At 52.1% G+C, this 57,671-nt stretch carries 54 protein-coding genes (2 of these 54 running past the window's edge); 11 read left to right on the top strand and 43 right to left on the bottom strand.

What is annotated here, in order from left to right:
* A protein-coding gene (locus BN2684_RS02945; protein WP_058300687.1) for a serine hydrolase domain-containing protein crosses the window boundary here: on the bottom strand, positions 1-47 show its beginning. 880 nt of this gene lie to the left of the window's left edge; the window shows 47 of its 927 coding nt (coding positions 1-47); the start codon lies at positions 45-47; the stop codon falls past the left edge of the window.
* A gap of 250 nt (positions 48-297) precedes the next feature.
* On the opposite strand from BN2684_RS02945, the gene BN2684_RS02940 reads away from it, so the two are divergent.
* Positions 298-1,338: a bifunctional transcriptional activator/DNA repair enzyme AdaA gene (locus tag BN2684_RS02940; RefSeq protein WP_058300686.1), complete on the top strand. Its 1,041-nt coding sequence runs from the start codon at positions 298-300 to the stop codon at positions 1,336-1,338.
* Between the two features lie 127 nt (positions 1,339-1,465).
* Here the strand turns inward: BN2684_RS02940 and BN2684_RS02935 are convergent, their stop codons facing one another.
* Positions 1,466-1,975, bottom strand: coding sequence for an SRPBCC family protein (locus BN2684_RS02935; RefSeq protein ID WP_058300685.1), 510 nt, complete (start codon positions 1,973-1,975; stop codon positions 1,466-1,468).
* A 259-nt stretch (positions 1,976-2,234) separates the two neighbouring features.
* Between BN2684_RS02935 and BN2684_RS02930 the strand changes: the two genes are divergently transcribed.
* Complete coding sequence (locus BN2684_RS02930) at positions 2,235-3,581, top strand: metallophosphoesterase (RefSeq protein WP_058300684.1); 1,347 nt, start codon at positions 2,235-2,237, stop codon at positions 3,579-3,581.
* A gap of 18 nt (positions 3,582-3,599) precedes the next feature.
* Here the strand turns inward: BN2684_RS02930 and BN2684_RS02925 are convergent, their stop codons facing one another.
* Positions 3,600-5,015, bottom strand: a complete 1,416-nt coding sequence (locus BN2684_RS02925; RefSeq protein ID WP_058300683.1) for a sensor histidine kinase — start codon at positions 5,013-5,015, stop codon at positions 3,600-3,602.
* Entirely contained in the window at positions 5,000-5,683 is a 684-nt protein-coding gene (locus tag BN2684_RS02920) for a response regulator transcription factor (protein ID WP_058300682.1), read from the bottom strand. The genes BN2684_RS02925 and BN2684_RS02920 overlap by 16 nt, the downstream gene beginning before the upstream one ends.
* Before the next feature lie 190 nt (positions 5,684-5,873).
* Between BN2684_RS02920 and BN2684_RS02915 the strand changes: the two genes are divergently transcribed.
* Positions 5,874-6,596, top strand: a complete 723-nt coding sequence (locus tag BN2684_RS02915) for a YceI family protein (RefSeq protein WP_058300681.1) — start codon at positions 5,874-5,876, stop codon at positions 6,594-6,596.
* 330 nt (positions 6,597-6,926) lie between these two features.
* Here BN2684_RS02915 and BN2684_RS02910 read toward each other — a convergent pair whose 3' ends face one another.
* The 3 genes from BN2684_RS02910 to mqo all read right to left on the bottom strand — a co-directional run bounded on the left by BN2684_RS02910 (position 6,927) and on the right by mqo (position 9,380).
* Positions 6,927-7,484, bottom strand: a complete 558-nt coding sequence (locus tag BN2684_RS02910) for a GNAT family N-acetyltransferase (protein WP_234340140.1) — start codon at positions 7,482-7,484, stop codon at positions 6,927-6,929.
* 19 nt (positions 7,485-7,503) lie between these two features.
* Positions 7,504-7,635 carry a hypothetical protein gene (locus BN2684_RS25155; RefSeq protein ID WP_262360858.1) on the bottom strand — a complete coding sequence of 44 codons (132 nt, stop codon included), beginning with the start codon at positions 7,633-7,635 and terminating at the stop codon, positions 7,504-7,506.
* A 227-nt stretch (positions 7,636-7,862) separates the two neighbouring features.
* The gene (gene mqo / locus BN2684_RS02905) at positions 7,863-9,380 is read right to left on the bottom strand and encodes a malate dehydrogenase (quinone) (protein WP_058300680.1); all 1,518 of its coding nucleotides are present in this window, start codon (positions 9,378-9,380) and stop codon (positions 7,863-7,865) included.
* A gap of 267 nt (positions 9,381-9,647) precedes the next feature.
* Between mqo and BN2684_RS02900 the strand changes: the two genes are divergently transcribed.
* Positions 9,648-10,025, top strand: coding sequence for a BlaI/MecI/CopY family transcriptional regulator (locus BN2684_RS02900; protein WP_058300679.1), 378 nt, complete (start codon positions 9,648-9,650; stop codon positions 10,023-10,025).
* The gene (locus BN2684_RS23780; protein WP_082651716.1) at positions 10,022-12,295 is read left to right on the top strand and encodes a M56 family metallopeptidase; all 2,274 of its coding nucleotides are present in this window, start codon (positions 10,022-10,024) and stop codon (positions 12,293-12,295) included. Before BN2684_RS02900 ends, BN2684_RS23780 begins: the two co-directional genes overlap by 4 nt.
* A gap of 236 nt (positions 12,296-12,531) precedes the next feature.
* On the opposite strand, the gene BN2684_RS02890 is transcribed toward BN2684_RS23780, so the two are convergent.
* From BN2684_RS02890 to BN2684_RS02820, 15 genes are all read right to left on the bottom strand, one after another.
* Positions 12,532-13,863 (bottom strand): NCS2 family permease, encoded by a 1,332-nt coding sequence (locus tag BN2684_RS02890; protein ID WP_058300678.1) that lies wholly within the window; start codon positions 13,861-13,863, stop codon positions 12,532-12,534.
* Between the two features lie 169 nt (positions 13,864-14,032).
* The gene (locus BN2684_RS02885; protein ID WP_058300677.1) at positions 14,033-15,271 is read right to left on the bottom strand and encodes an MFS transporter; all 1,239 of its coding nucleotides are present in this window, start codon (positions 15,269-15,271) and stop codon (positions 14,033-14,035) included.
* A gap of 45 nt (positions 15,272-15,316) precedes the next feature.
* Positions 15,317-16,315, bottom strand: a complete 999-nt coding sequence (locus tag BN2684_RS02880) for an ABC transporter ATP-binding protein (RefSeq protein ID WP_199825292.1) — start codon at positions 16,313-16,315, stop codon at positions 15,317-15,319.
* A gap of 24 nt (positions 16,316-16,339) precedes the next feature.
* A complete protein-coding gene (locus tag BN2684_RS02875; RefSeq protein ID WP_058300676.1) occupies positions 16,340-17,236 on the bottom strand; it encodes an ABC transporter permease in 897 nt (298 codons plus the stop codon).
* 33 nt (positions 17,237-17,269) lie between these two features.
* Positions 17,270-18,217, bottom strand: a complete 948-nt coding sequence (locus tag BN2684_RS02870; RefSeq protein WP_058300675.1) for an ABC transporter permease — start codon at positions 18,215-18,217, stop codon at positions 17,270-17,272.
* Between the two features lie 41 nt (positions 18,218-18,258).
* Positions 18,259-19,887 carry an ABC transporter substrate-binding protein gene (locus BN2684_RS02865; protein WP_058300674.1) on the bottom strand — a complete coding sequence of 543 codons (1,629 nt, stop codon included), beginning with the start codon at positions 19,885-19,887 and terminating at the stop codon, positions 18,259-18,261.
* Positions 19,888-19,935: 48 nt separating this feature from the next.
* Entirely contained in the window at positions 19,936-20,907 is a 972-nt protein-coding gene (locus tag BN2684_RS02860; RefSeq protein WP_058300673.1) for an ABC transporter ATP-binding protein, read from the bottom strand.
* 36 nt (positions 20,908-20,943) lie between these two features.
* Positions 20,944-22,464, bottom strand: a complete 1,521-nt coding sequence (locus BN2684_RS02855) for an amidase family protein (RefSeq protein WP_082651713.1) — start codon at positions 22,462-22,464, stop codon at positions 20,944-20,946.
* Between the two features lie 22 nt (positions 22,465-22,486).
* Complete coding sequence (locus BN2684_RS02850; RefSeq protein WP_148449861.1) at positions 22,487-23,383, bottom strand: MurR/RpiR family transcriptional regulator; 897 nt, start codon at positions 23,381-23,383, stop codon at positions 22,487-22,489.
* Positions 23,384-23,680: 297 nt separating this feature from the next.
* Entirely contained in the window at positions 23,681-24,262 is a 582-nt protein-coding gene (locus BN2684_RS02845) for a LysE family transporter (protein WP_199825291.1), read from the bottom strand.
* Between the two features lie 38 nt (positions 24,263-24,300).
* Positions 24,301-24,750 (bottom strand): Lrp/AsnC family transcriptional regulator, encoded by a 450-nt coding sequence (locus tag BN2684_RS02840; protein ID WP_058300670.1) that lies wholly within the window; start codon positions 24,748-24,750, stop codon positions 24,301-24,303.
* A gap of 217 nt (positions 24,751-24,967) precedes the next feature.
* A complete protein-coding gene (locus BN2684_RS02835; RefSeq protein WP_058300669.1) occupies positions 24,968-25,771 on the bottom strand; it encodes a GNAT family N-acetyltransferase in 804 nt (267 codons plus the stop codon).
* A gap of 232 nt (positions 25,772-26,003) precedes the next feature.
* Positions 26,004-26,723 carry a CD3324 family protein gene (locus tag BN2684_RS25225; protein ID WP_316245497.1) on the bottom strand — a complete coding sequence of 240 codons (720 nt, stop codon included), beginning with the start codon at positions 26,721-26,723 and terminating at the stop codon, positions 26,004-26,006.
* A gap of 12 nt (positions 26,724-26,735) precedes the next feature.
* Positions 26,736-27,392 (bottom strand): hypothetical protein, encoded by a 657-nt coding sequence (locus BN2684_RS02825; RefSeq protein ID WP_234340139.1) that lies wholly within the window; start codon positions 27,390-27,392, stop codon positions 26,736-26,738.
* A gap of 259 nt (positions 27,393-27,651) precedes the next feature.
* Complete coding sequence (locus BN2684_RS02820; RefSeq protein WP_058300667.1) at positions 27,652-28,647, bottom strand: GntR family transcriptional regulator; 996 nt, start codon at positions 28,645-28,647, stop codon at positions 27,652-27,654.
* A gap of 251 nt (positions 28,648-28,898) precedes the next feature.
* Between BN2684_RS02820 and BN2684_RS02815 the strand changes: the two genes are divergently transcribed.
* Entirely contained in the window at positions 28,899-29,558 is a 660-nt protein-coding gene (locus tag BN2684_RS02815) for a DJ-1/PfpI family protein (protein WP_058300666.1), read from the top strand.
* 100 nt (positions 29,559-29,658) lie between these two features.
* Here the strand turns inward: BN2684_RS02815 and BN2684_RS02810 are convergent, their stop codons facing one another.
* The 6 genes from BN2684_RS02810 to BN2684_RS02785 form a co-directional block, all read right to left on the bottom strand.
* Complete coding sequence (locus BN2684_RS02810; protein ID WP_058300665.1) at positions 29,659-30,111, bottom strand: DUF1569 domain-containing protein; 453 nt, start codon at positions 30,109-30,111, stop codon at positions 29,659-29,661.
* A 34-nt stretch (positions 30,112-30,145) separates the two neighbouring features.
* Positions 30,146-31,537, bottom strand: a complete 1,392-nt coding sequence (locus tag BN2684_RS02805) for an aldehyde dehydrogenase (protein WP_058300664.1) — start codon at positions 31,535-31,537, stop codon at positions 30,146-30,148.
* 29 nt (positions 31,538-31,566) lie between these two features.
* Positions 31,567-31,869 carry an ArsR/SmtB family transcription factor gene (locus BN2684_RS02800; RefSeq protein WP_058300663.1) on the bottom strand — a complete coding sequence of 101 codons (303 nt, stop codon included), beginning with the start codon at positions 31,867-31,869 and terminating at the stop codon, positions 31,567-31,569.
* 184 nt (positions 31,870-32,053) lie between these two features.
* Positions 32,054-33,478: an L-arabinose isomerase gene (araA, locus tag BN2684_RS02795; RefSeq protein WP_058300662.1), complete on the bottom strand. Its 1,425-nt coding sequence runs from the start codon at positions 33,476-33,478 to the stop codon at positions 32,054-32,056.
* A gap of 34 nt (positions 33,479-33,512) precedes the next feature.
* Positions 33,513-34,208, bottom strand: coding sequence for an L-ribulose-5-phosphate 4-epimerase (locus BN2684_RS02790; RefSeq protein WP_058300661.1), 696 nt, complete (start codon positions 34,206-34,208; stop codon positions 33,513-33,515).
* A 1-nt stretch (position 34,209) separates the two neighbouring features.
* The gene (locus tag BN2684_RS02785) at positions 34,210-35,823 is read right to left on the bottom strand and encodes a xylulokinase (protein ID WP_058300660.1); all 1,614 of its coding nucleotides are present in this window, start codon (positions 35,821-35,823) and stop codon (positions 34,210-34,212) included.
* A gap of 286 nt (positions 35,824-36,109) precedes the next feature.
* Here BN2684_RS02785 and BN2684_RS02780 point away from each other — a divergent pair, with 286 nt between their 5' ends.
* A complete protein-coding gene (locus tag BN2684_RS02780) occupies positions 36,110-37,207 on the top strand; it encodes a GntR family transcriptional regulator (RefSeq protein ID WP_058300659.1) in 1,098 nt (365 codons plus the stop codon).
* 99 nt (positions 37,208-37,306) lie between these two features.
* On the opposite strand, the gene BN2684_RS02775 is transcribed toward BN2684_RS02780, so the two are convergent.
* The 7 genes from BN2684_RS02775 to BN2684_RS02745 form a co-directional block, all read right to left on the bottom strand.
* A complete protein-coding gene (locus tag BN2684_RS02775) occupies positions 37,307-38,350 on the bottom strand; it encodes a Fic family protein (protein ID WP_199825290.1) in 1,044 nt (347 codons plus the stop codon).
* 301 nt (positions 38,351-38,651) lie between these two features.
* Positions 38,652-39,641 (bottom strand): methyl-accepting chemotaxis protein, encoded by a 990-nt coding sequence (locus BN2684_RS02770; protein WP_058300658.1) that lies wholly within the window; start codon positions 39,639-39,641, stop codon positions 38,652-38,654.
* Positions 39,642-39,657: 16 nt separating this feature from the next.
* Complete coding sequence (locus tag BN2684_RS02765) at positions 39,658-40,758, bottom strand: FIST signal transduction protein (protein ID WP_058300657.1); 1,101 nt, start codon at positions 40,756-40,758, stop codon at positions 39,658-39,660.
* 254 nt (positions 40,759-41,012) lie between these two features.
* Positions 41,013-41,738, bottom strand: a complete 726-nt coding sequence (locus tag BN2684_RS02760) for a 3-ketoacyl-ACP reductase (protein WP_058300988.1) — start codon at positions 41,736-41,738, stop codon at positions 41,013-41,015.
* A gap of 104 nt (positions 41,739-41,842) precedes the next feature.
* Entirely contained in the window at positions 41,843-43,471 is a 1,629-nt protein-coding gene (locus BN2684_RS02755; protein ID WP_058300656.1) for a histidine kinase N-terminal 7TM domain-containing diguanylate cyclase, read from the bottom strand.
* Positions 43,472-43,668: 197 nt separating this feature from the next.
* Complete coding sequence (locus tag BN2684_RS02750) at positions 43,669-44,967, bottom strand: polysaccharide deacetylase family protein (RefSeq protein ID WP_058300655.1); 1,299 nt, start codon at positions 44,965-44,967, stop codon at positions 43,669-43,671.
* 33 nt (positions 44,968-45,000) lie between these two features.
* The gene (locus BN2684_RS02745; protein WP_058300654.1) at positions 45,001-45,726 is read right to left on the bottom strand and encodes a hypothetical protein; all 726 of its coding nucleotides are present in this window, start codon (positions 45,724-45,726) and stop codon (positions 45,001-45,003) included.
* Between the two features lie 473 nt (positions 45,727-46,199).
* Here BN2684_RS02745 and BN2684_RS02740 point away from each other — a divergent pair, with 473 nt between their 5' ends.
* Positions 46,200-46,439: a hypothetical protein gene (locus BN2684_RS02740; RefSeq protein ID WP_058300653.1), complete on the top strand. Its 240-nt coding sequence runs from the start codon at positions 46,200-46,202 to the stop codon at positions 46,437-46,439.
* Between the two features lie 169 nt (positions 46,440-46,608).
* Complete coding sequence (locus tag BN2684_RS02735; protein WP_058300652.1) at positions 46,609-47,088, top strand: hypothetical protein; 480 nt, start codon at positions 46,609-46,611, stop codon at positions 47,086-47,088.
* 174 nt (positions 47,089-47,262) lie between these two features.
* Here the strand turns inward: BN2684_RS02735 and BN2684_RS02730 are convergent, their stop codons facing one another.
* Positions 47,263-48,099 carry a PaaX family transcriptional regulator C-terminal domain-containing protein gene (locus BN2684_RS02730; RefSeq protein WP_058300651.1) on the bottom strand — a complete coding sequence of 279 codons (837 nt, stop codon included), beginning with the start codon at positions 48,097-48,099 and terminating at the stop codon, positions 47,263-47,265.
* 124 nt (positions 48,100-48,223) lie between these two features.
* Between BN2684_RS02730 and BN2684_RS02725 the strand changes: the two genes are divergently transcribed.
* Complete coding sequence (locus tag BN2684_RS02725; RefSeq protein WP_058300650.1) at positions 48,224-48,931, top strand: metal-dependent hydrolase; 708 nt, start codon at positions 48,224-48,226, stop codon at positions 48,929-48,931.
* A 4-nt stretch (positions 48,932-48,935) separates the two neighbouring features.
* The gene (locus BN2684_RS02720) at positions 48,936-49,862 is read left to right on the top strand and encodes an AEC family transporter (RefSeq protein WP_058300649.1); all 927 of its coding nucleotides are present in this window, start codon (positions 48,936-48,938) and stop codon (positions 49,860-49,862) included.
* A 163-nt stretch (positions 49,863-50,025) separates the two neighbouring features.
* Here the strand turns inward: BN2684_RS02720 and BN2684_RS02715 are convergent, their stop codons facing one another.
* The 7 genes from BN2684_RS02715 to BN2684_RS02685 all read right to left on the bottom strand — a co-directional run.
* Positions 50,026-52,707 carry a leucine-rich repeat domain-containing protein gene (locus BN2684_RS02715; protein WP_058300648.1) on the bottom strand — a complete coding sequence of 894 codons (2,682 nt, stop codon included), beginning with the start codon at positions 52,705-52,707 and terminating at the stop codon, positions 50,026-50,028.
* 162 nt (positions 52,708-52,869) lie between these two features.
* Positions 52,870-53,535, bottom strand: a complete 666-nt coding sequence (locus BN2684_RS02710) for a PspA/IM30 family protein (protein WP_058300647.1) — start codon at positions 53,533-53,535, stop codon at positions 52,870-52,872.
* Position 53,536: 1 nt separating this feature from the next.
* Positions 53,537-53,947, bottom strand: a complete 411-nt coding sequence (locus BN2684_RS02705; protein ID WP_058300646.1) for a hypothetical protein — start codon at positions 53,945-53,947, stop codon at positions 53,537-53,539.
* Positions 53,948-54,078: 131 nt separating this feature from the next.
* Positions 54,079-55,389, bottom strand: coding sequence for a sensor histidine kinase (locus BN2684_RS02700; RefSeq protein WP_058300645.1), 1,311 nt, complete (start codon positions 55,387-55,389; stop codon positions 54,079-54,081).
* The gene (locus BN2684_RS02695; RefSeq protein WP_058300644.1) at positions 55,379-56,056 is read right to left on the bottom strand and encodes a response regulator transcription factor; all 678 of its coding nucleotides are present in this window, start codon (positions 56,054-56,056) and stop codon (positions 55,379-55,381) included. Before BN2684_RS02695 ends, BN2684_RS02700 begins: the two co-directional genes overlap by 11 nt.
* Before the next feature lie 300 nt (positions 56,057-56,356).
* On the bottom strand, positions 56,357-57,328 hold the full coding sequence (locus BN2684_RS02690) for an SMI1/KNR4 family protein (RefSeq protein ID WP_058300643.1): 972 nt from the start codon (positions 57,326-57,328) through the stop codon (positions 56,357-56,359).
* A gap of 167 nt (positions 57,329-57,495) precedes the next feature.
* A protein-coding gene (locus BN2684_RS02685; RefSeq protein WP_058300642.1) for a DUF5694 domain-containing protein crosses the window boundary here: on the bottom strand, positions 57,496-57,671 show its end. 601 nt of this gene lie beyond the right edge of the window; the window shows 176 of its 777 coding nt (coding positions 602-777); the start codon falls outside the window, past its right edge; it ends in the stop codon at positions 57,496-57,498.

The following is a 57,671-nucleotide window of genomic DNA, read 5'->3' as shown; positions in this document are numbered from 1 at the left end:
TGCCTCCGCACGGAGTCGATTAAATCATCCAGTATCCCCTGTTCCACGATTAGCCCCTTTCCCCGACGCGGTCTCCTGACCGAGAAGATTCTTTTCGGATAGCCGTTGGCTTGTTTGACGAACATAGCGGCAAGCAGACTATAGTCGTCATGGACTCGTCGATACCCTTACCGTACCATAGTCTCGTATGCTTGTATGGGGATTGTTTTATTTAAAATATTCATGCCTGATTTTCGGCTACAGAGCAGACCAAACCAAGCTATAATCAGAGTATCATTCAGGGATTGAGGAACAAGCATGATCCAGGACGAACGCACGAAAGACTACTATCAGGCGCTGATCGAGAAGAACACGGAATACGAAGGGATCTTTTACGTCGGGGTGAAGACAACCGGTGTTTTTTGCCGCCCAACCTGCCCCGCGCGTAAGCCAAAGTTTGAAAACTGCGAGTTCTATGAAACGGTTCAGCAAGCGCTGCTAGCCTCCTATCGTCCGTGTCAGCGCTGCCGACCTTTGTCGCATCCGAATCACATCTCGGAGATTGTGCAAATGCTTGTGGAAGCCGTAGAGAAGAATCCGGAAAAGCGCTGGAAGGGGCAGGATTTCAAGGCCCTCTCCATCGACGAATCCACGGCGCGCCGCCAGTTCAAAAAGCGCTTCGGCATGACCTTTGTGGAATATGCGAGGGCCCGCAGGATGGGTCTCGCTCTAAAAAGCATCCGATCGGGGGAGAACATCATTCAGACACAATTGGCTTCTGGCTACGAGTCCAGCAGCGGGTTCCGGGATGCCTTCTCGCGCATCATGGGCGCGCCTCCCACTCTAGTGGAAAATAGCTTGGTCCTGAAAGCATCCTGGCTGGACACTCCGCTTGGTCCAATGTTGGCTATCGCGGACGAGACCCAGCTCTATCTCCTGGAATTCGTCGACCGTCGCGGGCTGGAGCGCGAGGTGGAGCGCCTCCGGCGAAAGACGAAGGCTGCGATCGTTCCCGGCCAAACCGAGCCGATCGTCTCCATTGAACAGGAGTTGGCCGACTATTTCAACGGTACGTTAACCGAGTTCAAAACTCCCCTCTACCTCTTGGGATCTCCCTTTCAGAAGAGCGTCTGGACTCAACTCATGAGCATCCCGCCCGGCGAAACCCGCTCTTATGCGGATCTGGCTCGTGCCCTGGGGAACCCAAACGCCTTCCGCGCTGTCGCTCAAGCCAACGGCGCCAATCAGTTGGCTATCGTGATTCCCTGCCATCGCGTCATCAACTCGGACGGAGAATTAGGCGGATATGGAGGCGGAATTACCCGAAAACAGTGGCTGCTCACGCATGAAAAATCTTAAGTGCACGCGAGGAGACAACGGCATCGATCGCCAGGCGAATAAGCAAAAACGCCGTAGATCCTGCCTAAGGATTTACGGCGCAACCTCGCCAGACTCCTATCACGATGACCCGCCCAATTGAGGCGGGTCATCTCCTTTCCTTTGGCGAATGCCCATGGCTCTCCCTAAGAGACTCAATGAGCCGGGAATAGTCACGGTACCGTTCCTCCCACTTCTCGCGCCGACCTTCGAAGGTTCGACCCTCCAGCAAGGCAGCGATGACATCCAGGCAGACGTCCCAACCGGCGAGATCCTTCGGAGTGTGGTTCGTTAGCGTTCCCATCGTCTCGATCAGGAACAGACGGCATCCATCAGACTCGGGAATCAGCTCGAAGCAAACCTTGTCTTCTCCCCACGTGTACTCCAGAATCGAAAGCGGGACAAGTGCCAGAATGTCCATCTCCACGAAGGAGCCGTCGCCCATATCAAAGCGGATAACCCCGCCTTCCCGCAAGTCGGCCACATTTAGCTCGGAGAACCACTGCTTTAATTTGTCGTTATCCACCAGATAGGACCATACCTCTTCAACCGAATGCTTCAGGCGCCGCTCAAACCTGGCGACGTACCCCTCTTCCGTTTGCTTTACCACTGCAAGCATGTTTTTCCCTCCTATCGATTATCCTTGCTGACAAGCCACTGCTTTCACCAACATACCCAGAGCATAGGGGTTCCTGCGCTCATAGAAGAAGGTCATACAAAGGTATGATTTGGTTCACCTCTGGCTCTATGATCGTAATCATGCTCTATCCCTTTGATAAGCAAATGTCTTATGATAGAGAATACCAATAGCTGCAGCCAAGGAAGAGAGAACGTCCCGGACAGCAGTTGGATGCTTAGAATGCATGGAGGATTTGTTTATGAAATGGAGATCGTTATCGCTTCTGATTATGAGTTTATTATCCCTTATCCTGTTATCGAGCTGCAGAGGTGTCGAGAGTGGCTCCGAGAGCTCGTCTTCTTCAAAGCCGAACTCCTCTCCCTCATCCCATGAGCTTTATCTCGCGACGGACCTTCATTACTTGGCTCCTTCTCTCCATGACAACGGGAAGGCTTTTCAGGAGTATATCAAGAACGGCGATTCCAAGCTGTTGAATTACTCCGACGAGCTGGTAGAGGCTTGGGTCCATCAAGTCATTCAAGACAAGCCCAAAGCGGTCGTCCTGAGCGGAGACCTTACGAATAACGGCGAGAAAGCCAGTCACGAACAGCTTGCCAACAAGCTCCAAGCCATCAAGGATGCCGGAATCGGTGTCTATGTCATCCCGGGAAACCACGATATTTCAAATCCATGGGCCAGAAGCTTTAAGGACGATAAGCAAATCATCACCGACTATATATCCCCGCAGGATTTTGAGGATCTGTACGCCCCCTTCGGTTACCAGGATGCGGCCTCCCGTGATGAAAGCTCCCTCAGCTATCTAACCAAGCTATCGGACGAGCTTTGGCTGCTTATGCTGGACACAAGCGATTACAAGCAGAACGTCGAGCTTGGAGCTCCGGAAACGGGCGGGTACCTGTCCGACTCCACCCTCCAATGGATAACCGAGCAGGGCGCATTAGCGAAGCAAGCCGATGCCCATGTCATCGCCGTGATGCACCACAATCTCATCGACCACAGCGAATATTCGTTCATGGGCTTCACGTTAACGAATGATAAGAAAGCCTTATCCGTGCTCAAAGATGCCGGTATCAAGCTCGTCCTGTCCGGGCACATCCATCTTCAAGACATTCGTTCCAAGGATCAAGTCTATGATATTGCGACAAGCGCCTTTGAGGTCTACCCGCACCAATTCGGGGTTCTGGATTATTCCTCGACCGCTTCCACCATCGAATACCACACCGAGCCTGTCGATGTAGAAGGGTGGAGCAAGGCAACGGGAAACACCAACCGGGATCTGCGTCATTTCACGGACTTCTCCACCGCATTCTTTCGCGATAGCTCGTACGGCAAAGCTTATCGTTCTCTCGAATCCAAAGGATATACCGAAGAGGAACGTCAAAGCATGGCGAATGTGATGGCCGACGTGAATCTCCATTATTTTGCGGGCACGACAACCGAGATTGATCCAAACGTTCTAAACTCTAAAGGGATGGAACTATGGAAGAAGGCCGACTCGCAATTTCTAAAAAGCTACGTCCTCAGCATGATCAAGGAACCGAAAGAAAACAATCATCTGGTTCTTCCCTTATCTCCGGATCATTGATCGGGGCAGGCTTTAGGATCATGCGCTATGCGATGCTGCTTTGGGCAACGCCAAGCGAAACACCGACCCCTCGGATGAGCTGCTGACAAGCGACAGCTCGCCTCCCTGCGCACGGGCCAGCAGTTGGCTGTAGGTCAAGCCAAGGCCGAGGCCGCGCGTCCGGAGCTTCTTGCGCTCTCCTCGGTAGAAGCGCTCAAAGATATGCGGCGCCTCCTCCGGGGAGATCCCCGTTCCGTTATCCGCAACGTCCATGAATGCTTGATTCCCCCGCTCCACTACGCGGACGCAGATGCTCGCGGCACGATCCGATCGCACCGCCTGCCGAGCGTTGTTCAGCAGATTGACGAGGATCTGCTGAACGCGCAGCGCATCGCCGATGCCATACACGGCCGTATGAGGCAGGTCGAGCGAGACGGCAGCGTCCGGCAGCTTGTTCGTCAGCCCCCATTGATAGACGATCTCCGAGACGAGAGCACGCAGCTCCAGTCGTTCGCTCGCGACCTTCACGCTTCCGGCCGACATCGCGTTGTAGTCGAGCAGGTCGGATACCATGCGTTCCAAGCGTCCGGATTCCTGGAGCGCAATGTCGAGGAATTCCTTCGCCTCCTCTTGCGGAACCACATCGTCCCGCACCGCCAGGAGCAGTCCCTTGATCGAGGTGACGGGCGTCTTCAGCTCGTGCGTCACGCCCGCGAGCGAAAGCGTGCGCCATTCTTCGAGCTGCTTCAGTCGGCTTGCCATATCCCCGAAGGAATCGACCAGTTCTTGAATCTCCCGCTCCTTCGTCTTCACATCGAGGCGGATGTCGTATTGCCCGCTGCGGATGAGATTGGCTCCCTCCGCCACCTGCCGAATGGGACGGGCCAGCTTGCGCGACAGCAGGTAGAGCGTGAGCCAGCCCGACAAGATCAAGGTAGCGAGCAGAACGCATACGATCGCCACCTCGTGGGGACTTGCGGCAAGCGACCGCTTGGACAGCAGGAGCGTCACCTGCCCGAGCCGCTGGTCGCCTGCCATAACAGGCGTCGTGAGCGCTTCGGTGCCGGGTTCTCTCACCTTCGTTAAATCCTCATTCATTCGCTTCGCCAACTGCTCCTGGGTTATGCCTGGCATCGAGAACAGGAGCTTCCCGTCCCGATCCGCAATAAATAAGCACAGCTCACCCTGAAAGTTGAAATAGTTGAGACGGCTCGCTACAAGCCTCTCCATGGAGGACGGAATGACAAGCCGCCCATCATCAGACACGACGTTGTCGGCGATCTCTTGGCCGAGCAGCCCCGCCGTTTTGAGTCGGCTGTCCGTCGCTGTCGCGCGAATCCAATACAAGGAGCTCACCGCGATAACGGTAAATCCGACACACAGGATAATAAAATAACGAACCGTCCAGTAGGTGAGGATGGACGTCAGCTTACTCCGTTTTATTCTCCGATCCAAAATTGATACCCCGTTCCCCGCAGCGTGCGGATCTCGCCCGCCTCCGCCGACCAGTGCGTGAGCGACTGGCGCAGTCGTTTGATGGACAGGTCGACCGCTCGGTCGCTTCCGTCGTAATCCATGCCCCACACCTGCTCGATGAGCTGCTCCCTCGTATAAATGCGGTTTGGATGCTCCGCCAAAAACAGCAGGAGCGACAAATCCCGCGGGGTCAAGGAGACCTCCGCCGCATTCAAGTACACGGATCGGGAGGCATAGTCGACCAGCAGGTTCCCGAAGAAGCGCTTGCTGTCCCCGTCTGTCCAATGCGGCCTTCTGCGCAGCACCGCCTGCACCCGAGCGACGACCTCCTCCGGCACGAACGGCTTCGTCATATAGTCGTCCGCTCCGCCGTTCAGTCCGCTGAGCCGATCCTGAAGCTGGTCGCGAGCGGTCAGCATGATGACCGGGCACGGACTCTTCGCGCGAATCTGCTTCAAGAGCTCCCAGCCGTCCATGCCGGGAAGCGTAACATCGAGCAGCACCAGCGAGTAGTCGCCTTCTTCGAACTGCCGAATGGCCTCGATTCCGTCGGCCGCCCGGCTGACGAGAAACCCGGCCTTCTTCAAATAAGCGGCCAATACGCGCGAGATGGCCTCTTCGTCCTCTACGATCAGAATCGACTTCATGACGTTCCGTCACCCCCTTTTTCGCATGTTCGTACTGCTACTTTTACATAAGGGAAAGCTCGTCGCAAGGGGATTAACCGATTCGGCTGCTAAATTTTTGTTTGACATCTTCCTGACATTTTCGTCTGGTAGGCTTGGGTTCAAGCTCTTCTCATCACCAAAAAACAGATAGAAACAGGAGGAAACCACTGTGAAGAAAAAAGCGAAGCTATGGCTCGCCTCCGGCATCATCGCCGTTGCCGTGTTGGGCGGAGGCGGGTATGCACTGATGAATAATTATGTTGGCAACAACGTTGAGATCGAGTCGGTCATTCCGTCGAGCTCCCCTGCAGCCGCTTCTCCGGCGGCAAGCGCCGATGCAACATCGGAAGCAACCGGCGCCGCCACCGGCGAGCAGTTGAACGGAAAGTGGGCGATCGCTGATTCGTCGAACGTCTACTTCTCCGTCACCACCTCCAAGGAGACGGTCAACTTCGTCGACAAAGCCGTCAGCGGCGACTGGGCGCTGAATGTCGATGACCCCTCCCAGACGTCCGCGACCGGGACGATCGACATGACGGTCATCGATTCCGGCAACTCGCAGCGGGATGAGCATGTGAAGAGCGCGGATTTCTTTGACGCGGGCCAGTTCCCGCAGGCAACCTTCACCGCCACCGCCTTCGAGGGCTTGCCAGGTGAGTGGACCGAGGGAACGGCCTACGACTTCACCATGAAAGGAACGCTAAACGTCCGCGGTATCGACAAGGACGTCACCTTCGCGAGCAAGGCCGTTTACAATAAAGGACAGCTCCTGCTGTCGGGCACGACCACCGTCACCTTCGACGACTTCGGTATGAAGAACCCCCACAGCGTCGTGCTGTCCACTGAAAACGACGTCGCAGTACGCCTCGAACTGGTTCTGGATAAATCGTAATGGATGGACGCAGATGAACAAAACGGATCGCTCCTCGCTGCAGACTGCTGCAGACAAGGGCGATCCGTTTTCGCCTCCGGCGATCCATCCGGCAGGCGAGTTGCGCCTTCGAAGATGACATCTGACTGCATAGGGTCGGTTGGGTTATACACCGTGAAGGCTTCCCACTCTTCCTCGCTTACGGTATCAAAGTCTTCCTTCGCGTTTTCCAAGCTGTACGTTTCGATCCACTCGGCAATCTGTTGCTGTTCCTCCGCAGTCAGTGGCGTCGTGCGTGTCGCGCTGTAATAAAGAGAAGTGCTCATCTCGAACATCCTTTCTCCAACAACTTTAAGTGTTCAATCCCTCGATTGCAGCAAATTCTTCATCCAAGATGGAATATTGATAAGCATCATGCCATATCGGTTTTCCATCATCCGTTTTTTTAAAGAAAGCGGGTTTTCGAAAATGTCCCCCCCTTCTCATCGAAAGTCGTTCCATTAGCCTCCAGGAAGATGTATTGTCAGGGTTGCATCTTGCCATGACCCGATGAGCTCCCATTTGCTCGAAAGCATGCTTCAGCATTCGGTTGCAAGCCTCATGCGCATAACCTTGTCCCCAATAGGCCGTGTTAAAGACATATCCGAGCTCCCAAGTTAAGAATGGGAGAGGCTCTTGCTGTTTGAAGTATAGATTGCCAATGAGTTTATGATCGTTTTTTCGACACACCGCCCAAAAGGCTTCATTCTGCGAACGGCTGACGGCTTCTTTCCTGCAATCCTCTTCGCTGAAGACACCATAGGGTTCATATTGGACAACCGCCTCTTGCGAAAGATACTCAAACAAGTCCTTCCAGTCGTCTTCACGAAACCTTCGGATCACCAATCGGTCTGTTTCTAGAATCACCACTACATGGCTCCCTTCTATCTCACTTGCCCCCGATGAACGGCATGGCAGACTGCCAGCGAAATGCCGTCCGGATCGAAAATCCACTGCTCCCCTTCATCCATACTCCCCGCTTCTCACGCTCCGGCTCCGTCAGCTTGGCGAATAGGGTCAAGCGCAGCTTTGCCCCGCCGTAACGGCCCTTACCAGCTCGAAAACGGATTGCTCTTCCATGTCATTCTCCCTGTGCATGAAAATGACGGCCCCGAAAAACGAGGAATGTCATCATCTTACCTGCTATTGAGCCGAGTATCCACCATCAATAATCAGCAATCCGTCATTGAGAAAAAGACAGCCCTGCCATACGGCGGGCTGCCTGTCGGTTGATGGGGGCGCTCCCCCTTACGGATGAATAGCGGTCTTTATCTCCTGCTCCCCTCCTTCAGGAGTTAGGCCAAGCGGCTGGACGATGGAGTCGTGAATGTCGTGCATGGCCTCCGGATGAGCCAGCAGGGACACGCCGTACGAAGGAATCATTTCCTTCAGCTTCGGCTCCCACGCCGAGATATGCTCCGGGAAGCATCTCGTGAGGACCTCCAGCATAACGGACACAGCGGTGGAAGCCCCCGGGGAAGCTCCGAGCAAGGCGGCGATCGAGCCGTCGGCAGCACAGATCACCTCCGTGCCAAATTGAAGTGTTCCTTTGCCGGCCGCCGTATCCTTAATGATCTGCACGCGCTGGCCCGCCATCAGCAGATCCCAATCCTCGTTTTTGGCGTTCGGAACGAACTCCCGCAAAGCATCCATGCGTTTTTCCTTGGACAGCAGCACCTGCTGGATGAGGTAAGTGGTGAGGGCCGCGTTTTTCACGCCTGCCGCGAGCATCGTGACTAGATTGTGCGGCTTGACGGAAGTGATCAGATCGAACACGGAACCAAATTTGAGAAATTTGGGCGAGAACCCGGCAAAAGGCCCGAATAGCAGCGATTCTTCCTTATCGATCACCCGGGTATCCAGATGGGGAACCGACATGGGAGGAGCGCCGACCGGAGCCTTCCCGTACACCTTGGCATGATGCTGGCTGGCAAGCTCCGGCTTCCGGCAGACCATAAACAGTCCGCTTACCGGAAATCCACCGATCCCTTTCCCTTCCGGGATTCCGGATTTTTGCAGCAGATGGAGGCTGCCTCCCCCGCCGCCGATGAAAACGAACTTTGCCCGGTGGCGCTCGATGGTGCCTTCGGCATTCCGCACCTTCAGCTCCCACAAGCCATCGCGGGTGCGCTCCATATCCTTCACATGATGCTGAAACCGGATATTGACGTTATTCTCGTGCAGGTGGGCAAACAGGATGCGAGTTAAAGCACCGAAGTTCACATCCGTCCCTGAATCGATTCGAGTGGCTGCAATCGGCTCGTTCACGAGCCGGTCCTTCATCATCAGCGGAATCCATTCCGCGAGCTTAGCCGGGTCATCGGAAAATTCCATTCCTAGAAACAGAGGATGACTTGAAAGCGCTTTATACCTTTTTTTCAGAAAGGCAACCGCTTCTTCCCCTTGCACAAAACTCATATGCGGCACCGGCGCGATAAAATCCCGAGGATTCTCGATCAGGTTGCTTTTCACGAGGTAAGACCAGAACTGCTTGGAGATCTGAAACTCTTCATTCACCTTGATCGCCTTGCTGATCTCCATGGACCCGTCCGGCCGTTCGACCGTATAGTTCAGCTCGCACAGAGAAGAGTGCCCCGTCCCCGCGTTGTTCCATTCGTTCGAGCTTTCCTCCCCAGCCTTGGCTCGCCGCTCAAACACAGTAATCTCCCAATCCGGTACGAGTTCCTTCAGCAATGCCCCTAACGTCGCACTCATGATCCCGGCACCGATTAAGATCACGTCGGCATTCTTCTGTTGGGTGCTCATGTTTCCCGCCTCCTACCCTACAGTTTGAAGACACGCTCAAGAAGGATGTTCGCGTTTCTACTTAGATTATATTCCTTATTATATTTGAACCATACTAATCACAGCAATGGAAATGAGCCCCCGACAAGAGATGGCGGAGAGGTCTTACTATCAATTGTTATTCCTCGCCAACGACTAGAATTCCCGCTTGACACGAACCGTTTACACTTGTAAACTAACGATATCGTTTACGATCGTAAACAAAATGACAGAAAAAGGGTGAACGAGATGAACGAGACCCCACGCATTACCGAAGCCGAAAGCGAAGTGATGAAGCTGCTATGGCAGGAGGAGCCTTTGTCCGCTAACGAGATCATTTCCAAGCTGACGCAGCAGATGCAATGGTCCGATCAAACGATCAAGACCTTCTTGAACCGACTGCATAAGAAGAACGCCATCCGATTCGAAAAGTCCGGCCGGAACTACCTGTATTATCCGCTGGTCTCGCACGATGACTACTTAAAAACCGAGAACCGATCCTTCCTAGACCGAGTATACGACGGGGCGGTCGGAATGCTCTGCGCGAAATTTCTCCAGGAAGAGCCGCTCTCCGAGAAAGATATTGAAGAGCTCCAGAAGATCTTAGAACAGAAGAAGAAAGCATGAAGCACCTGGAAGCGGCTTTTACACTCCTGTTTACCGCATCGCTGACAGCGACGATTATCCTGTTGCTGCTGCTCCTGATTCGGAAGCTGGTTCAGAATCGTCTAAGCCCGAGAGTCATATCGATTTTATGGCTTCTGGTCTTGGTCAAGCTGCTTGTCCCCATCGCCCCGCAGAGCTCCGTCAGCTTGTTTAATCTGGTTCCGCAGGGGCTTCCGATAGAATGGAATTTCCATCAGAGGGATGCTCTTCTCGACGGTTCATCGACCTCCGACTCCCGATCGGAGATCACCGTCACCCATAGCGAAGGGGACAAGCTGCTTCCAGGCCCAGCCTCAAACCCGACAGATGAACCCAATCCTGCCGTCGAAAACTCGTCTCCTCCGAATGCCCTTGCAAAAGCTATGGATGGAGCGAATGGGCTGACGATCGGCTCGCTTGTCTGGCTGGTAGGGCTTCTCGGTTTCGCCGGATATTATCTGGTCAGCGCGATGACCTTCCGCGTAAGAATTCGTGAGTCACGCAGGCTTGACAACCCGGAGGCGCTCACCGTTCTTGAGGCATGCAGGAAGAAGTTGAACCTTCGAAAGGCAATTCCCATCTATGAAACTCGCCTTCTCCGCAGTCCTTGTCTTTATGGCTTGCGCAAGCCCAGAATTTATCTGCCCGAAGATCTGGTTGCGATTGCCGATTCCAAGCAATTGACGCACATCCTGCTGCACGAGCTGGCCCACTACAAGCGTAAGGATCTATGGTTCAATTCCCTGTGGGCGCTGTCCATCGGTCTGCATTGGTACAACCCGTTTGTTTGGTTCGCAGCCAAGAAGAGGAAGGCGGATGTCGAGGTCTCCTGCGATGCGAGCGTGCTGGAAATTCTGGGCGAGCGAGAAGCTTCAGAGTACGGAGGAACCCTGCTTATGCTCTCGCGGTTTGTTTCCCGCGGAGTCTCCTCGCGGATGAGCCTGTCGCATTTCTTTGAGAAACCAAATGAATTGAAACGGAGAATCACCATGATCGCCAAGTTTAAAAAAGGCTCGTACAAGCTGTCCATCGCAGCGATTGTTCTGGTTCTTTCCCTCGGCGCGGTCTTGCTCACCAATGCGAGCGAGGCCGCAGAGGGCGCCGATTCAAGCATAGGGAACCCGATAGGGGCCAGGAAGACGGGGGATTCCTCCTTCATGCTCGTTCGACTGAACGACTTCTCCAAATGGTTTCACGATCTGGACCGGGCGACCGATTATTCCGGATTCGACTTCAAAGTACCGGACTATCTGCCGGAAGGTTACCGACTTCAAAATGTGGATGTGGACGAAAAGTACGTCAAGCGCATCGACAATTTGGTCTTCATCACGTTTGTATCGAATTTCGGACAAGAGGACGAGCATATCATCGAACTGGTCGCCTCAAAGGGCAATCTGCTCGAAACACACGATTTGGTATGGGGAACGGGGAATATCGCCCCGTATTCATGGGGAGCCGCTCTCCCTCTCGCCTACCGGCATGACCCCCTGACGCTTGGCGATATCCAGGGCATCTTGGTCACCCAAACCCAAGCCTACGAACACCACGAGTCAGAGACGGCCAAGAGCTTCGTCTGGCAGGACGAGGGCGTCTGGTATGCGATCAATTACTACAGCGAGAACCATACCTTAAAAGAAGGCCATCCGCTGCACAGGAGAAATATCACCGAGGACGAGTTGGCGAAAATCGTGGACTCTTTCGCCTTCCCACAGCAGATTCGGCATGTTCGTTACGACGGGGAAGGAAATTCGTTCCCTCTGTACGATGAGACGGATTTGCGGAGAGCCAAGGACATTCTCGGCTTTAAGGTGAAGTTCCCTCTCGACCTACCCGATACCCAGCTTACGCTGATCAACTCGGTCTTGCTGAGGAAGGACGATCAGAACACCGGGTATTCGTTCCGACAAGCTGCCGACGCCTTATGGAACAGTTATCGCGCGCCGTATGATTCCACCGACTATGAGCTGAATGATGAGCTATCGCTTTACCAGAGCCGAACGCCGCTGTTCGATACGGCCAAGCTCTCGGTCATTCGCAAGCTGGAGATCGACGGCATCGAGATTTCGGCTTACGCCGACAACGATCATGTCTATTACGGCCCCCTCTATCTCGACAGCAACCAATCGAAGGTCAGAAGCCAAACCTACTACTTGTGGAAGCAAAATGACATCTATTATACCGCCGTCTGCCTAGGCATGGACAAAAACCAGGAAGAACTCCTGAAGCCTTTGGTCCTCGCTCCCGTTCAATAAAAGGAGGAGAGAAACCCTGAAGCTCCCTTGGAGTAGGCGGAGAAGAGAACCTTGGGTCCTCCCGGTTCCCCTCCACCCAATCCCACGCAAGTCGTAAGCAATAGAAAAAGCCGAACGCATCTCCAGGGAAAAAACCTGGAATTGCGTTCGGCTATTTTTTGAGTGTGGATCCTAATAGGCCTCTCTCAGCATCATCAACTCGGGCGTACCCCTTGTGGGACTGACCCTTGCTCCATTTACAGCGCCTGCAGGCCAAAATGCGCCACAAACAAGAGCGAAATGAGATAAAACAGCGGCTTCACATCGCGCCGCTTGCCCATCGCGAGATGGAACAGCACGTAGCTGATGAAGCCGATCGCGATTCCATCCACGATGCTGTGCATGAGCGGAATGAACGCGATGATGAAGAAGGCGGGCAGCCCTTCCTCCAGCTTGTCGAAGGAGATGTGCCGAATGGACGGCATCATCAAGCCGCCGATGAAGATGAGAATCGGCGCGACCGCCTGATCGGGCACGAGCGTAATGACCGGCATCGCGACCAGCGAGACCAGGAACAGGACGCCGGTCACCATCGAGGTGAGCCCGGTGCGGCCTCCGGCCGAGATACCGGCGGCAGCCTCTACCGTGGAGACGGTCGGGCTTGTCCCGAGCAGGCCGCTCAGCAGCACCGTGAACGAGGTCGCTTGCATCGAGCGCCGGAAGCGCTCCGGCTTGCCGCTCATCTTAAGCTGAGCGTTCACAAGCCCCACACTTTCAAACACAAGGACAAGCGTCATCGAGAAGACGGCGACAAGGAGTGTCGTGATGGGCAGTCCTTTGAACGAAAACTGGCCGAACACTTCTCCGTAAGCCGCCCACGGCGAGCCGCCTTCCAGACCAGTCGCCTTCGCAGGAACGACTCCGAACAGGTAGGCCAGCACCGTTCCTCCGAGGATCGCCAGAAGAAGGTTGCCCGGTACCTTGCGCATGTACAGGATACACGTGAGTGCGAGCGTCGCGAGCGTAACCAGCACGCCCGGGCTCGCAAACGATTGGACGGCGATGATGGACGCTCCGTCCGAAGCGATGACCCCGCCCTTTTGCAGGCCGATGAGCACGAGCAAAAGCCCGATGCCGACCGAGATGGCTTCCTGAAGCGACGCCGGGATGGCCGTGCGCAGCTTCTCGATCAGGGAGGTCAGGCTCACGGCGAAGAAGCAGATGCCGGACAGAATGACCACGGCCAGCGCCTGCTGCCAGGTCATGCCCATCCCTTGCACGAGCGTGTACGTGAACATGGCGTTGATGCCCATTCCCGGAGCGATAATCAGGGGAGCTTTGCCCCACAGCCCCATGAGGAAGCAGCCGACCGCCGAAGCGAGAACCGTCGCAACGATGCCGGCTTTCTGAGGAATGCCGGCATCCGCCAAAATGGAGGAATTGACGATAATGATATAGACAATCGCAAAAAACGATACCGTACCTGCCAAAAGCTCCTTCCGCCAAACGCCGGCAGTCGAGCGAGAAGCCGGTTTAGGCGCAGGGGTGTCCTTCGTGGGAGACGGTATCGGGTTGTTCCGGTGGACCAACAGAATACCACCTTTTCATTAGCCCCTCACCCTACCCTTTGCATAATTGAACAAAGATAGACGGCAATAAGCCGTCCATAGAGGTATTGTATCATAATTCGACGGGAAATGTCCTTCAGGCTCTTCGCTCCGAGATTTGATCTCCTTAAAAGCGGGAGGTTCCCGAATCTTACGGTTTTGACGGGGGAGCTTCTTTCATCGGAAGCCGGTTCCTTCCCTCCGTAACCCGGGCAGCATCGGCTTTCGCTATCCCCTCCCGGCTTGCGCTTCCGATCGACGGATCGATGCGGGTGAAGAAGGAAACGAGCAGCATGATCGCGCCGTTGCTCAGGAAGATCGCTGCCAGCCCGATTGCTCCGCCGATGCCCCCGAAGACCATCGGGGCGAAGAACTGCAGCACCCGGTTGATGGATACGCGCAGTCCGAGAATTTCCCCATGACGCCTCACCGGGCTCAGATCGAGGGCGTAGACCATACTCAGCGGCTGTCCGATCCCCAGGCTGGCCCCCATCACGGCAAGCAATACGCCGAGCCAAACCGGCAGCTCCGTCAAGGAGATCAGCATATAGGCGGAAGCGGCGACAACCAAGGTACCGGTCATCACCCGGCTTCTTCCCAGCCAGCGGATGATCGGATACTGCAGGAAGCGAACGACCAGCGACATGAGCGAAGAGATGGACAAGGCAAGCCCGATGGAGCTGGAGGTCATTCCGATGCTGGTGCCGTATAGCGGGAAGTAAGCGGTGACCAGCTCCTTGGAATACAGCACTACTCCGCTGATCAGAATCGCATTGCGCAAATTTACGTCACGCAGCAGCTTCCAGATCGGCTCGACGCGGCCCGCCTCCGATTCTGCCGCCGGATCTCCCCACTGCCAATCCTTTTTCTTCAACAGCAGCCCCAGCAGAATCGCTAGGAGAGAAACGAATGCCGATACACCGAACGCCCACTGAAATCCGAAATGGGCATAAGTAAAGCCGCTTACCAGCGGCCCGAGCATTTCGCCGATTGCTCCCGAGAGGCTGTGCGTGGCGATCAGCCGATCCCGTTCCCCCGGCATGTTCCCCACTGTTTTCTGAATGGACAAGACGATAAATAGCTGTGAGAAGCCCAGAATGATCTGCGAGAAAAACAGGGCGGGGAGCGTTGGAAACAGAATGGGAACAAGAAATCCCGTTAACAGGCCGCCGCCGCCGATGTAGACCATTTTTCTCGCGCCGATCCGGTCCACCCATCTTCCCGTGCGAGCGGCGATCATCATGGGCAGGAACGAATAGGATGCGACCAGAATGCCGATGATCGCCGAGGTGAACCCCAACTGCTCCGAATAAATCGAAACAATCGGGCGCGTTGCCGCAATGCCAAAGGTGTGAAGCGTGTTGATCAGCAGCATGATAAAAAAAGCCATATGTGACGTTCACCAACCTATTAGGATCGCGCAGGGCGATCCGGATCACATCGCTCTCCGTTCGCTTCCCACTTCAGGATATAGGACGCAGGAAACAAAATGCCCGGGCTCGACCTCAACCCGCTGCGGCATTCGGCTTGCGCAGCTTTCGGTGGCAAACGGACAGCGCGTACGAAACCGACAGCCGGAAGGCGGATTGAGCGGACTTGGAAGCTCCCCGATCAAACGGAAGTCGTCGAGCTTCCGCTTGCCCACCTCCATGGATGGCGCGGAGTTGAACAAGGCCTGCGTGTACGGATGATAGGGATTGTTAGCTATTTGATCGGCCGGCCCCTGCTCCACGACCATGCCCAGGTACATGACCATCACTTCGTCGCTCATCATCTGCACGACGTTCAGGTCATGGGAGATGAAGATCATCGACAGATGAAATTCCTGCTGCAGCTCACGGAACAGATTCAGCACCTGTGCTTGAATCGATTTGTCCAATGCCGATACCGCTTCGTCCGCGATCAAGATCTTCGGCTCCAGCACCAGAGCCCGCGCGATGGCAACGCGCTGCCGCTGGCCCCCGCTCAACATCTGCGGATACCGCTCCGCGAAGCTGCGGGGAATGCCGACCGCATCCAGATAACGATACGCTTGCTTTCGGCCCTCGGCCTTCGACGCCCCGTTGACCCATAGGCTGAAAGCCACGTTATCGAGCAGGGTCATCTTCGGATTGAGAGACGAGTACGGGTCCTGAAACACCATCTGAATATCTTTCCGGTAGTCGTTAAACTGTGATTTGGACAGCTTCAGCAGGTCCCTGTCCTTGTAATGAATCGCGCCGCCGTCCGACTCGATAAGCCGAAGAATCAGCCGCGCCAGCGTCGATTTCCCGCATCCAGACTCCCCGACAATGCCGAAGGTTTTTCGTGCCGGCAGGGTGAAGGACACGTCGCTCACAGCCGATACCACATGCTTCACCTTGCCGGCGAAATTTTTGGTCTTAAACGTCTTGGATACCTGATTCACTTCCAAAATGGCAGCTTCGCTGTTCACGGCAGCACGTCCTTCCCGTTGGAATCACTTCACCTGCAGAGCGTCGCGGATGCCGTCCGCGCACAAATTGATGCATAGAGAGGTCAAGAAGAGGAAGATCCCCGGCACGATCGTCAACAGCGGATCGACGAAGACCAGCTGCTTGATACTGTTCAGCATCACGCCCCACTCCGGTGTCGGCGGCGCCACCCCGAGGCCGAGAAAGCTGAGCCCGGCGGCGATGACGATCCCGATGGAGATCTGGCTGGAGGAGTAGACGAACAGCTCGCTGAACACGTTCGGGACGATGTGGTGCCGGATCACTTGCAGCGAGTTAGCCCCGCTCGATTTGGCCGCTTCAATGAATTCCTGATTACGGATTCGCTTCACCGCCGTCTCGAGAACCCGCGCCACCGGCGGAGTGAACACGATCGAGATCGCGATCATGATGTTGATGATCCCTTGCCCGAGCGCAGCCGAGACCGCAATCGACAGGATCACGGCGGGGAACGCATAGAAGATATCGAGCGTTCGCATGATGACCGCATTGACGATCCCGCCGTAATATCCGGCGATAATGCCCAAAGCTCCACCGGCGATCGCCGCTACGAGAACGGGCAGAAACCCGGCCAGCAGGGTCATTCGTCCGCCGTACAAAATACGGGTGAGCATGTCCCGGCCCTGTTCGTCGGTGCCCAGGAAGTGTCCCGGCGTTCCGATCGGCTGAAGCCTCTCTCCGATCTTCCCTTCCAGCGGGGAATACGGGCTGATCCAATTGGCGAGGGCAACAGACAGAACGATCAGCGCGAGAATGACGAAGGAGATCATGGCAACCTTGTTCTTGGCAAAAGCTCTCAAGGCTTTGCGGTAAAATTTCTCTTCCCTCACCACCCCGGATTCAGCCGGAGCGAGGGGCACAACTGCGGTGACTTCACTGCTCATCGACGTCATAACCTCCTTTCATCACGTACGCCATCAAGCCTTCTGCACTCTCGGGTCCAGCAGTGCGTGCAGCAGGTCCACGACAATGTTAAGCACGACGAAGAATATCGAGATCAACAAGATACCGGATTGGATAATGGGATAATCCCGCTGACTGATCCCTTGATAGATGAGCTGACCCAACCCCGGCCAAGAGAACACCGTTTCAACCAGAATCGAGCCGCCCAAGAGAGAGCTGAATTGCAGCCCGGCGATGGTCAGGATGGAAGGCGTGGCATTTTTCAGCACATGCAGCAGGATCGTCGAGGTTTTCGCGCCCTTCGCCCTCAGGGTCAGGACAAATTCCTCATGCAGGAGATCGTACACGCTGCTGCGGATCATCCGTGTCATCACACCCAAGGTCACCATCCCCGAAGCGATGGACGGCATGATCATGTGGCTGAGCAAATCCCAGGTTCCTCCGGCTCCGCCGATCGCCGTCTTGCCCATGGGAGGCAGCCAGCCCAGCGCTACTCCGAAGATCCCCATCAGAATCAGACCGCCCCAGAAATTCGGGACGCTGATTCCGAAGATGGCGATGATATTGCCCAGGGAAGCCAACCACGACTTCGGCTTGTAGGCCGCCAGGAACCCTAAGAGAATGCTGAAGATGAAAGCGAAGGCTGCAGCACCGAGGGCAAGCAGCAGACTATTAGAGAAGGCCTGAAAGAGCAGCGAATTAACGGAGGTTGACTTAACGAGAGAGCGGCCCATATCTCCGGTCAACAAATCCCCGAGCCATCGGAAATATTGAATGTACAGCGGCTGGTCCAATCCCAGCTCGGCGATCAGCCTGTCCTTCACCTCCTGCGAGGATTCGGGAGGAACCAGAGCGTCCACCGGGCTACCGGGGACGATCTGGATGATGAGGAAGACGACGAGCGTTACGCCAAACAGGGTGGGAATCATCAGGAGAAGCCGCTTCATCAGAAATCCAAGCATCACTTCACCTCATTTTCTCGGATGTGGGAGACTCGCGCTCCTTATTCAACGGTAAGGTGCGTCAAATCCTGGAACCAGGACTGTGCCATCACAAAGCCCTTCACGTTCGGAGCAAGCACCCGCAAGTTCTTATCGTGGACGATGAAGAGCCATGGCGCGTCATCGGTAATGATTCCGGATGCTTGCTGCATGAGGCCGTCCACTTCATCGGGAGAAGCGACCTTGATCTTGTTGAGAAGAGCTTCAACTTCCTCGTTCGAGTACTTGCCCTTGTTGTTGCCGACTGGAGCGAAGGAACTCTTGGCGAAGTTAAAGTCAATGGCCCGGATCGGCGTATACGTTCCCGTAGAGATCATGACGCCGCCTACTTCCCGGTTAGTCGGGAATCCGGAGGAGAATTGGTCGAGCAGCGACTGCCATTCCACCACTTCAAGCTTGATCTTGATGCCGACCTCGGCCAGGTTCTTCTGCACATATTCGGCAATGGGCTGCGGCCACATGTTACCGGAACCGGCGGAAGGCAGGATGAAGGTCGATTCAAATCCGTTCGGATACCCAGCCTCGGCCAGCAGCGCCTTGGCCTTCTCCGGATCGTAGCTGTACTTATATTTATCGTTGTACCAGGATTGCCCCGGATACATGAGCGCATTCGCGGGCTCGGCGGCTCCGCCCAGCAAATCATTGGCGAGGCCATCCCGGTCGATGGCATAGTTTGCGGCTTGTCTGACCAGCTTGTTGCTCCAAATCTTCGATTCCATGTTCAGCATGAACGGAAGCACATGAGGATAAGGGTTCAGGTAAACTTGATAGCCTTGGCTCTTCAGACTGTTCATCGATTCGGGAGGAGGCAGCTCCGCCCAATTGACTTCACCGGATTGCAGCGCGGCCAGTCTCGCCGCCGGATCGGAGATCGGCCTCAGCACCAGCTTGGAGATCTTCGGCACGTCTCCCCAATAGTCAGTGTTGGCCGCCATCGTCATGCTTTGCCCTTGCGTCAGCTCCACGAACTTGAAGGGCCCGGTTCCTACCGGATGCTGGGAATAGTCATCGCCGTACTTCTTGACCGCTTCCGGACTTGCAAACAGCACCCAGGTCAAATCCCACTCGAGCAAGGAATAAGGCTCCTTGGTCACCAGCTGGATGGTCATATCGTCAATCTTGGAATAGGTCGCGATCCATTTGGTGTAGTTCGCTACACCGCCTGCCATTTTTGGAGAGTAATACTCGAAGTCTTTATTCATCACGCGATCAAAGTTAAAGATAGCGGCGTCGGCATTCCACTCCGTGCCGTCGTGAAATTTCACGCCGGGACGAAGATGGAAGGTCCAGGTGGTCTTATCGTCCGATACTTCCCACGACTCCGCAAGCGCCGCCTTCGGCACGGCCGGTTTGCTGTCGCTGGACAAGTCCCAGCGTACCAGGCCGTCATACAGCTGGAATCCGACAAATCGCAGCCCTTCGGAGCCCTCCGTCGGTGAAGTATCGGGAACGGGAATATTGCCGGCGGTCATGGCCACAACAAGTGTTCCCCCAGTGCCGTTTCCTCCGGCAGCGCTTGTTTGCTCGGCACCTGATGCGGCTGGCTGTGCCGATTTGCTGCAAGCGGAAAGCAGAATAGCCAGGACGATGCTCATAATTCCGATGTTGTTCCATTTCCGTCGACTTTTCACTGAGAATGCCCTCCTTGTTTGTTCGCTCATGATGATGACTTGCCCCTTCTATGCCGTGCTGCTTTCCGTTAAATGACAAGCGGAATAGTGACCACCTCCAATCGAAATATACTCCGGCTGTTCCGCCCGGCAGCGTTCCGTCGCCCAGCGACAGCGCTCCGCAAAGGCGCAGCCCGCCGGCATATTGGCGATGGAAGGCGGCTGGCCGGGGATCGCCGTCAGCTCCTCGCGTTGACCGGGACGCGGAGTCGCCTCGATCAGCCCCTTCGTGTAAGGATGCGCCGGGCTTCCCAGCACCTGGCTGACGTCGCCGTATTCCACGATTTTGCCGGCATACATGACCGCGATTTCGTCCGCCATCTCGATCGCCACCCCGATGTCGTGGGTGACCAGGATCACCGTCATTCCGTATTCCCGCTGAATCTGCTTGAACAGCGTGAGGATCTGCGCCTGAATCGTCACATCGAGAGCGGTGGTCGGCTCATCGGCCAAGAGCAGCTGCGGCGTATTGGCAAGCGACATGCCGATGACCGAACGCTGGCGCATGCCGCCGCTCATCTCGAAGGGGTAAGCGCGCATCCGCGTCTCTGGCGAAGGAATGCCCACCTTGGTCAACAGCTCGGTGACCTTTCCGCGGATGGTCCCCTTGGCAGCTGTCCCGTGATCCCGCATGCACTCGCCGATCTGCTCTCCGACCCGATAGAGCGGGTCAAGTGCCGATAGCGAATCCTGAAAGACCATCGCGATTTGGCTGCCACGAATTCGCTGCATCTCTTTCTCGCTTTTGTGCAGCAATTCTTCCCCGTTATAAAGCACTTGGCCAGACGTAACCGTCTCCTTCGGCAAAATCCGAAGAATCGATCGGAGCATCACGCTTTTGCCGGAGCCGGACTCCCCGAGCACCACGAGCGTCTTGCCTTTTTTCACTTCCAGGGAAACACCTCGCACCGCTGGAATCGGTTTTCCCCGTATCGAGAAATGCGTCACCAGGTTATCGACCTTGAGTAGAGTTTCGTTCATGCTCCTTCACCTCCCTGACTTAATCGGGACAAGCCCTTATACGGATTCCTGATAGGCATAAGCGGCTTGAAGCAGAAGATGCTCGGAGTAATGCGATCCGATCAGCTGCATACCGATCGGCAGTCCGTCCACCCGGCAGGGAATGCTGATCGCGGGGTGCCCGGTATAATTGAAGCAGGAGGTGTTCCGGAAGTGAGCCGCACCAGCGTTGGGGATTGCCTGCTCCAATGCTTCCCGCGTGTCCTTCGGGGCGTGGAACCGGGGCGCTCGGGTCGGCTTCGTGGGGCAAACGAGCAAATCAACATCGGCGAAGGCCCGGTCGTAGGCATTGCGGATTCCCTTGCGCACATTCTGTGCCTTGGCATACAGCGTGCCGTAGTATCTCCGATGCAAATATTCCGCTGTCGTCAGATTGGACTTCATATTCAGCGGAAGCTGGTAGCCATGACTCTGCTTGGAGCTGCCGATCATCCGGATCAGCGACGTGGGGTAGTAGGTCTCGGCGAAGGCTCCACCGAAATTGGTCTCCATCAGGTACCGACAGCCTTCCATGAGGAGAATCGAGGCCGGGATATGCGCATCGATATGCGCCGGTACAGATACCTTCGACACGACCGCTCCTGCCTGGCTCAACACATCGACTGCCGCCAGAACGGCGCTTTCCACCTCCGGGTCCATCCCGTCGAAGCCGAAGCCTTCCGTCAGGATGCCGATCTTCAGCCCCTTGATGCCCTGATCGACGATTCGGCTGTATGCCGGAAGCTCTGGAATATCGCGCTGCCTGGGGTCATATCCGTCGGGTCCGGCAATGCATTCGAGCATCACGGCGACATCCTCCGCTGTCTTCGCCATCGGCCCGAGGAAGTCGATGCCGGGATCAGAGCCGAACACGCCGGTGTGCGGGATCAAGCCGAATGTCGGCTTCAGCCCGAGGATGCCGCAGTAGTGGGAGGGAGCCTGGACCGAGCCGCCCTGATCCCCGCCGATGGCGATATCCACGTCGCCTGCCGCCACAGCGGCAGCCGATCCCGAGGAAGAGCCTCCGCTGACATGCTCCGGATTATGCGGGTTCTTTACCCTTCCGTAGTCTCCCGTTCCGGTGAGCCCCGAACCGGAGGAAAAATCGATCATGTTCAGCTTCCCCGTGATGGTCGCGCCTTGGTTCAGCATTCGGGTCACGATGGTCGCGTCGAAGTCCGGCGTGTACCCGTCCATGAAATGCGACCCCAGCGTCAGCGGAATTCCCGCTACCGCGATGTGATCCTTCAACGCGACGGTTTTGCCAGCGAGCAAGCCCTCCTTCGTGCCTTCCACCCGACATTTGCGAATGTACGCATTGTAGGGGTCCTCTTCCTCGGAAGGGCGGTATCCCGGGTCCCGAAGGAATTGTCCCATCGGAAGCCGCTCTTCCTCCAGCTTGGCTTCATAGAAACGGTCCAGCCCATCCAAGCTCTTCTCCATGCTCTTCTGCACCAATTCTGCTTCCAGGTCGGTGAAATCAAATCCAAGCTCCTGGCCGTACGCCTTGACCTCTTCCACATCCGGTTTTCTAAGCACGCTCTCCACTCCCTCGGCTGACTTATTTATCTTTGGTATAGAAAACCTGATTCTCCTGATACAGCCGTTCCAGCGACATTAGCTGTTCCTTGGTATGCTGCAGATTGACTTTTCCGACTTCGCCGATTAATAGATTTAGAACGCTATAGCACGCTGCATAAGACTCAAAGAGATCCGTGGAATTCACGGGGGTGACCAGATGGCATTCCGCGATGCCCCATTCTTCGAGGGAATAGGTGTCGCTGATGGTCAGTTGCTCAACCTGCCTATCCTTCAGAAACCGGATCACCTCGATCATTTCCCTGGGGTAACGAGGAAACACAAAGTTGATCGCCAAGGTGTTCTCGGGGTTCAGCTTCACAATCTTGTCGTAGATCCCGCTGCCTCCTGAGGTAACCAACCGGACATCGGGGTGGATTTTGCTGAGAATAAAGTGAAAATAGTGGGCTAGGTGGGTGCCAGTTCGCAGTCCAATAACGAGAATGGTTGGCTTGGAGGCAATGCGTTCGGCCATTATTTGCAGCTTGCGCTCATCGACTGCCCTCAGCGCCTGGACCAGGTTGTCTACCTCTTGATGCAGGTAAGCGTCGATGGCCGAATCGCTGCCCTCCGCCAGTACCGGATGGTTCTCCGTTCCGGAGATTTGATTGCGGACGCTGTCTTGGATCTCTCGGATGAACGAAGAGAAATTGGAATACTCGAGGAAAATCGTTACAAACCGCGTGACCGTCGATTGGCTGGTTCCGGCCGCTTCGGCGAGCTCGGCTGCGGTCATAAAGGCAACGGAGTTGAAATGATGCAAAATGTATTCCGCCAGCCTGCGAATGTTTAGCGTGGTTTTTTCGGAGTAAATGATTTCAGTCAGCTTGTCCTTCAGCATCTTATTGCGGATTTCACCGGTTTGAATAATTTCATTCACCACCACTCTATATGAAATTTTTCATTCACTTCTTTGAATTGTTTAAAATATACCCCATCCCCCACCCTCCGTCAATAATTTTTCACAATTTAGGTCAATATTTTTTACATAAAACGATTACATTCGACTTTTGTGTCATATATTCTGACATTATACTTCCATAACCTAGAAAATGCCCGCAAAAAAGCCCGTGCAGTTCAAGCTGCACGGACATGGTAACAACTCTATACAAGAATCAGGAAAGGCGAAACCCATTCGCCAGTGGGGAGCCAAGCTTCTGGTTTGCGCTTCGATCGTCTATCCTTTACGGAACATCATCCTCATGCCGAAAAAGATCAAGAAGACGCCCACAAGCACATTCAAGATCTGGATTGCAGATGCGGATAGGAAGGTTTGCAGCACGCTTCCCAACCAAGCAATAAGAGTTAAGAAAACAAGGGTGGACAGGACGGCGCCAAAGCCATATGCGAGCATATCGCTTTTTTGCAGCTCCTCCTCTGCGATTTTGGCTGAAAATGCTCCTGCCCAAAACAGGACCGTAAGCGGATTAGACAGGGTAAGCAGCATGGCACGAAGGAAAATGCTCGTTGAACCCGGCTGGCTCGGCAGGCTTAAGCTTGGCAGAATCGAGAGATCAAACGCACTCAAGATCGTGCTTAGTCCAAACACGCATAAGATGACGGCACCGAATCCACGAAGAACCGCTTTGACATTTTTCCTATCCATGAGCGAGGCGAGACCCAGAATAGCTGCCAAAATAAAAAGGCCGTCCACGATTGTAATCCCCAGTACTCCTGTCTCCGCTAAGGCAAACCCGCTTGTAGATCCCGTTTGAAAAATGAACAGGCAGACTGGACCGATGGCAACTTGCAATACCATACCAAATCGAAAGCCCTTAACCATCATTTTGTACGCCATTACACATTGATGCTTTCCTTTAAGGTGGAGAGAGCGATGGTCGTGTTGATCTTGTTGACGCCTTTTATTGCCCGCAGCTGATGAGAGATAAACTGCTCCAGAGCTTTCGTATCTTCCAAGAGCACCTTTAATAAATAGTCATATTCGCCGGCCAAGTGATGACATTCGAGCACGGAAGGATATTGAACGACGGTTTTCCTGAAATTCTCAATATTGTCCGTCTCGTCAACGATGACAAAGATAAACACCAGCAGCTTATAGTTAAGCTTTTCTCGGTTTACCTTTACGGTGTAGTTCTCAATGACCTCCGCTTCCTCCATTTTCCTTATTCTTTCTGAGACAGCCGGAACCGAGAGGTTTACTTTTCGGCTTATCTCGGATGCCGTTGCCCTCCCGTTTTCTTTTAGAGCGTCAATAATTTTTAAGTCTGTCTTATCCGTACCTGTCACCCCCGCGCTTCAATTAATTAATGCCATTTTAGTTATTCGCTAAAACAAAGTAAAGATTTGCAGGAAAATCGATAAGATTTTAGGTTTTTTGCTTCCCCAGATTAATAATATTCGAAAGAGGACCCATGAGCCGCCGCAAGGCTTAAAAGAATGATGAGGGTGAATATAACAAAAAACCTTGAAGGTCTCTTCAAGGTCAAGGAAGGATTATCGAAATTTATCGGTTGTCCGGCTTCTTCATCCAGAACGTATTGAGAAAGGCGGTCTTAAACCCGACCTTGCCCATATTTCCGTGGCTGATTGAGCCGAACTCTACATCGGTATACACCGTCTTCACTCCCAGCTTCACGGCATCGGCAAGCCGCTGCTGAAGCAAAGCCAATTGACAGCCCCTGCCTCGATAGGGCTCGAAGGTGTAGTCATTGGCCAGGTAGCCCTCTTCTCCACTAAGGAAAAGCGATGCCATCGCTGCGGGATTCCCATCTATTCTAAGCATATAATTCAGAAAATCAGGTCTGTGAAAATACGGCTTGGACCGCACCAGCATGTCTCTGCTGATCTCTATGCCGCCCATGGACTGCCCAATCCACCCGACAAATTCCTCCGCACTCCCCTCCGTTACCCGTTCAATCGTTAACCCCGAGGTCGTTACTGACTCGTTCGAGGGATGAGTGTACAGAAAGGCAAGCTGCTCGACGGGATAAAATCCCTTTTCGGATAAAGCGTGAGTTACCTCTTCGATCATGTGGTTCGGGGTCATATCGAAACAGGGAGCGGCATTCGGATAATGGCTAAGCAGTTGATCCAGCTCCGGAAGGTCTTGCGCTCCGAAGCCTTTGATTCGATTGTAATAAGGTGAGGACGGATCTGTCTGATCCCGAAGCAAGAGGGAGCTCCCCAAGCGCAGGACTTCGAGCTGCCTCTCGACAGGAACCAGCGAGCGGCTAGCATTCAATTGGGTGAGCTCTAGCTCCAGCTTTTCGATTCGTTTCAAGTAATCTAGTGGTTTCTTCTCCGGCACAGAGGGTGCAGCTCCTTTAGGAAAGGGATCGTGTTTCACTATTTTACAGACTCCCCCTCACCATAGCGTCAACCCAACCCTTTATCAATGGAGAATACCGCTTTCAGCGAAAAATTATCTTCCTTTGCGTTCGGTTCTGCGTTCGACAATTATGGCTGTTGAGTTGAAAGCGCATGAGGGCCGCCCCTTGCGGGACGGCCCCTTTCTGCCCTTCGTCCATGAACCCCTATGCTCATTCCACATAAAAGAAGATGTTTCCATAGTGTTTCATGAATCGTTTATACTCCTGATTGCTTCGCAGAACGATGATGGACGGATACGCATTTACTTTGCGTTGTTTTAATGAGGCCAACAGCCCTCGCTGGACGGTGCTAGTAAACTTTCCTTCCTCGTACTGAATAAGCAGCGGCGGGGGAGCGAGTAGAGAATCGCCATCGGGATCGCCCGCCAGATCCCCCGCCAGATCCCCCGCCAGATCCCCCCCACTATCGCCGCCTTCGCGCTCGATGAGCCGCAGCGGTAACTTAACGACCCCGAAATAGAGGGGGGCATCTTTCAGGAAATCCTCTACGAGAGGAGCGGCTTTCCGGGTAAGCAGCAAATAACATTGAACCCACTCTTCGATCATCCCTGCATTCGTGTAGTGCACGGCTGATTCCAGCGTCGGAGAGTACGTTAGCTGCTTATCGCCGCTCTTCGAGTAGATGATCTTCTTGATGGAATCCAAGGATAGAAAGTATTCGTCCGCAAGCTCCGATACCGTGAGCCCATGGGCATACTTATTGCGAATCATGATGTTGCGTCTCTGCAGCTGCTCCCGATACCCGGACGTTTCGCCCCATGCCTTTTTTTCATCCCCGGAAGGGATGTACAGGAGTTTCCCCGCCGCGTACTTCTGGATTTCTTTTAAGAGATTCTCAGGAAGGATGTCGCTGGCATTTTCGTATTTCATCCTGCTCACCCATTATAAGACGTAGATTCGATCTTTCAGTTCGCCGATGGATTTCATGATGGTCGTGCAAGACTCCTTGTCATCAATCGATGCATGCCAACGCAGGACGTCGATCCCTTTATAATAGGCCATGCATAGGAATCGTTCTTGAAAATCCGGTATGACGATGCCTCTTTTCTTGGAGTACTCGACCAACAATTCCGGGATGCGCAGATACGGCTTGTTCAAGTCCATAATGGCAAAATCGAGAAGGAAATCACAGATGCCGGATCGGCTCCAATCGGGAAATCCGACCGTCGTCTTGCCGTCCGTGATCATATTCACGAAAAACGTGTTGTTATTAACCAGATAACGTTTCCCTTCGCAATAAGAAATTCGGCTTTTCATTTCCTCGTAGTAGGTTTCGAAGAAATCACGCTCGAGAACCGTTGTCTCGAACGTCTCCTTCCAATTGTACCAGTAACCCTCTTGATCATCCGCGAATGTATCGATCAGAAACTCCCTGCAGGTCCCATACTCCGTTCGGCATTCCTCATTAAACGAACCGTAGCCCTCTACTCCCGCCAGATCAGACGAATGAATCTCCAAGATCTTGTCAAAAAACAATTCGTGGCATTCCGCAAACTGCTCCGGGGTTAATTGATCGGATACAAATCCATTCGGCGTCATGCTAACCTTCTCCGAAAGCATCGATCTAATGATCGTGTCCTTACTCATCTTCTACCACCCTTTCCCTTGTCTTAGTCACATCAGGTGCGCATCTGATCTAGGGCAAGGATATCATGGGGATTGGATGGGATATAGGCCGTGAATATTTTAATGCAACTTTACACGGCTGAGAAAACTCGTCGTAATTCATGGCAGGATTCACCGTACAATGGCAAGGGGCAAACGAGACCCTTGATTGGGTTAGCGAGCTTTTTGCTACTCATTTCGACTCTGACTTCGCTTCAAGGGAGTCAGCCAATTCTTCAAGAAGGATTTCACTGCTGGCTTCAAGCTGCATCGGGTAAAGCTCCACCTTCTCCGGCACCAGGTTTTGCATGTGATGAAATGCAGCTGAAGAAGCGTATATTTTATCCGATTGCCGGATCTTATCCAGGTTCTGTTCGAAGCCTTGATCCCCGATGCCAAGGGACTGGGAACGAATCTGGCGAACTCCAGCATCCTCTACTCGGCTAGCCATCCATTCTCCGCCAGCTTTCCCCAGACACACAAAGGTGACTTGAGTGCCTTCACTCAGCTTGGCCAGATTCAGCAAGGTTTGCGGCTCAAGGGTTGCGCCGATGACATGAATCTGGAGATCCCGACCTACCATGATTTTCCTTACTTCATCCGCATGATTGACGGTTGTAATGATCATGTCAGAAGCGGTCAGCACATCGTCTGACAGCCGTTCTCCGTTCGCCAACTGCTCTGTAAACACGACATCCACTTCACAGCCAGTGATCCGCTGGATCTCGGACTGATAGAAGAGATAGTCGTGTTCTTTGCATTCCACAAGAACGATTCGCCTCCCTTGCTCCCCAGAAGGATCCTGAAGAAGAACATAAGCAAGTCCCGCCATAAAAAAGGATTGAAGCTCCATCCCCTCCGTTTGGGCGCTATTTATCGTTTCGGTGAGCAGACGATGCATCGGCTCACGTTCTTTTCGTAGCTGTTCGACCCTGGGTCCGTGGCTTACGATCGTTCCACGTCCTTTATGCATAGTGACGAGGCCTTCGTCGCGCAGTTGATTATAAACCCAATTCACCGTATTGCGATTAAGTCCCAATGAATCAGCCAATTGACCGGCTGCAGGCAGCATGTCGCCGAGTTCGATTTTACCGGTTCCAATCAGCCATTTGAGCTGTTCTTTAATTTGTGTATTAACGCTAAAGGTCAAGTTTGGATCAATTTGGAGCATTAAACTTTTGTGGTTCATAAATAAACCTCATTTCATAGTTATCTAGTTATATTATAATCCATTACCTCCCCATTGACAAAAAGAAGTTCATAAAGTATAAAAAACTATATAACTAGTCAAGTATGTATATATTACTTAAAAAGAGGTGTTAACAGAATGGCTGAATCTCTTCAAAAGAGGAAGAGAGAGGGCAGAAGTCCTCCAACGATCATACTGGGTACGAAAGAAATCATCCCAAAAAACAAAAAAATACTTAGGAGGAAATGATCATGAGTAAAAAAAGTGGGTTTCGTTTGGGTGTATATGTATTTAAAGATGCGGAAATTATCGACTACGCTGCTCCCTATGGAGTATTCTCTGTAGCCAGAAGATTGGATCCGGAGCTCGACGCCTTTCTTGTTGCAGATTCCATGAGACCGATCCAAACACAGGCCGGACTGGTGGTTCATCCGAATTACAGCTTCAATGATTTGCCGGATATGGATGCCTTTCTGATTCCCGGCGGTTTTGGTACGAGACAAGAAACGTACAACAAACGGCTGCATGAATTTATCAAGTCTTTGCCTGAAACCACTCTTCTGACCAGCGTATGTACAGGTTCCTGGATTTATGGCAACATGGGGCTTCTTGACGGCATCGCCGCTACAAACCGGAAGGAACCCGACCGGATTGAGAAAACCAATATGGGCAAAGTGCCGATTGATCGTCTTGCAGAAATCGCACCGGCCGCTAAGATCAGCAGAGCTCGCATCGTCGATTCGGGCCGCATCATCACTGCAGGCGGTATAGCATCGGGTATGGAGATGGGCTTCCACTTGCTGCGCCGTGCCGGATACGAGGAATCCTTTATCTTGGAAGTAGCCCGAGTCATGGAGTATGCCAAGGCGTACGACAACTACAAGGATGATATCGAGTACTTCACCAAATAATTTCGACCTTTGAAGGCGATACGATTCAGCTTGCGTCTGCAACAGGGTTAAGGCCATCCTTGGCGGATGGCCTTAACCCTGTTATACGAAACTTTAGCGCTCAGCTGGCGAGCTCCAATTCGGAGAAATGATCCGCGATGTGCATAGCGAAATACAGATCATACTCCTCCTTGCTCAGTTCTCCGAAGATCAAATGGGGAGCCAACGGCCCTTTGTACGCCTGGAAGGCGTCGATGGCCTTCAGCAGCAGCTCGATTCCTTCCTCGGCCGTTCCCTGCCGACGGATCTTGGCCCCACCCGGTACATGTGCCGTCAAATCATGCTTCATATAGCCCTGCTTCAAAAATTTACGGATCGCCACGCGCCCGATGGTCTTCCTCACCAGCTTGGGCTTCAGCACCGGATAACCGGTCATGGAATATTCGATGGTCTGGGCGCAATGGGCGAGAATCTCATAGAGCGGCCATTGCTTGGTCTGGATGACGCCATATCCCTCCAGGCTCGACAGTTCTTTCTTCACCTCATCCAGCGATGCAAAATGCACGTTGTTCATGCTCCTTCTCCTCCTTCTTGCCATCCTTCCTGCATTACCGCATGATCTTTCGAACCCACTTCACCTTGTCGCCATAAGGCGGAAATAAGAAGGGGATGTCCAATTTGGTGCTCTTGCTCAGAACGCTCTTCGTATGGGAGAACAGCTCGAAGCTGTATGGTCCGTGATAAGCGCCAATCCCAGCGTTCCCTACTCCCCCGAAGGGCAGATGGTGATTGGCCACATGGCTGATCGTATCGTTCACGCAGCCTCCACCGAAGGATACGCGAGTGAGCACTTCCTGCTCTACGCGAGAGTCTTCGGTAAACAGATACAGCGCAAGAGGCTTGGGCCGGCTGTTCACCTGCTCGATCGCTTCCTCCACTTGCCGGAAGCTCAGAATCGGCAGGATCGGACCAAAGAGCTCATCCTGCATGGCCGCGTCTGACCAGGAAGCCGTATCGAGCAGAGTCGGCTCGATGTAAAGCTCCTCTCGCTCTAGCATCCCGCCTGACAGCACGCGAGCCGAGTCCGCTTCCAGAATAGCGGCCAATCGGTCAAACTGCCGCTCATTGACGATTCGGCCGAAGTCCTTGCTCTGTCTTGCATCCGGTCCGAAGAAGCTCGCAAGGACCGTTTTCATTCGGGCGATCAATTCCTCTTTGATCTCCTCGTGAGCCAGAACATAGTCCGGGGCGATACAAGTCTGCCCGGCATTCATCATCTTGCCCCAAATGATCCGTTTGGCTGCGGCGTCGAGGTTCGCGGTACGGTCCACGATAGCCGGGCTCTTGCCCCCGAGCTCAAGCGTGACGGGGACGAGGTTTTGAGCCGCAGCTTCCATGACGATCCTGCCGACCGGTACGCTTCCCGTAAAGAAGATGTAGTCGAAGGGAGCGTGAATCAGCGCTGAGGTGGTTTCCTTCTCCCCTTCAATCACTCGAATATACGTCTCGTCAAAGGTTTCGCTGATCAGCTTCTTGACGACGACGGTAACTGCAGGGGTATTCTCGGAAGGCTTCAAGACTGCGCTGTTCCCTGCCGCAATAGCCCCGATCAGAGGCTCGATCAGCAATTGGAACGGATAATTGAACGGCCCGATGATCAGAACGGTCCCGTAGGGCTCTTTGTGCAGATAACTCTTGGCTAATCCATGGTAGAACGGTGTCCTTACCCTGCGCGGCTTCATCCACCGCTTCAAATGCTTGCTCATGTAACGGATGCTATCCAGCGTATAGCCGATCTCCGTCGAATAGGCCTCGAATTCGCTTTTGTGCAGATCCTGATATAACGCCTCCAGCAGCTGCTTCTCGTTCCGTCGGATTGCGTCCGACAGCTTCTTGAGCTGCTCCAGGCGGAATTCCACGCTCCGCGTATAACCGCTGTGAAATTTCTTGCGATGCTCCTGCAGGATCTCATCGACCTGCTCCAGCGTCCATTGCTTCATTCTCTGTTCCTCCTTTCATCCAATCAGGTCTAGAGACAATCTCGCTCCAAGGCGGTCAACAATCTTCTTAACAATTCCACCGATTCCTGCATGGACAGCTCATAATACCGCTGAGTGCCAGCTTGCTCGACTTTGACGACCCCTGCGTTCTTGAGCAATTTTAAATGATGAGAGACCGCCGGACGAGACAGGATCAACTGCTCCGTGATTTCATTGACTGTCTTCCTGCCGTTCTCGGAGAGGAATAGCAAGATATCCTGACGGTGCGGATCGCTTAATACTTGAAGAATCGGAAGGCTTTCGCGAAAAATCTGCAGCGCTTGTTTACCCATGTCGGTGATCACCCTGTCATCTAGGATTAAATGTTTAAACATTTAAACATAATCATTGGAGTTATCGTACACCTATCTTCATAAATAATCAAGCCGCAGTCGCCCCGATAAGCAAAAGAAGAGCAAAACGGTTTCGCCATAAGCACGTACCGTTTTGCTCTTTTCGAATATGGCTTGGTTATCCTTACTTGATAATCACGTACTCCAGCCCAACAAGCTTGGCATAGGTGACAACTTGATCCGTCGTCAAGGTTAAGGAGACCACGGTATGGTGGCCGCCGCCGTTCTCGATCCAGGCCTTCACTCCATCCTGGAAGTTCGGCTTCACTTTCCACAACACGCGAGCCACGGGAAGCTTGGGAGCCGGAACCGTCGGCTCAAATGCCGTTACCTCGTTGATCAACAGCTTGTAATGCGTGCCGAAGTCCGCCATCGATACCACGACGCCTTCTCCTGCCTTGCCGTCGAATACGAGACGGGCTGGATCTTCGCGGTTGCCGATTCCGAGCGGCGCTACGAGGATCTTCGGCTTATTGCTCGCCAGAGACGGGTCTACCTCCAGCATATGCGACTGCAGGATCGCTTCCTGACCCGCTGCCAGCTCGTAGGTGTAATCTTCCATGAAGCCAGTGGAATCATTGTGGCTCATCACCTTCAGCAAGCGGTCGAGCGCAGCTGTCTTCCAGTCGCCTTCCCCGGCGAAGCCATAGCCTTGTGCCATCAAGCGTTGGACGGCAAGACCCGGAAGCTGCTTCATTCCATACAAGTCTTCGAAGTTCGTCGTGAAGGCATTGTACCCGCCGTTATCCAGGAAGCGTTTCAAGGCGATTTCATAGCTGGCTTGAACTTTTACGCTGGCCTCCCAAGCTTCCTTGCTGTACGTGCCATAATCAAAATCATACAGGTTGGAGTATTCCGCAAACAGAGCATCAACCTCTTCTGCCGTAACCGCATTTACGTATTGAACAAGGTCGCCGATGCCGAAATAGTCGACGGTCCAGCCAAATTGAATTTGCGCCTCGACTTTATCCCCTTCCGTAACGCCGACGTTGCGCATGTTGTCGCCGAAGCGGGCGACTTTGATGGTGAAGCCTTCGTTATAAGCAACCGCTACATCCATCCAGTCTGCGATATGCTTCTGTACTTCGGCGCGCTCCCAGTACCCGACGACCACTTTGTTTTGTTTATTCAAACGAGCATTGATGAAGCCATATTCCCGGTCACCATGAGCGGCCTGATTCAGGTTCATGAAGTCCATGTCAATCGTCGCCCAAGGAATGCTCTCATTGTATTGCGTGGCCAGATGAAGCAAAGGCTTCTGCAGCAATTTCGTTCCGCGAATCCACATTTTTGCGGGCGAGAACGTATGCATCCAGGTAATGACACCGGCAACCTCGTCGCGATAGTTGACTTCCTTCATGATGGTCGTGATCTTGTCTGCAGTGACAGCCAGGTCCTGCAGGACAAGCGGGTAAGGCAGAACCCCACTCTTATTCAGGGCGTCGGTCATGACCTGCGCGTGAGCTTTGACTTCTGCTAACGCTTCTTCCCCATAAAGGTGCTGGGACCCTACGACAAACCAAAATTCTTTTTTTGCTGCTGTTGTCATCTTACTCATCCTCTTCTCTGTATGATGATTTGGATTACTTTTGTCCGTAATAGGCGTCTTTCCCATGCTTCCGCAAATAGTGCTTATCCAAAATTCGTTGGGGCAGCTCTTCCGCAAAATGATTCAATTCGCGTGCAAACAAGTTCGTTTTCGAAACCTCTTCCAGCACGACGCTGTTCATGACGGCCGACTTCGCATCCTTGCCCCAGGTGAAGGGTGCATGGCCCTTGAGCAGAACACCGGGGACCGCCATAATGTCTAAGCCCCGCTGCTCAAAGGTCTCGATGATAACCCGTCCGGTCTCTGCTTCATAGCCGCGATCAATCTCCTCTTGGGTCAGGAAACGGGCACAGGGTACGGAACCGTAGAAGGTGTCTGCATGAGTCGTCCCCATGACAGGGACATCAAGACCGGCTTGCGCCCAGACGGTCGCCCAAGTCGAATGGGTGTGCACGATGCCGCCGATCTCTGCGTAATGCTTATACAGCACAGCGTGAGTCGGGGTATCGGAGGAAGGCCTGAGCTCTCCCTCCACCACATTGCCGTCAAAATCAACGACGACCATATCGCTGGGCTTCATCTTTTCATAGCTGACGCCGCTCGGCTTGATGACGAATAAGCCGCTTTGCCGATCCACGGCGCTTACATTGCCCCAGGTGTATTTCACGAGTCCCTGTTTAGGCAGGTCCAGATTGGCCTCATATACTTCTTCCTTCAGCTGCTCTAACACATCAATCCCTCCCGTTCTCTACAAGATGATCCACAGCGGCCTGCTCAATCGCCAACCCTTTTGTGTAGCGTTCCATGAAAGCTTCGAATCCTTTTACATCAGAACCGTCCGGATCGACTTCTTGGCCCTCCACCTCTTTAAAGACTTGTTGATCGAGGAAGTCATCCAGACTTTCTTGTTGAGCTTTGTTCATCATGTAAGCGGCCAGGATCGCCATCCCCCACGCCCCGCCTTCCCCGGCTGTCGCCATGACGGAAACCGGAACATTCAGGGCCGCCGCAACCATCTTCTGTCCGACGAGAGGGGTCTTAAATAATCCTCCGTGAGCCAAAATGCTGTCGATGGCGACGTCTTCCTTCTTGGTCAGAATATCCATGCCGATCTTCAGAGCGGCGAAGGCGGTAAACAGATGGGTCCGCATGAAGTTGGCCAGGTTAAACCGGCTTTCGGGAGAGCGGACAAACAGCGGCCGGCCCTTCTCGATTCCGGTGATGTTTTCACCCGAGAAATACCCGTAACTCAGCAACCCGCCGCCATCGGGGTCCGCCGCCATCGCCTTGTTGAACAGCACGCCGAACAATTGATTGGAGTCGACCTTCTGCCCCATGGCTTCGTAGAATTCACGGAACAAGCCCATCCAGGCATTGATGTCGCTTGAGCAGTTGTTGGCATGAACCATGCCGACCAGACTGCCGTCCGGGGTAGTCACCAAATCGATTTCCGGATAAACGGCCGTTAGCTCCTTCTCCAAGACAATCATGGCAAAAACGGAAGTCCCGACGGAGATGTTGCCCGTCCGTTTCCTCACACTATTCGTAGCCACCATCCCGGTCCCCGCATCACCCTCCGGCGGGCATAGCGGAATACCAGGCTGCAGCGTCCCGGATGGGTCCAGTAGCTTGGCGCCCGCCTCGGTTAATACGCCTGCCTGCTCGCCTGCGGTAAGGACTTTGGGGAGAATACCCTTCAGCTTCCATGGATATCCCTTCGCCGCGACGAGTTCATCAAACTGCTTCACCATCGACGCATGGTAATCTTGAGCGGCTTCATCAATCGGGAACATGCCCGATGCGTCTCCGATGCCAATCACCTTGTTGCCCGTCAGCAAACCGTGAATGTATCCCGCTAACGTTGTCAGGTAATCGATGCGAGGCACATGTTGTTCTTCGTTCAATATCGCCTGATAGAGGTGAGCGATGCTCCACCGTTCGGGGATGTTGAATTGGAATTGGTCCGTCAATTCTTTCGCCGCGGCGCCGGTTGTTGCATTCCGCCAAGTCCGGAAGGGAACCAGCAGCTCCCCCATGCTGTCAAAAGCCATATATCCGTGCATCATGGCCGAGAATCCGATTGAACCGACGGTTTGAAGGGGGATTCCATAGTCCCGTTCAACTTCTTGCTTCATCTCACGATAAGCCACTTGCAGACCCGCGATAATATCCGCCAAGTTGTACGTCCAATATCCATCAACCAAGAGGTTCTCCCACTCGTAGCTTCCCGATGCGATGGTCTTAAACCGATGATCGATCAACACGGCCTTGATCCGGGTAGATCCAAATTCGATGCCAAGTGATGTTTCTCCCTTGGCAATGGCTTGTTTCAAGTCTTGATCCATCCCTGCGTGACTCCTCTCCCTGACAAAGCGGGTTATCCTCTATAATCGAAAAAGAAGGCGCTTTCCCTTATTGACAGCTTTAGTATATTTTTTTGTTCGTACATTTGTCAACATCAAACAATAGATATACTTACAATTATTCCATAACCCCTTCTATTCTTTCATTATTATCTTTATCCAACTAGGAAAAGCAGTATACGAAATTCATAATTACGCTATAATATGTACATACAAATACTTCGTTATCGAAAGTTGTATTCGATCAACAAGGAAAGAAGTGGGTAACATGAAGCCAAAATATCAGGTCATCATCGATGAGATAAAAAGCCATATTTTATCAGGTTCTTATACCATAGGGGAACAAATCCCTACCGAATCCGCTTTGCAAGGTATCTACAAGGTAAGCCGACAGACGGTTCGAAAAGCCATTTTGGAGCTATCGAAGGAAGGCTTTTTAAGAAGCGAAAAGGGTTCCGGCACTTATGTCAGCAACCATTTCCGATCCAAAACCGGCGGGACTGCCACTAATAAAACAATCGGTGTCATCACGACCTACATTTCCGATTACATCTTTCCTTCGATTATCCGTGGGATTGAAGGCCGATTGAATGAAGACAATTATTCGTTACTATTGGCCAGTACAAATAATGATGTCGCGCAAGAAAAGAAAGCATTGGAAATGATGCTCTCATTCGGTGTAGATGGGTTGATTATCGAGCCTACCAAAAGCAACCTATACAATCCCAATATTGCGTACTACTTAGCGCTCAAGGAGCAAGATGTTCCCTTCATCATGATCAATGCTTATTATGAAGAATTGGATGTTCCTTTCTTGTGTCTCGATGACGTTCAATCCAGCTATCTGGCAACCAAAGAGTTGATTTCGAAAGGACATACCCAAATCGGGATCATTGCGAAGATGGATGATTTGCAGGGGAAATTCCGAATGAAGGGGTATATAAAAGCTCTCGGAGAAGCCAAATTGCGATTCCACCCCGAGCAGGTGCTTTCCTTCGATACCGAGACGAAGCCCGATCTGTCGACAAATTTGAAGAAATTCCTAACGGATAATCGAGATGCATTAACGGGGATCATCTGCTATAACGACGAGGTAGGGTTAGAGGTTGTACATGTATGCAGACAACTCGACATATCCGTACCGGAGCACTTGTCCATCATCGGTCAAGACAATTCCTATATCGCCAAGAATGCGAACATCAAACTCACGACCTTGACACACCCACAGGAACAAATGGGACGGGATGCTGCGGATTGGGTCATTAAGAAGCTGCAAGGAAAAAAGGACCTGCGAACGAACACCTACTATCCCCCCGTGCTCATGGAAGGCGAAACGGTAAGAGCGCTAGAAGTTCAAAGAGGCTAATGATAGGAGGACACAGAGACAACGGAGATCACTTGAGGGCAGGGGCTGAGAAACTTGCCCCCCTTGTGGTATGGTTCTCTGTGTTAGCTGAAGGGGCAATTAATGATCCAGGTAACCTAGGTCTATTAAACTAATGCCAGCATATTGATCACCTATACAATATGAGGTAATTCGCTTTGCTCCACTTGCTGGTTTTAACAAACCCTTAGTTAACCACTCTTTTGTCCAGTTGGTTGCTGTCCTTCCAGTTACTTGGAAAGCCTCGGCAATATCTCTAGGTTTGATTACTCCGTCGTTCTGAATTAACATACGCAACAACACTAGCTCTTTAGGCTCAAGTCTTCCTATAATTGGATCAACTAAGTTCTTACTATTTTTATGGGCCGATATTGCCACTTGCTCGAAGGCATACGCCATGATTCGTGTGAAATATTCAATCCAGGGTGATAAAGTCTGTGGATTGTTGCGTCCGTTATAATATAAAGCAGGCAACCCCATTTGTATATTTTTATAGTACCCTGACAAATCTGCGAAATAATACTCCTCCATTGAGTTAAATCCTCGTAAATTGTAACCCCCGGTAGATAATATATAGGATGCCAATGCTCTAGAAGTTCTACCGTTGCCATCTTCAAAGGGATGAATGGTCAATAATTGATATGCCGCAATAGCTGCTTTAATCGGAACAGGAAGTTCTTCTTCTTTATTAATCCAGTCCACTAGATCAATCATGAGCTGTGGAACGTCTGTCCACTCAGGAGGAATATAATCCGGCTGTTTGGTTTCAGCATCATAAACTGCAAACAGTGTTCCTGGAGGTGTTGGTCCTCTATAGGAACTAGCTACCGTTTTTCTTCCAACCCCTCTTCTTTCAATAATTGCATGTAACCGTTTTATAAATGGTTCATTAATGGGGTATTTTAATTTTCTTGCTGTATTTAAGAAGGAAAGTGCATCCCAATAATTTCTAACCTCTTCCTCGGCTCTTATCCGAGAATGATCACGTTTAGCCTTAACAATTTGAGAAACCTGCTCAATACTTAATGGGTTACCTTCTATCCTTGTGGAATAATGAGTCATCTTTAAGCGTGCCTTTTCTCTAAGATCCCTTTCTACATCTGCAGGAATCGGCAAAATATCCACAATTGCTCTCGATCGCTCGACTGACATTAAGTCCTTAATTATCAAGTGGTTATATTCAAAGTTCGGAGAGTACAGTTGCCATCATCTCCTTTCTTTTGTTACTGGTATTAGTTTATCACAAATAAGGAAAAATCATTTCGTTATTTTTTGCGTTAACGAAATAATGTTTCTTAAAACTTGCCCCCATGTGGTACGGATCACCATAACCTCTGACAGCAAGAGTGAAGGCCATCCTGTGTTGGATGGCCTTCCGCTTTGCAGCTGGTTTATTCGGTGGCGAAGCTCGGCATCGTCACGCCGATCAGCGCTTTTTTCCCTTGCGGCTTAAGGAATGGTTGAGCAAGTTCTCGATCTGCTGCAGGAAGTCGGTAATGCTGCTGATAATGATCGATCGCTTGCTTAACCTCAGATTCAGCTTCTCCAGCTTGCTGCCCAGCGAGGTCACAAGCGCAGCCACGGAGCCAACGCCGGATGCCGCGTCATTGATCTCCGCGCTCGTTTGCTCAATTCCGGTAATAATCCGACTGCTGAAGTTCTTCACTTCCCCTGTGCATTCCGCAACTTCTTTAAAATCATGCTGCACGTTTTGGGCATATTGATAATTGCTTTGAATGGTGGCGGCGGTTTGCTGAATGCTGCCTTTGAGCGAATCCATACTGTGATAGAGCGTCTTGACGCTGTCGTCAATCCCCTTCACCATCATGGCGGTAGAGGTGGACAACTTCCTGATTTCCTCTGCGACAACGGCGAAGCCCCTGCCCGCATCTCCTGCACGCGCCGCCTCTATGGAAGCATTCAGCGCCAGCAGGTTCGTGCTGCTTGCAATCTCGGTAATGCCGGCAGACATGTCCTTGATCTGCTTGAAGCTCTCCTCCAGCACCTGGAAGGCATCCGTGATGGAATGAAGCTCCCCGCAGGTTCCGTTCAGCTTTTCGGACAAGATGCCCATTTTATCATCCGCTCGCTCAACAGCCGTCTCGGTCTGATTCATGACGCCGTCGATCTCCTGGACATACTGTCGGAACTGATTGAAGTTCGCATCCAGCCTCGTCATCATATCCTGAATGCCGCTGATCTGAGAGTACGTCGTCCCGATGTCCTGAATGGATTGAGTCACAATGACCTCTTCATTCATAAATTGATCGAGCTTCTTCTCGATGTGCGTAATGCCGTATAACACTTCTTGGTCGTAACTACCCGCCGGGTCGCAAGTCTGTTGCTCCACAGGCTCTAATGCAGCCGCCACTTGATCCGTCCCACCCGATTTGTCCGCGAAATTAAACCATCTCATAGGTATACCCGCCTCATCATTCGAATACAGCCAAGACCATCGTTTGGTTAAAATGCTGCTGTCCCAACTGCTCTCCGTATCCGGCAAATCCAATGTAATTCCCCAAGGCAGCACTCATTTCCTTGGCAAACTCATTCAGATAGCCATCCCCTTCGAACAGCATGGATCGGGCTAGACAGTTCACCATGATTCCGAGAGAAGGTCGGGGGATGTCCTGTTTGACCGTGGCAATGGTCGTTCGGATCACCGCCTTATAATCGTCCGGCTCCAGAAGCACCATGTGCGAATTGTTGTATACCTTGGCATGATAGGACATCCCGCGGTTGGCCGTAACCATTTGATTAGCGGTAATGTACATCTCATTTCCGATGACTCTGCCCATGGGATAGCTGTCCAAGTATTTCGACAGGCCCTCTACCGTTGTGTCCAGCGCCTCCGCTACGACCACGGCTGCCGGCCGATTATCGTATTCGTGGACGATCCGGTTTCGTTCATCAACCTTCGTTGCGGTAAAGGAATGGGTTGTCGGCTTGTAGATGTTTTCCCGATACAGGCGAACCCTCCCTCCGAGATTCTTGATGAAGACAAACGCACAGGCGTTGTTGTACAGGGTACCGTTTAAAGCAATCATCGTCTGTTCCGCTTTGCCGTGGTCCCCCGCCGATCCTCCGAACAAGGGGATATCCTCCTCTTCGAGGACGGAATTCATCGTAGACAAAACCAATTCCTCGCAGCTCATTAAGGCGGTAGAAACCTCGAAGCACACCGTATTCTTCGTATCATCGAAATTTTGCAAGCACCGCTTGATTCGATCCACATGCTTCAGAGGAAACTGATTCGCGTCCTCCAACACATCGGCATAGCATTCAATGCCCTCTTCAATTCCCAGGACGAGCAGGCTCTCTTTATAAGCCCCCTCCTTACAGAAGCCGGCGAAGGTGGTTGCTCCGAGAATAAGGCTGTCCGGAAATTTCCCCTTGATCTCTTCGTTAGCCTTCTCGAAATGCCCCACATCCGAGAAAAACAAGAGGAGCTTTGGCGAGGAGAGTCCGACCGCGGCTTCCGCAACGGCTTCCTTGATGTCATGCTTCGAGCTTTTGCCTATCGAATATTTCATGGATAACACCCTCTAGTCCCTATATCGGTCTGGAATAATATTCAAACCCATTATAATCGAGTCTAAAGTCCCGAACCATAAGAATCCTACGAAAACACGAAGATTTAACATGGATCGACAACATTTCGCCGCATTATTAAGAGAATTTGGCGAAAATTGGCCCCTTATCCCGTTCTACGCTCCGCGCGCCAGAGAAAATAAGCATAAAAAAAGACCATCCACTAAAGGGATGGCCCTATGGAGCTGCCTATGAGTTAGAATGGATTTGTTGCGATGAAGCCTGCGGACTTCACATACACACGTGGGTTTAGTTTCAATTGGTCTACAATGAACTCCGCTAGATCTTCAGGCTGAATGAATTTGGAATCATTGTTTTCTTTAATCAGCTTTAAGTCCTGTGCCATATCGGTGGCAACCGTACTCGGGGTTAATGTCGATACCCGAATATTGTTGCGGCGAACCTCTTGGGCGAGGGATTCGGTGAACCCGATCACAGCAAATTTCGATGCGCTGTAAGCGCTGGAGGTAGCCGCGCCATTCAATCCATTTGTCGAAGAGATCGTAATGATGTCTCCGCCATTTTTTTCGATTAATTGAGGCAGTACTGCACGCGTTACATAGTAGGTGCCCATTAGATTGGTATCCATGATGGCCTTCCATTCTTCCGGGTCCATCTCAAGAACGGTACCAAACGATGCGATACCCGCACAATTAATGAGAATATCAGCAGAACCGAGTTCCTTTTTCAATCCTTCAATCGCGGCTTCAACTTGTTCCCTGGAGGAAATGTCGACCGCTGCATAAGCCGCTTTCACGTCTAGCCCTTCGATTTCCGCAGCTACCTCTTTCAACGTTTCCTCAGTTCTTGCAAGCAATCCAACGTTAACGCCTTCCTTGGCCAAAGCAATTGCCGTTGCTTTCCCAATCCCTCTTGCTGCACCGGTTACAATCGCTACTTTTGCTTTTAAAGTTTGTGCCATTCTCTCAGGTTCCTCTCCAATTGGTTTTGGTCTCTCTTCAATGCTTAATAACGGGACTCTCCCCCATATTACCAAGTGGAGCCGCTCCTTGTCTGCACTTGTTCTTAGGCATGCCATGAAATTCGATCCGCAAATTCAACCCGATTGCGTCCCTTTTGCTTGGCTTGATAAAGGGCTTTATCCACGTCAGCAAGGAGCTGGACCAAGCTCCCTTCCAGATTGTCCGATACCTGCTCCTGATCGAACCTCTCCACCGTTAATCCCCCTACGCTCACGGTGACGGAAATCGGTTCGCTTTCATTCCCCACCCGAACGCGATGGGACTCGATCGCTTCTCTTACTCGTTCCGCCAATTGTTCCGCCAACCGACGGTCTGCATGCGGGAGATAGATGAGGAATTCCTCTCCTCCGTATCGGGCCAGAACATCGCTACTGCGAATGGATTGTTTGACCGTTTGCGCGGTACGATAAAGCACCACATCCCCGATCACATGTCCATAGCGGTCATTAATCGCTTTAAAATAATCGATATCAAAGAGGATCAGGGAGAACGGAGTTCGATTGCGAATATTCGTGATCACCTCTTTAGTCAACTGCTCCGTTAAATAACGACGGTTGAAGCAGTCAGTCAAACTATCCGTAAGCGCCATTTCTTCGAGCTTTTGATTGGCTTTGGATAATTCCTTCACAAGGTAGCGCTCTTGGGAGACATCCTGAAACGTGATGATATGACCGATCGGCATCTGGTACGAATCCACAATCGGAGAAACCTGCAGGATATAATGACGCTCGCTCTCTCGCTGAGCGATGATTTCAAGTTGGGAAAAGGTATTTTCCTTCTGCTTATACCGATCCAGGAACTCCTTGCTGCTCCCCTCTACATGAACAGACGCAAGAAACTTCTCCATATCGAAAAGGTCCCCGACACTCACGTCGATAAAGAACCGTAACGCTTTGTTGACCTCAATAATCGATTCGTTCTCATCCAAGACAAGCATTCCATAGGGAATCGTGTTGATCACGTCCTCATGAGCGATGGAGACAAGATCAAACACCTTGTATCTCTTGATGACGAATACGAAAAAGAGGTCGGAAACCAAAATCCCCATGGAGGTAAGTCCGGGAATGATCGGCAGCCATGGACTAAAGACGACATTAAGCAGGACATCCATAAACGCAAAAGCAGCAAGCACATAGATTCCCCACAGGGTGATTCTCACTTGCTTCTTGATCGTTAATAACGTCTTGGAAGATTTCAATGCCCGAAACAAGAAAGAGAGGGAAGCCAAAAAGTAGCCTACTAGAATCACGACCATCATCCAGAACCATGGACCGTAGACTCGATGGATATAACCGCCTTCCACCGGATTAACAAATAGGGTATACGGGTTCAGGATCACACCCGCTGCTGCAAGAGCAGCCGGTACAAACAGCAGGAGGAATCGTCTCGTTCGGAATTGATTCGCATAACCCGTCAGAAAGACGGTCAGAAGAAGCCAGCCGCTCGCCAGCATCGGAATCGAGACAAATGACAGCAGCACAAAAAGCAACTGCAGCTGCGGATTCTGTGTAAGATCGGTGGCAAACTGACACAGCGGCCAAAACATCATAAAAAAATGAAACAGGAAGTACACTTTATGTAAGTTTGTGATCCGAACGGTAACAAACACATAAACAAATAACCCAAACAATAGGAGGAATAAGAAGAGGTCAAACCATGCGGGTGAGCTCACAAGCCTTCTCCTTTAGCATTCGACAACTGCCGCATCATGAAATTAGCCATATCTTATCATACGACAAAGACAATAAGCCAGTTTGTGAATGTTTTTTTAAACCCAAACCTTCGATGATAAGGAGCCGCTCTCGAGGACCGCACAAGGAAAAATAAAAGGCACCTCAGGAAAGGTGCCTTGATCAGTAAGAGGACGATTTATTTGAAAATAACGAACGTTACATTCTTTTCTTTTAGGTAGTTTATGATAGCGGGAAGCGCATCTACCGTGTTCTTGTCTTCATGCAGCACATATACGCCACCGGACACATCAACCTCATGGAAGTAGCGAATGATGTCCTCGGGCTTCTTGGCATTCCAGTCCTCCGGGTCGCGATTCCATAGGAGCGTCTTCATATGCTGCTTCTTGGCCACGTTGACCAGCTCATCGTTAACCGCGCCGTATGGGGGGCGAAACAGAGTGACGGAAGCGTGCGTTAGGGATTCAATGAGGTTGCTCGTCATTGACAAGTTCTTGCTCTGATTCGCAGGAGTGGCTTTCGTCAGGACACTGTGATCCCAGGAATGATTCCCGATTGACATCCCATGCTCGCTCGCATAAGTAACGGCATCCGGATTGCGCTCCACATTCTTCCCTACGAATAGAAACGTCGCTGCCACCTTGTTCTCCGTCAGAATGTCTACGATCTTCTGCGTGTGCGTGGAAGGCCCATCATCGAAGGTTAGGGCGATGTAGTTCTTCGGCAGCCCGAAGATCTTCTCTTCCGCGACGTCCATGACCTCATAGTCCACCTGATCCGCGCTAGGTTGAATCGAAGCTTGGGTTTGAACTTGTTGTTGGTCTGCTGCGACAACCATAGACGGGAGATCTTCCTTGTCCCAATTACTCATAGATGCGGGAACAATCGAGTCATTCAAGTCATTCGAATCATTCGCCGTGACCACGACTTTCCCTTCGCTGATTGGCCCGTTAATGATATTCACGGCATTTGCCTTGCCCTCGGAAGGGATGGATAGGACAAGCAGCAAGACGTACATGACGAGGAGCAGATTGGCGACCCTCGGCGCTTGTGCAGGGAATTGGCGCAGCCATCGAGCTTGGTTGCGGGCGGGTTTCTTTACGCCGTCATCCTGCCCTCCCTCGCTCATCGGAATGGGCGGAAGGTCGGTTTGCCTAATCCGCTTTAGCTGATTGAGGTATTCTTCGCTGCATGCATAGGGTAGCGTTTCTCGGCTGACGCTTGTGGTTTTGATAAGAGAACAATAGTAGGTGTTTCGATAAGGGTCCCACTTGGGATAGGGAGAGAGTCGAGCCCTGCCTCCATTCAACGGCTGCAGCACTTCAAGACCTCGAAACGTAAACTCGTCTATATCGATCACGTATGTGGCATGCTTGTCTTCATGGGTAACGGCGACCTCGATCTGATGTCCTCCATCGGAGGTCTTCCCAAGTGACAGCAGCTCTATCACCTGTATGCTGTATGTCTCTATCCCCATCTTCGTCCTTCTCTTCCCAATCTCGATATGACCTTAATCGGTTGAAGCTCCATCCGTGGAGCCTGCGTTCGATGCGAATGGAGACGTCAGCCGGTTGGTAAAGTCATGTACAATCGTAAGGAGATGTGCCTTCTCCTGGCGAAGGACATCAAATTTCTGTTTCATTTGGGAGAGCTCGGCTTCAAGCCTCGCATTCTTCTCCTCAAGCTCATTGATTCTCTTATTCTGATGGGCCGTCGTCTCGTTGGACTTCTGAAGCAGGCCCGCATAGTTCTGGCGTTCGAGCTCAATCACGCTTTTGAGCTCCTCGATCTCACCAGACAAGGTGGTATGGATCTCTCGGTAGTCTTCCATCATCTGATCGACCTTCAGGTTCTTGTCGGTCAGTTTCTGCTCCAGCTCGAAGATGCTCTTCTCGCGCTCCTCGATTACCTTGCTCAGGTTCTTCGAGTCCCTGTTCAGTCGATCAATTTGCCCGTTCGCATGACTGAGCCGATCTTGCAAATCGTTGTTGCTCATTTCGACATGCTGCTTGGCCTTAATGATCTGTTCAACGGCGCATACCAGATCGAGCGACCTTTTATCCAGATGGCCCTTGTTTATCAAAATAGAGCCTGAAGGCTCTTCACTCGTCTCGGATTGAGTCGAATTTACCGATCCTTCTTCCTGTGGCTTTTCCAGGTCCCCCTTTATGTCAAGATCCTCTCGCGATTGCTGCTGCTCAAGGCCAATCTTCTTCTTTTGGAAAGGAGAACGCATAGACCAACTCACCTTTTCTGAGAAAGTGTCGATAATTATCGAAAAAAGTTTCCTTCATTATAGATGAATTTTCCAACTTAATGAGCGGGGCTAAAGTACCGTTTTACCTTCAATCGGTTAGGCTAAAAGGCGCGTTGAGTCAAAATATCCTGCTATCTGGCTAAGTCCATAGAGGTGTAGGACCAGCAGCACCTAGGATTCCCCATGTAGAGTTGACCGGCACGTTATAGTAATCACCAAACCGCGTCCTGTCAAGAGATAATGGGCGAAGGAGCGACATAGTAAGGGATCCCCCCTTCTCCTTTTGTAGGATGAATGAATTTCCGGGTAGGAAGCGCGATATCGCTTTTTCCAATTCAGCCCGCTTCACGTACTATTTTCATCAGGTCAATGGCAGATGAGGGATACACAAGCAAGGGATAGAACACAATGAATCAAGATCCATACACGACAAACGGAAGAGGTGGAGTCCCATGAACAAGGTGGACAAAATCAGATTTACTCTCCTCTACGGCGAAGCGCCTGAGGCTAACGGTTACGGGTACATGGAGTTGAATCAGGATGGCCATATGATCGCACTCTACAATCGGTTTGGTGAGGAAATCGATATTTATGGCGGACATGAATTTGTCAGGGTACGGACGCTTGGCAAATTCGATGACGAAGATCGGGATAACTTTTATTCCTTGTTGGAAGGTGACGGTGTAGGCTAATCTGCAAAACAACTATGGCAAAGACTTCTATCCGACAGAGGATGAGCTTCGCAAAATCTTCAATCTTGCGATGACGGAAGCCCGAATGATATATTGATAAAGCAGATCTGCATTCCATATTTTATGATCTTTATATAATTTTGGGGATTTTCTTTTTGGAGTGATCGAGATGAAGCAGAAGGAATCAAGAAAACTTTACCACATCAGTCTGGTATTCCTGGCTCTCCTTCTTGTTGGGGGGATTGTAGGGTATAAATTCCCCTATACGACTGATCGGGTTCTCCCGCCTGAGGAAAAGGTTCAAACGATTATGTATGGAACCCTCTTGGTAGATGGAGAGTTCCATGCACAGGACGTGACGATCAAGGATCGGGAAAGGATCTCGGAGTTTTACCGAAATTTCCACGATGTTCGTGGTGTCCGGTTGCTGAGAGGAGTTAGTGACGTAATCTCTGGGGTGCACGCCTCAAAAGTCATGATCATTACCCTGGTTTGTGTGGATGACGACAAGGAAAAACTCGTGAGTCTACTCATCAGCAACGAAGGCGATATCAGTCTGGACGGCGGAAAGAAAGCATATCGCTTGTGGTCCCGCCCGAAGGACTCCCTCTTTACAAGCGTGAAAGCCTTCCTTTCTGATGAGGAATGAGGGTGACCGACACCGTCGCCTGCAAAAAAGGATCGCCCGTCTTCTTGGCATTCCAGCCAAGCGGAGGGCGATCTTTTTGCGAGCGGGCCAGGAGAGCCCGCTTGTGGGGCTTACTGCCGGGAACCGTAAGTCCGCAGTGTTTTATCTCTATATCGCATTTTCGTTTCCAATCTGCTACTCATTCCACATGAACGACAAGAAGCGATTCACAAACGGGCGATAGGGAGAAGATTCCGGAATCGATCGTGCGATCTGCAGCAAACAGCGATCAAATTCCAGCAAGACTTGCTTGCCCCGCCAATCCTGTGGCAGCAAAGCATCCGGCAGCATCGGATCGCGCAGACTGAAATCAGCGATCTTCTCGCCCAATTCCAAGAAACGGACAAACAGGCCAAGCCCATCGTCACCCGCTTCCCCTCCCTTGACGAGCTCTAGCGCGGGCGCAAACTCCGTCCGATACCAGCTCTCCCCGCTCACATACAGGTCTTGAATCGCGTCAAGCTGCCACAAGTCTCTGGCCTTGTCTACAGAGATACAGTTGTGGAGAAACCGCGACTCCATGACCGTCACGCAATCGGTGATCTCGTATAACTCACTGAGCCGCACCACTTCATCCCGGCAATCCCACGGCGAGACATAAACACTTTTGTACAGCGCACCAAATCCAAGCTGCAGCAAATCGGATCTCAGCCGATCCCGCTTCCTCCGATCCGCCTCCGGCACTTCGAACAGCACCATGCACCAGAGCCCATTCCATTCCTGCTCATACAGGCGGGGCTTCCGGTTTATCATCCCGATGAAGTCTTCGCCAAGCGGGGTGACTACATAACGGGATCGTTCAGAGGAAGCAACGTAGCCTTCCTTCTTCAAGCTTGCAAGCGAATTGCGGACGATTTGATGAGAGACGCCGCGCGCCTCATATACACTTACAAGACGCTTTACAGCAGCCCCCGGGCCCGCACCGTCTCCGCTGGCGACGAGATAAAGCAGCTGTTTTTCTATCGATAGCAAGGGACACCCTCCCTCCATATCCAAAAATGAACAGAAAGAGATTGACATCTTAAGCGCTCGTATAATATAACGTATTTAACATCGGTCGTTAAAATTTATATTATAAAAAGGAGAGGGCTTACCGATGAACATTCATTATCACGGCCATTCTTGTATTCAAATCACCGAAGGACCGCATTCCATCATCATTGATCCTTACATAACCGAGAACCCAATAGCCGTCACTACGCTCGACCAAATTCAGGTTCAACACATTTTGCTGACCCACGGGCACTTCGATCATATCACCGACGCAATCCCCCTGGCAAAACAAAATAACGCCACCATCATAGCGCCGGAGGAATTGACACTGTTCTTAGCAAAGGATGGCGTTGCCACCGAAGCCCTGCATATTGGCGGTTCCTGGGAGTTTCCGTTCGGACGCGTCTTCTTTACACCGGCTCAGCATGCCTCATCTGCCATCACCGAGGACGGGCAGCTGATCTACACCGGCTCTCCGGTCGGTATTATCCTGCAAATGGGCGGGTTCACCCTCTATCATGCCGGAGACACCGGACTCTTCACCGACATGCGATGGCTCGGCGAACGCTTCGCTATCGACGTGGCCTTCCTTCCCATCGGCGGCCGGTTCACGATGGGGCCGGAGGATGCCGGGATTGCGGCAGAGTGGCTTAACGCCCGCTGCGTCGTCCCGATTCATTACGACACCTTCCCGCCCATCAGCCAAGACGCCGCTGCATTCGTGCAGGCGTTGGAGGCCAAGGGAATCCATGGCCGGCACATGCAGCCTGGAGATAGCTTTGCACCTGAGCGCAGTTTGGTAGAGAAGTAAGCCCATGACCATCGCGGATACGTTGCTGCAGGTCATCATCCCGATCTTGATTCCCCTTGGCATCGGTGCTGTGCTCCACCGCAAGTTCCAATTCGCTCTCGGAAGCTTTTCCAAGTTGATCATGTATTACTATTTGCCCGCTCTGGCATTTGTGAAGGTGTACGAAGCCTCGCTCACCGCTTCCTTAGTGGTCACGATAGTTGGCTTTCTGGCGCTGCAGTTTGTCGTTGTCTTGCTGCTTAGTCAGGGCATCAGCCGCTTGCTCGGTTTTCCCCGATCCCTGGCGGGCAGCTTCGCCAACAGCACCTTGCTGACCAACAACGGCAATATCGGCATTCCGGTCAATGCCATGGCCTTCAAGCATGATCCGTTCGCTCTGTCGATTCAAGTGATGGTCGTCACCTTTGAGTTGTTCACCACCTTCACCTTCGGGCTGTTCAACGTCAGCCGCGCCGCAAGCGGTTGGCGAAATTCCTTGCTTCAATTTGGTAAGATGCCCGTCATCTATGCCCTCATCCTTGGTGCCCTGCTGCGCCTTGCGCATATTCAAGTTCCGACTACTCTGCTTTCGCCCTTATCCACGATCGCCGATGGGATGTTGAGCTTCGCCTTACTATCGATAGGAGCACAGCTTGTATCCACCCCGCTGAAGCAAAATACATCGGCTGTCCTCATGAGCAGCTTCGTGCGACTTGCGGCAGCGCCTGCTTGCGCAGGGATCTTGCTTCATCTCCTGCATGTGCACGGCATCACCGCACAAGCGTTATTGATTGCAAGCGCCATACCCACCTCACGAAACAGTGCAGCCCTCGCACTCGAATACGATAACGAGCCTGGTTTCGCCGCGCAAGCTGTGCTTGTATCCACGCTGTTAAGCAGTATCTCGTTGACGATTGTCATTCAACTGGCTCAAGCCCTTTTTCCGGTTTGAGCCAGTTGTCTCCCGGATGTCGCCTACTACAGCACTTTCTCCTCTATGGTAAAAGGCCGCCACATGGGCGGCCAAAGAATCTTAGTATGCCTTTCTTTATAACGGGAATCCATACTTCACCTAAGGAATTACGGTTGTAAGCCGATCGGTCTTGTCCCGACGCTTACTCCCCCTTCTCCGTCTTCCGTTCCAGTGACTTCAGATCGGCGGTGACGATCTTGCCGGTATTGCCGAAGAGGTACACCTTTCCTTGGAACTCGACCGCATCGTACCAATCGTCAATCGTGAACACGTCCTGCTGGGTCCACTGCTTCGCATCCTCGGAGAGGAAGACGGTCCCTTCACTGCCGACCGCGACAAACAGACCGCCGATGTACGAGATGCCAAACAATCCGGTCCCCATGCCGTGGGCGGTGAGTCCGTCCGGGAAGGTCGAGGTCTTCCACTTTACGCCGTCCGATGAAGTCAGAATGACCGCACTCTTCGCATTCCCATAATAGCTGGCGGTCGTCACCACAAACTGGCCGTTGCCCCAAGCCACATCGAAGTTGTCACCCGGGAACAAGGCTGTGATTTGGCTCCACTTCACGCCATCCTTGGATACAAGCAGCAGTCCTTCTTCCCCTACGGCGACCAGAGTCGTGCCGTTTGATGCCAGGGAATTGATCTTTTTCTTGACGTTGGTTTTAAGGGTTGTCCACGTTTTGCGGTCCTTGGAGGACAGGATCACCCCGCCCTCTCCGGCTGCATAGTAGGTGCCCTTGACATAAAGGACGCTCAAGAGAGTGGCGGACGTGGGGGATTTCACTGCGGTCCATTTCAGTCCATCAGTGGAGGACATCATCTTCCCGTTGTCTCCGACGGCGAAGAAGTCCTTCCCGGACCATACGACGCTCCGCAGCGGGTAAGTCTGCCCGACCGTCGCTGATTTCCACTTGCCCGCCGTATTCATCTGAGCAGAGCCTTGGAAGCTGATAGACAGGTAAGCATGATACGAATCCCGGTAGCCTCCCACCATCGCCAGCTTGTCGCTGCCAGCAGCCGCTCCGTATACGTTTCTTGGCAGTTGAAAAGGATACAGCAGCGTCTGCTTCCAGCTCCGTCCATCGGTCGAAGCCTCAATCCCACTGTCGGTAATGGTTACATACTGTTTACCATTGTGAAACGTCGCATACGGATTCTGCTTCGGACTGGCCACAAATCCGGCATCGCTCCAGCTCTTCCCGTCCTTCGAGGTCCAGTTGACCAGCTTCAGCACATGGTTCGCTTTATCTGCGTAAACGAAGCCGTACGCATAAAACCGATCCTTCGCCCAATACACATCGGACCAGAAAACATTGGAGGACACGTACGTCCACTTCTCTCCATCCTTCGAGGTCATGATCGTCGCATCGCCGACCGCAACAAACGCTCCCCCGCCAAAGGTCATGTCCCATACCTGCTCGTAATTGGGCTGCTTGGTGCTGACCTTCTTCCAGGTGACGCCGTCCTTCGATACGGCTACAACCCCGTCTTCATAGCCTTGGGCCACGAAGGTATTGTTGCCCCAAGCGACGGCCGTGAAATTGGTGCCGATGCCGGTCTTGCGTTCCGTCCAGGTAATTCCATCCTCGGAGGAGTAGATCATCCCCTTCGAGTACTCCCCTCCGACCGCCACATACCGCTTACCGTTCCATACAGCGCCCCAGATGTACGGGGTGGGGATCGTCTTCGCCGTCTGCTTCCAGGCAACGCCGTCCTTGGAGGTCCACACGGTTGTCGTGCGCCCCGCCTCGCGGAAGCCCATGAAGTCGGTTTTCCCGCGAATGATGAAACTGAAATCTTGAGGATTTCCGGAATAGGTCTGCTTCCAGGTGAGACCGTCCTTGGATGTCTTCACATAACCGCCGGACGCCGGCATGACATAGAGTCCCCCGCCAGATGCGATGGACTTGGTTATACCGGTGTGCAGCTCATCCAACAACGACCACTTCAGCTTCAGATGAGTCGTCAGTGTCTTCTGTTCCTGAATGCTTCCAAAGAAGCCGGATAGCGCCACTTTCCGCGCCTTGAGCGATTCGATAGCGGCCTTGGTCGCCGGATCATTCAAGTCCAGGTAATTATTCGACGCCTGAACCTCCTTCAGGTTAGGCAGCTCGACAATCGGAGTCAGATCGCTGACTCGATTATCTCTCATGGTCAAGTATTCCAGAGAGGTCAACGCCTTCAGCGGCTCCAGATTCTCTACCTTGCTGTCGAAGAAGCTCAGAATCCGAAGCTTGGCAAGCCCGCGGATCGGAGTGAGATCGGAGATCGGGGTATCATCGAAGGAAAGCTCCGTCAGCTCCGTGAGTCCCGACAGGATCGACAAATCCGTGATCGGATTTTGCGACAAGGACAGCTCGGTCAGCTTAACGAGACCGGCGAGCGGGCGAATATCCTTGATTTGATTCTGACTGATGAGCAAGGAGCGCAGCTCGGTCAGCCCCGCAAGCGGGGACAGGTTCGTAACCTGATTCTCATTTAGGTTCAATTCCTTCAGCTGCTTCAAGCCGGACAGCGGGCTAAGATCGGTGATCTGATTGCCCCAGGAGGTCAACGAAGTCAGGTTGACGGCCTTCTCCAAGCCCTTGAGTGACTTTACCCCGCTGTAGTCGGGGATGGTTAATTCCTTAAGCTTGGCCAGATCCTCCTCCGTCAAAGCACCGGACGGCTTCGCAAGCTTGAGGCGAACAACCTTCTCCACCTTGGAATCGGCAAAGGTCACTCCTTCGGCATGCGCTGGGTAAACCGGAAGCAAGGAAATCAAGAGTGCTGCAATCACCAACAGGGATACGGCTCGAAAGCATAGATGTCGACGACTCATGGTTCTCTCCTTAAAGCTCGTTTTTATTTCTCAGTATACTATAAACTGGAAGGTCGAAATATGTCGTTTTGGTAGAGATGTCCAAAACAAAAACCAGGACACGGATGTCCTGGTTACGATCCTACTTATCTATGTCAAGCATCCCCAAACCGAAGATTGCTTTTACTCCTGTGCTTGTTGTTTCAGTTCACCTAATGCTTTTTCGATATCCGCGGTAAGAGTTGGATCTAAGTATTGAGGCGCGGAACGCTTGGCTGATGAAGAAAAATGCGCCATCGCCTCCACCTCCGCTTCCATCCTCAGCACCTTCTCTTCCACACGAGCAAACCCTTTTGCTACATTCTCCGTTTGGAAAACAACGATGCTCTGGGTCATCTCCTTAATGGAGCTGGCAACATTTACTCGAGACGCTAACAGAAGCCGGCGGTGGTTATATTCTTCCGATTGAACGAGCAGCAGCCCAATCTTTTCTTCCAGCACCTTCGTTTGCTCTTGAATCGTTGCATACTGTTCACAGTAAGCAGACAGTTTCTTCTCCTGCAGCAGCTTTTCCTGCAGCGCCAGCTTTGCAATATGGTCTTCCCCTTGCTTCACCGCAAGCTTAGCCTGGCGATCTCTTTTCTCTATGCTTTCTTCGGTCTCGGCAATCAGCGCTGCTTGTCTCTTTTCAATAAACAATTGATTTGCGAGTGCGTGCTGTCCCTTTGCAAGCTCTTGATCCAACTCCCGCATGTATTGATTGACCATGTTGATCGGCTGTTCGACCTTATCCAAAAGACCATTCGTTTCGGCCAAAAACACACTTTTTACCCGTTTCAGAATTCCCATGTTAGTTCGACTCCTTTGTATTGGTTTGGTTCTTTTCCCATTGGTCCAAAAAGTCGGAGGTAGAGGGGATCACCGAAACTGCACTCCCTGCACCCAATCCGCTTGCTCTCTTCCTGCTCCTGATGATCCCGTACAGCAGTCCGGCTCCCACAAGAGTGCCGCCGATGGCCAGTGCCGCGCCCCATCCTTCATGCTCATGCTCGCCTCTGTCCATGCCTCTTTCATGATGATCCCCGGCTTCGTCACGCCCCTCTCCGTCTCTAACGGATACTAGCAGTTGTGAGCCTTGCTTCCCGTGGTCATGATCGGATCGGTCCATCCTCTCTGTGGCGAAGCCTATTCCGACACCAACAAAGGCGATGATTCCGGCCGTGATGATGAGCCGCTTGATCCAAGATTTTCTCACTTTCATGCATCCTTCATCCTTTCGTCTATATCGTTTGTCTTCTCTACATGCCCCACTATAGGCTTGAAAAGTAAAAGTACGGTAAATGGGCAAAAAAAGACCCTTCCTCATCTTCCGATAAGAAAGGGTCCCGCTTATTAAGCTTGAGGGAATTTCACAATAAACGTACTGCCGTCCCCGAGAGTGCTCTCCACCTCGATCGATCCCCGGTGCACTTCGACAATCCACTTCGCAATCGATAATCCGAGCCCGGCACTTCCTTCCTCCCGAGAACGGTGCTCCTCCGCCCGGTAAAACCGGTCGAAAATCCGCTGCTTGCTCTCCTCGGGAATCCCGATCCCCGTATCCCGAATGGACAAGTACCACTGTTTGGGGTGGCTTCCCAGTGTAACGTCGACGGTTCCCTTCTCCGGCGTATACTTGATGGCATTGTCCAGCAGGATATACACCAGCTGCTTGATGCGTTCAACATCCGCCGTAACCGCCAACTTCTCAGGCAGAGAGGTGGTTAGCGTGATCTGCTTCTTCTGTGCGACCGCTTCGACCGCTTGCACCCATTGGCGAACCCTCGGCACCAAGTCGAAGGACGCCATTTCAAACTCGACCGAGCCGGAGTCCGAACGGGCCAATGTCAGCAGGTGCTGAACCATTCGGCTCATCCGACCGACTTCTTCCTTCATATCCGACACGACTTCGCGAGAATAGCGAGTCAAATCTTCGCCATTCTCCAGCTCGATGACATCCAAGGACGTGTTCAGAATACTAAGGGGCGTCCGAAGCTCATGTGACGCATCTGCGAGAAATTGCTGCTGCTGCCGATACGTCTGCTGGATGGGGATCATCGCTTTCTTGGACATGGAATAGCTTAACCACACGGCCGCGATAACAAAGAGAACGAGAATAAAGAGAAGCACCAGGAGAAGGTTCTGGAACGCCTCCGCATAGAAGGTGACGTCTCTTGCCGCATAAATGACGGCTTTCCTTCCATCCTCCATCACATACGGACGCGCCCCCACAAAAAGCAGCCGATCCTTATCTCGATATCTGTCGCCATCATGGTGGTCATCCGACTCCGGCAGCCATTTCAGTCGGAATCCGTCCCGGCGGGGATGCCACCGTTCAATCATGTCCAGATTATCATCACGGTTTTGTCGGATGGCGGTACTATCCGCAATGACCTTACCCTCATCATCGAGGATATAGAAGAAATACAAATCATCCCCGCGAGAATTGGACAGATCCGGGATGATGACGTCTCCATTCTCCGTTGCATACAAACTGGAGTGAAGCAGCTGACGTTGTTCCCGATAAGCCATGCCCAGAAAGAAAATTGAGACGATCATGGAAAACAACATCAAGAACACGATGATCAGCCAGGCATAAGTGAAGGTTAACTTTCTTTGAGTCTGTACGAACAAGTCTCTCTTTTTCAACCATTTAGGTTTCAAACCGATACCCCACTCCCCTGACGCTGTGAATCATCGCTTCCCCTTGCACAGCCTCCAATTTATCCCGGAGCATTTTCACCGTGACATCCACGTTCTTGTAGGATACCTCGCTCCCGAACCCCCATACCCGATCCAGAATGACTTCCCTTGTCAGAACATTGCCGAGGTTTTGCAGAAATAAATCGAGCAGCTGATATTCCCGCTGGCTGAGGAGGACCTCTTCTCCACCTCTCACCAACTGACGCGACGAACGATTTAATGTAAATGGTCCGAATTCGATCACATCCGCTTGAATGGGAGCGAAATTCCGCCGTGTCAGCGAACGGAGACGGGCAAGCAGCTCATCCATCTCAAAGGGCTTCGTCAGATAGTCATCCGCTCCCGCATCCAGCCCGAGAATTTTATCCTGCAGCGCATCCTTCGCGGTTAACAGGAGAATCGCCTGACCGTAGCTGGCGGCTCGTAAGCTTTTGCAAACTTCAATTCCATCCTTGAGGGGCATCATCCAGTCCAAGATGAGCACATCGTAGGAGGATGATCCTTCGGCATACCCCAGCGCGTCTTCGCCGTTTTCTACCCAATCCACATGGTAGCCGCCCTTCTTCTCCAGGACATATTTCACCAATTTCCCTAGCTTCTTGTCATCTTCAGCGAGAAGAATGTTCATCCCGTTCACCGCCGAGCGTAGAATAGTAAGTCCAGAATACCACAGCACGGTAAAAGCACGGTAAAAGAAGTCCGACAGCGAAAGAACGGGCAGCGGTGATAGGAGCGGTTAGCCAGCAAGCTCAAGCAGCATAATAATGCCCTCGACCCATCCTGCCGGATACATCGAGGGCTGATATGAATTGTCGTTAATCGTTACTTAGTATTCGTCATTCTCTTAGGTAGTGCGATATACGGTCCAAATTCATTAGGGGGTTACCGTATGCACTAACCCGATAACATCAATGGTATAAAGCGAGAATCATTTCTCTATACTCAGCCATCTCCTCATCGTAATAGAATTCTTGGATTTATGATCAATATATGGAGAGTCGCACCCCGTAAAAGCTTGAAAATCACGGACTGTATACCCTGAGCAACCGATTCTGATCCAATTATCCAGAAAGGCCCCAAAGTTTTTACCCAAAGAATATCTAGAAAAGTGATCTTCATGAGACAAGAATATTACCTCACCAGGAAGATAGTGAAGATCGATAGCGAAATAATCGCCGGATCCATCCTTGGCAAAAATTAAACTATTTTCCCAATAATGAAGGGACTCGTCATGCTCCTCCAGCATATCGATATGATCTAGGCGTTCTTGGTTTAAGGTAGGCAAGGCATCCAAATCCCATAGCCCTCCATCTCGCAAGCCCCCACCTTCGATTAACCTGCCCCCATCACTCAAATGGCACCCGTAAGATGGGTTAGTAACAGACCAAAAAAAGGTTACTTTTTTTGAGAAGTTGAGTAGTACATCCACAAATTCACCGGGAAGCTTCGTATTCAACATGGATTCGATTTTCATAAGCTCGCTTATGGTGGCTTTGTCTGCAATGTGAAGCTCACTTTCTCCACTTATTTCCTTGCTGTAGGACAAGACCTTTTCAAATACGTTTTTCCAATCAAAATAGTTAGGGCTTTCCCAAATCCCCTGATCTTCTGTGATTCTGGGTTGCTGATCATGCTCTCCTTCAAAACTTACCCAATAAGGCAACTCGTCGGGGCCTAAAGGCAACTCTGATTCATACTGTTTATGCTGCTGTAAAAACTCATGGCCTAGTGAAGAAACCACCAGTTTTTTTGGGGAGAGGCTAATAACGTCTATGTAACCTTTGTGAATAACTGTCTTAATAAAGTTTTCGAACTCATTTTGGGGAATCCTATAATCGGAATGAGAAAAACTTCTATCTGACGCGATCATCTTCAGTACAATATAGAGCAACCTTTTCAATTCCATTAACTCCTTATATCTATTACATGTAAAGAGCAGTGCATATAAAATCGGACAAAATCAAGAGATTCAAGGGCTTGGTAATCCGGCCTTCTGTAGTCGATGCGTCGTTCAAAAGATCGAATAATACCTTTCTTCTTACGGGTATCCATACCTCACATCCGCCGCTACTCTAGATAATTCCATGCGGAATCCAGTTCAAACCGTCCGCTTTCCTCAATGAATCGGGATAACAATTCGACATGCGCCGAACCGATGATCAACAATATTCGGTCATCACTAGAATCGGCAAGCCGGGCCAGGTTGGAAAAAAGAATGAGGTTTCGTTGGTACCACCAAATCA

Source organism: Gorillibacterium timonense (assembly GCF_001457415.1).
Classification (GTDB): Bacteria; Bacillota; Bacilli; order Paenibacillales; family NBRC-103111; genus Gorillibacterium; species Gorillibacterium timonense.
Note: the sequence above shows the minus strand (reverse complement) of the source record. Positions and strands in the feature narration are given on the sequence as shown.

What these genes read in the sequence shown, in the direction of transcription:
- BN2684_RS02940 (WP_058300686.1), top strand. Translation starts at nt 298, where the DNA reads ATGATCCAGGACGAACGCACGAAAGACTACTATCAGGCGCTGATCGAG.
- BN2684_RS02935 (WP_058300685.1), bottom strand. Translation starts at nt 1,975, where the DNA reads ATGCTTGCAGTGGTAAAGCAAACGGAAGAGGGGTACGTCGCCAGGTTT.
- BN2684_RS02930 (WP_058300684.1), top strand. Translation starts at nt 2,235, where the DNA reads ATGAAATGGAGATCGTTATCGCTTCTGATTATGAGTTTATTATCCCTT.
- BN2684_RS02920 (WP_058300682.1), bottom strand. Translation starts at nt 5,683, where the DNA reads ATGAAGTCGATTCTGATCGTAGAGGACGAAGAGGCCATCTCGCGCGTA.
- mqo (WP_058300680.1), bottom strand. Translation starts at nt 9,380, where the DNA reads ATGAGCACCCAACAGAAGAATGCCGACGTGATCTTAATCGGTGCCGGG.
- BN2684_RS02900 (WP_058300679.1), top strand. Translation starts at nt 9,648, where the DNA reads ATGAACGAGACCCCACGCATTACCGAAGCCGAAAGCGAAGTGATGAAG.
- BN2684_RS23780 (WP_082651716.1), top strand. Translation starts at nt 10,022, where the DNA reads ATGAAGCACCTGGAAGCGGCTTTTACACTCCTGTTTACCGCATCGCTG.
- BN2684_RS02885 (WP_058300677.1), bottom strand. Translation starts at nt 15,271, where the DNA reads ATGGCTTTTTTTATCATGCTGCTGATCAACACGCTTCACACCTTTGGC.
- BN2684_RS02875 (WP_058300676.1), bottom strand. Translation starts at nt 17,236, where the DNA reads ATGAGCAGTGAAGTCACCGCAGTTGTGCCCCTCGCTCCGGCTGAATCC.
- BN2684_RS02870 (WP_058300675.1), bottom strand. Translation starts at nt 18,217, where the DNA reads ATGCTTGGATTTCTGATGAAGCGGCTTCTCCTGATGATTCCCACCCTG.
- BN2684_RS02860 (WP_058300673.1), bottom strand. Translation starts at nt 20,907, where the DNA reads ATGAACGAAACTCTACTCAAGGTCGATAACCTGGTGACGCATTTCTCG.
- BN2684_RS02845 (WP_199825291.1), bottom strand. Translation starts at nt 24,262, where the DNA reads ATGGTATTGCAAGTTGCCATCGGTCCAGTCTGCCTGTTCATTTTTCAA.
- BN2684_RS25225 (WP_316245497.1), bottom strand. Translation starts at nt 26,723, where the DNA reads ATGAAATACGAAAATGCCAGCGACATCCTTCCTGAGAATCTCTTAAAA.
- BN2684_RS02825 (WP_234340139.1), bottom strand. Translation starts at nt 27,392, where the DNA reads ATGACGCCGAATGGATTTGTATCCGATCAATTAACCCCGGAGCAGTTT.
- BN2684_RS02820 (WP_058300667.1), bottom strand. Translation starts at nt 28,647, where the DNA reads ATGAACCACAAAAGTTTAATGCTCCAAATTGATCCAAACTTGACCTTT.
- BN2684_RS02815 (WP_058300666.1), top strand. Translation starts at nt 28,899, where the DNA reads ATGAGTAAAAAAAGTGGGTTTCGTTTGGGTGTATATGTATTTAAAGAT.
- BN2684_RS02810 (WP_058300665.1), bottom strand. Translation starts at nt 30,111, where the DNA reads ATGAACAACGTGCATTTTGCATCGCTGGATGAGGTGAAGAAAGAACTG.
- BN2684_RS02805 (WP_058300664.1), bottom strand. Translation starts at nt 31,537, where the DNA reads ATGAAGCAATGGACGCTGGAGCAGGTCGATGAGATCCTGCAGGAGCAT.
- BN2684_RS02800 (WP_058300663.1), bottom strand. Translation starts at nt 31,869, where the DNA reads ATGGGTAAACAAGCGCTGCAGATTTTTCGCGAAAGCCTTCCGATTCTT.
- araA (WP_058300662.1), bottom strand. Translation starts at nt 33,478, where the DNA reads ATGACAACAGCAGCAAAAAAAGAATTTTGGTTTGTCGTAGGGTCCCAG.
- BN2684_RS02785 (WP_058300660.1), bottom strand. Translation starts at nt 35,823, where the DNA reads ATGGATCAAGACTTGAAACAAGCCATTGCCAAGGGAGAAACATCACTT.
- BN2684_RS02780 (WP_058300659.1), top strand. Translation starts at nt 36,110, where the DNA reads ATGAAGCCAAAATATCAGGTCATCATCGATGAGATAAAAAGCCATATT.
- BN2684_RS02770 (WP_058300658.1), bottom strand. Translation starts at nt 39,641, where the DNA reads ATGAGATGGTTTAATTTCGCGGACAAATCGGGTGGGACGGATCAAGTG.
- BN2684_RS02765 (WP_058300657.1), bottom strand. Translation starts at nt 40,758, where the DNA reads ATGAAATATTCGATAGGCAAAAGCTCGAAGCATGACATCAAGGAAGCC.
- BN2684_RS02760 (WP_058300988.1), bottom strand. Translation starts at nt 41,738, where the DNA reads ATGGCACAAACTTTAAAAGCAAAAGTAGCGATTGTAACCGGTGCAGCA.
- BN2684_RS02750 (WP_058300655.1), bottom strand. Translation starts at nt 44,967, where the DNA reads ATGGGGATAGAGACATACAGCATACAGGTGATAGAGCTGCTGTCACTT.
- BN2684_RS02745 (WP_058300654.1), bottom strand. Translation starts at nt 45,726, where the DNA reads ATGCGTTCTCCTTTCCAAAAGAAGAAGATTGGCCTTGAGCAGCAGCAA.
- BN2684_RS02740 (WP_058300653.1), top strand. Translation starts at nt 46,200, where the DNA reads ATGAACAAGGTGGACAAAATCAGATTTACTCTCCTCTACGGCGAAGCG.
- BN2684_RS02735 (WP_058300652.1), top strand. Translation starts at nt 46,609, where the DNA reads ATGAAGCAGAAGGAATCAAGAAAACTTTACCACATCAGTCTGGTATTC.
- BN2684_RS02725 (WP_058300650.1), top strand. Translation starts at nt 48,224, where the DNA reads ATGAACATTCATTATCACGGCCATTCTTGTATTCAAATCACCGAAGGA.
- BN2684_RS02720 (WP_058300649.1), top strand. Translation starts at nt 48,936, where the DNA reads ATGACCATCGCGGATACGTTGCTGCAGGTCATCATCCCGATCTTGATT.
- BN2684_RS02715 (WP_058300648.1), bottom strand. Translation starts at nt 52,707, where the DNA reads ATGAGTCGTCGACATCTATGCTTTCGAGCCGTATCCCTGTTGGTGATT.
- BN2684_RS02710 (WP_058300647.1), bottom strand. Translation starts at nt 53,535, where the DNA reads ATGGGAATTCTGAAACGGGTAAAAAGTGTGTTTTTGGCCGAAACGAAT.
- BN2684_RS02705 (WP_058300646.1), bottom strand. Translation starts at nt 53,947, where the DNA reads ATGAAAGTGAGAAAATCTTGGATCAAGCGGCTCATCATCACGGCCGGA.
- BN2684_RS02695 (WP_058300644.1), bottom strand. Translation starts at nt 56,056, where the DNA reads ATGAACATTCTTCTCGCTGAAGATGACAAGAAGCTAGGGAAATTGGTG.